The organism is Arthrobacter sp. MYb213 (assembly GCF_002979915.1).
GTDB lineage: Bacteria > Actinomycetota > Actinomycetes > Actinomycetales > Micrococcaceae > Glutamicibacter.
Genome location: NZ_PCQA01000004.1, coordinates 114,148 through 171,818, shown reverse-complemented (window position 1 = coordinate 171,818; position 57,671 = coordinate 114,148). Strand labels below are relative to the sequence as shown.

Genomic DNA, 57,671 nt, shown 5'->3' with positions numbered 1-57,671 from the left:
CCAACCGTCGAGTACCTCAATGACTCGTTCTTTGTTAATACCCGACACCCCGATTTCAACCCGGCCCAAGGTGCCCTCGTGATGAGCTTCAACGGACCCGCCGAGCAATGCCACGGTGGCCCCATGTTCACTACCCAATTTTGAAATCCATGAAGGATCAATGTGGTTTCCGCGGTAAGCAACCGTCAAGGCAAAGTCATAGCCGGCGGGCACCAAGTCCGGACGCAATGGCAAGAGCTTGGAGCCGGTCGCCGATTTCGGATTTGCGACAAGCGCACGTAGTTCCCCATATTCGGCAATCTGGCCGCCGTCTAATTGGGCCACACGGTCCGCGATATGTCGCACCACATCCATTTCGTGGGTAATCAAAATGATGGCTAAGCCCAGGTCGGTGCGCAGGGAAGCGAGTAGCTCCAGGATCTGAGCGGTAGATTCCGGGTCAAGGCCAGAGGTTGCCTCATCAGAAAGCAGCAGTCGTGGACGAAGTGCAAGTGCCCTAGCAATGCCAACACGTTGGCGCTGTCCGCCAGATAGTTCACCTGGATAGGAATTGGCCCGGTCGGCCAGCCCGACTCGTGCTAAGAGCTCTGCAACTCGATGTTCCATTTCATGATGGATTACCCCTAGGTTCCGCAGGGGTAGCGCGACATTTTCGGCTACTGTCATCCGACGTAGCAGAGCCGAATTCTGGAAGATCGTGCCAATGGCACGGCGTTCTGCACGCAAGGCCTTGCCCGAGAGAACCGAAAGGTCTTTTCCGTCAACCAAAATTTGACCGCTGCTGGGCTTTTCCAACAATGAGATGCAATGCGACAGCGTAGATTTGCCTGCACCCGATGGCCCAACCACTGCGGTAATACTGCCCGACTCGACATTCAAATCGATTCCCTTGAGGACCTCAACGCGACCTTGAGCAGTGTCATAGTGCTTATGTAGCTGTCGGATCTCAATCATCTGAGGCCCCGAAGAAAGATGTCCGCAATTGTTCTCCTTGGTGCTTGCACCGCGCAGGGACCGCTTCGCACACGATCTGCAGATTCACAACGTAGCGCCCTGAGGTAGCTACCAAAGTAAGCAGAACAGCGTGGTTTAAACGGACCGCTCCATCGGTCCTGGCGGTAGCACCGGCCCCGCTCGGGGTGGTTGCTGCGACGTCTACGAGCCAGGTCTCTCAGTCGCTCTGGATGGTTATTATTCGGTGTGTGAACCGAACAGTTTCAGTCTGTCCCGCTGTAGCTTTCATGAACAAGCATGACGTTATAAATGCGTCATGAAAGAGTCAGAAAGACTGCGCTGGACGAAAAAATGGTCACATATCAGAACATCGATCGTCACATGTCGGTACGTGACGCTGACACTTGTCAGGGCTTAAATATCTGAAGTATTTTCTCGATTAATTTTGCTTGCAGGCATATCCTTCATTTCCCAATAACTTCTGTCGCAGGGGAACAAGTCTGCAAGCTTAGGTCAATTCTTGCTCAAGATACTGCTCGGTTTCGGCAAAAACCAGGTGGCCTTTCGCCCCGTTAACGATCGGTAATTGCGGCGGCACATGCCCGCATTCAACGTTGCCGATAATGGGAATACCCAGCATTCCCAACGCGTCCAAAACGGCTTCACGTTGGGTCAATGACGAAGAATTCGGAGCTCCTGTTCGACCTACAAGTATTGCTTGCGCATCGTTGAAGAATCCGGCAAGCCGCATCCCGTGGAGTTGTCTGCAGATCGTAGTAGCTTCGACTCCGGATGCTTCCACATACACAATTGACGATTCTTCTACCGAATTCAGCATTCTGCTGCTATCGAGGAACGCGGTCCCTGCAAGGTTGACCAGTGTTTCAATGCACCCACCAATAAGGCGGCCTCGGACGTCGACTGGTCCAACCGCCATATCAAACCGTTCCCAACCGCCCCGACCATTCCACAGATGTTTGGTAGCCTGAGGGTTATTTTCCCAATCATCCCAATCATTGAGCCTAAAGATTCCGGGGGAAAATTGTCTAAATTTCGTTCCTACTGGTAACGACGCAACCTCAATCCAAGACATCAGCCCATCCGGAACTTCGTACGGGGTATCCATCAAATTACCGCCATGCAGCGTAGCCATCCCGGAAAGAAGAGTCAGTGGTACGAGCAGCGTTGAAATATCTGAATAACCGACAAACCAGGTGGGCTCTACCTTCCGGAGCGTCTCAAAATCAAGAAGCGACATGAGGTCAATAGCCGTATCTCCTCCCCATGGCGGAACGACCGCCTTGACTGCTGGATCCAAGAGCATCCGCATGAGCTCTGCGGCGCGCTCTTCAGCCGGGGCGCTGGTGTGTCTGGTTCCGTCCATGCAGCTACCGATTTGGACTTTAAAACCGTAGTTGCGTAAATTTTGCACCGCAAAATTCAGACGTTGCTGCAGAGATTCATTGACGCCGCTTGAGGGCGCGGTCACCGCGATCAGGTCGCCTGGTTTCAACGGTTGCGGGTATCGAATCTCCATGGATCAATACTTACACGTTAGCTTCGCGGCCAGACGATTTCAAAGCGTTCGCATACGATTCGCTCCCCGGGGATGCTGGTGATTGCAGGTTCCCACTGCTTGGCAAAATCTGCTTGCTGCGTCCGCTTCCAGAACTTTTCGTGCTCCCGGCGCCAGCTAGCCAAGCTGCGATCGTCCTCGCCCTCGGCGTAGGCGAATTCGGCATCCACCTGGTCGAATGATCTCAGTGTCACCTCGCTGGTTCGCAGGATAATTTGTGGTGTCCCGGTACCGTCGCAGGCAATCCAGTGCGAGCCGATCTGCGGGAGGGGTTCATTCTCGGCAATGTACTCGTTTTCGAGGCTTGAGGTGGCACGTTTCTGCCCGTGCGTTACTTCTCGCAATAACGAGTCGGCCAGCGCAGTGCTGTCTCCGAAGTATTCCACCACGTAGTCGCCCGGGTCACTGGCACAGCTTTTTCGGTAGTCATCCCACATCTGCGCAGCTGAGGCGAGATCTAGCGGTGGCATCTCGGCGGCGTGTTCGTTGCTCATGTTCTTAGCCTAAGCGCTGCCCAGCCACCGTAGTTGTTGCCTAGGCGATTGTCTGGTTATTACCGCGTTGACGTGAGCTTGGGTACCCAAGCCTCATGGAGATCAACGGCTGTTCCTTCGGCCATGCAAACGCAACGCCCCATCAGTTTGGAAAGCGCATAGTCCCCGCTGGCGGCAAAGGTTTCTGATGTTGCAGTAACCGACAAATCAGCTGGACCCGATACCTACGCACTCGCGCGCAGAGCGCGCTGCCGAGTTGCCGAAACTTAAGTTGAACATGTTCCGACCTGCGCAAAATTGCGGACAAGCTCGCGCCATGACGCGTGTCACAGGCCTTTTCTCAGGTGACTCTCACGTAAATTGGCGCTTACTTCATCCTCACCTTTTCAGGAGATCAAAGTATGTCACGAGCATGTACGAGAGCTTTCGCCAGCGCCGCGGCACTCGCGCTGGGATTGGGCGCTTTCACTGCCCTTCCGGCCAACGCCGATCCCAGAGCAACCGACAAAACACCAACGGCTAAAGGCAGTGGCGGCGCAGTCTCATCCGTGGACCCCGAAGCGACCGCCGCCGGCATTGAAATATTGCGCAAAGGCGGCAACGCAGTTGATGCGGCCGTGGCAACCGCGGCAGCGCTGGGCGTGACCGAACCTTATAGTGCGGGTATCGGTGGCGGTGGCTACTTCATGTACTACGATTCAAAAACCGGAAAAATCAGCACAATTGACGGCCGTGAAACAGCACCGGCAGCAATCCCCCAAGATGCCTTTGTCGATCCGGAAACCGGCGAGCCTTACAACTTCACTCCCGAACTGGTAACTAGCGGCGTTGCAGTAGGCGTACCGGGAACTCTAGCCACCTGGCAGCGTGCCTTGGATAACTGGGGTTCCCAAAATTTGAAGACAGTTTTGCGCCCGGCCACCCAGGTGGCCTCACGCGGTTTTGTCGTCGATGAAACCTTCCGTGAACAGACTCTTGATAACAAGGAACGCTTCGCTGCCTTCAGCTCAACTAGCGAACTATTCCTGCCCGATGGCGATGCGCCCCAGGTTGGCAGCATCTTCAAAAACCCGGATCTTGCCCAGACCTACCGGTTACTTGCCAAGCAGGGCCCCTCGGCGTTCTATCAGGGCGAGATGGCCGAGGAAATATCTCAGACGGTCCAAGCTCCACCCAAGGTTGAAGACACCAAGCTCCCGGTTCCAGCCGGTTATGTGAGTACCGCCGATCTGGCGGACTATGAGGTTGTGGAGCAGCAACCAACCAAGGTTGCCTACCGTGGGCTGGATGTCTTTGGCATGGCGCCATCGTCCAGCGGAGGAACCACCATCGGAGAATCGCTGAACATTCTTAGCGAATTCGACCTCTCAGGCATGGAACAACCCTCCGCGCTTCACCACTACTTTGAAGCGACGGCTTTGGCTTATGCCGATCGTGGCAAGTTTGTTGGAGACCCGGCATTTGTGGATGTTCCCACCGATACCCTGACCGACAAGTTGTTCGGCGTCGACCGGGCGTGCGCGATAAACCCCGAACAGGCCGCGGTGAAGCCGGTATCTCCGGGCGACATTGAGGACTACGACGGAACGTGCCCGGCGACAACCAGCGAACCGGTGGTTGAGCAGGATACTGAGAATATTTCCACCACCCATCTTTCGGTGGTGGACCGCTGGGGCAACGTGGTTTCCTACACTCTGACCATTGAGCAGACCGGCGGTTCGGGAATGGTGGTGCCACAGCGCGGCTTCCTACTGAATAACGAGCTGACCGACTTCTCCACGGTGTATGACCCACAGGATCCAAACCGAATCGAACCCGGCAAGCGTCCACGCTCGTCGATGGCACCAACGATTGTGCTACGCGACGGCGAACCGATGCTTGCCATCGGTTCCCCTGGCGGCTCCACCATCATCACGACGGTGCTGCAGACCTTGGTGAACCGCATTGATCTGGGCATGGACATCAGCCAGGCAATCGCGGCACCTCGCGCCTCGCAGCGTAATACCGCGGCAGTGACGGCAGAACCCGAATTCATCCAGGCCTACGGCTCAGCTCTTGAGGCTTTCGGCCACAAGCTCACCCCATCTGGTGATTCCTTCACTCCGAAGGCCGAAATCGGCGCGGTTGAGGCGGTCGAAATCGCCGCTGATGGGTCGCTGATCGCGGCGGCTGAACCAACCCGTCGTGGCGGCGGTTCAGCCATGGTAGTCACGCCGGCTAAATAGCCACGAGAACCAGCAAGTCCCCGCGAAATTTATTGTTTCGCGGGGACTTGCTGGTTCTGCTTTACTAATTGGTTTTCAAGCCCTTAGGCCTGTCGGGCCAGACGGTTTGAGATCTTGTACTGGGCAGCCCGGTGGGTATCCTTCACCCGGTCGCCTTGGCCGAACAGCTTGTTGCGCAGTGAACCTTCGGTGTACTCGGTTTTGTATGCGCCGCGTGCCTGCAACTCTGGGACCACGTACTCGACGATGTCCTCAAAGGTTGCCGGGGTAACCGCATAGGCCAGGTTGAAACCGTCTACATCGGTGTAGTCCACCCACTCGATGAGCTTCTCGGCAACCTCGGCACCGGAACCGACGGTGATTGGACCGAAGCCGCCAACGCCGACCCACTCAGCCAACTGGCGGATGGTCCATGGCTTGTCCGAATCGCCGCTGGCCTTCTGGAAGGTCTCCACGGCAGACTGGATAGCGTTGGACTTTACGTTCTCACCGATAACGTCATCGGGACCGTAAGCGGACAGGTCGATACCCATCCAGCCCGACATCAGTACCTGAGCGCCTTCGATATCCGCGTAGGACTTGTAGTCCTGGTACTTGGCTTCGGCTAGCTCGGAGGTCTCATCGGTGATGATGGTCTGCATTGCGAAGATCTTTACGTCGTGACGGTCGCGGCCGGCAGCCTCTACCGCATCGCGGATCTTGGCTACAGCAACCTTGAGGGTCTCACGGGTTGGGCAGGTGACGAAGACCGATTCGGCGTTTCCGGCGGCAAATTTGATGCCACGGCTAGAGGCACCGGCCTGGTAGATCACCGGGGTACGCTGGGTGCTTGGTTCGGTGATGGCGATGCCCGGAACCTTGAAGTACTTTCCTTCGTGGTTGATCGAGTGCACCTTGGCCGGGTCGGCATAAACGCCGGTTTCCTTGTTGGCCTGGACCGCGTCGTCTTCCCACGAACCTTCAAGAAGCTTGTAAACAACCTCTAGGTACTCGTCTGCGTGGTTGTAACGCTCATCATGTTCCATCTGGTCTTCCTGGCCCATGTTGCGGGCAGCGGATGGCAGATAACCGGTGACAACGTTCCAGCCCACACGGCCTTCGGTCAGGTGGTCCAAGGTGGCCAGACGGCGGGCAAAAGCATATGGGTGTTCGTATGCGGTGCCAGCGGTGACGCCGAAACCGAGGTTCTCGGTGACCGCAGCCATCGCCGAAACCAGCATCATCGGATCGTTGACCGGAGCCTGCGCGCCGGTGCGCAGTGGGCTCTCGTTGGAACCCTTGTATACGTCGTAAGTACCTAAGACATCGGCGAGGAACAAGCCATCAAATTTACCCTTTTCCAGGACCTTGGCCAGGTGTGTCCAGTAGCCCAGCGTCTTGTAGGTCGAGGCCTTGTCGGCTGGGTGACGCCACAGTCCTGGTGACTGGTGGACCACGCAGTTCATATCGAAGGCGTTAAAAAGGATTTCGCGCTTGTTCTCGCTCATTGGTGTGCCCCTATCCATGTAAATGAAATCTTGTTGATCTTGCATTGTGTGCAGAAATTTTGTTTAGGATCCGGAAAACTGCGGGGATCCAGAAACCGTGCCGGTGACCGAGAGCCGTTGGGGTTGGACCCCATTGATCTCGTAGTCCCCTACGATGCGTGCCTTATAAATTGCCGGGTTGTGCGTTGCAATGGTGCGGGCATTACGCCAATGCCGATCCATATTGCAGCTGTTACGTGTAGCTGATGCGCCGAGCCCGTCAAAGAGTTTGCTCGTCGCCCCGATCACCAGGGGCTGCACGATGGTCTGTGCCCGGTTAGCTGCTAACTCACATACCGCGAAGCGCTCCTCGGAGTTCAGATTTGAGTCCGCCATCGCCGCTTCAACTTCCAGCACCGCACCGATGACCACGGAATCGGCGGCAAAAACTTCCGCGGAAACCTCCCCGACCAACTGCAGTACCTGCGGTTCTCGGTGTACCGGGACCCCTGTCCCGGTAGAGAAGGTGCGGGTACGTGCTTGAACCGAGGATCGCAGGTCGTTTAGTGCGGCCCGACCAATTCCGGCTTGCACCGCCATGAGCACCAACTGGAAGATTGCGGCCTCCGGGTCGGTGGGATCTTCAGGCATGAAGGTATCCACCGGGACATTATGAAATTCGGTGCTGCCGGTACCGGTGAGCTGCTGACCAAACCCATCCCAGTCATCAAGGATCTTCACGCCACTATGTTGTGTTGATACCACGGCGATCTGGCGGCCAGGGATCACTGGGTGGGCTACCGCGACGGTGGTCCAATCCGCAAAGATGGTACCGGTGCAATAGAACTTGCGGCCGTTGACCAACCACCGCGAGTCTTGCTCGGTCACTTTGGTGTTCAGTACGCCCAGGGCGTTTCCGCCCTCTTCGGTATAAGCATTGCCAACAATCTGGCCAGCACTGATTCGCGTAACCCACTTGCTGCGTAGTGCCGGGTCTTCTAGACGCACCACATTTTCCACGAAGGCAATATGTGCTCTCCAGAGCTGCGCAACGTGCGAATCAGCTTCGGCCAGCTCAATGAGCAACCGAAACACATCGCTGAGCCGTGCCCCGTGACCACCTTCGGTAATGGGTAGTCGCAGGGCGCCGAAGCGTTCACGATTAAGCAGCCCAACTTGTTCGAAGGGCAGTATCCGTTGCCGGTCACGCTCACTAGACCCGGCGGCAATCTGCGCGAAGACGGGGCGGAAGATATCTGCAAGTCGTTCGTACTGTTCATCCGCGCCAGGACCTGGAGTTATTTTGAGTAATTGTCGTGTGGGTAGCTCTACGGGCAGCTCATCAAGCTCCGTAGCGCTTCCGGCCACAGACGGATCGCTGAGCGCGTTAAAGTCGCCAGCTAAATCGCCAAATGACATCGAAAGTCCTCTATTCTTTCCATCGGTTCTGGCTGTAGCACCGTCCCGGGCCAAAAATGGTGGGTGGTTGCTGCGACGTCTTCGAGCCAGATCTCTCGGTCGCTCTGGATGGTTCGTAATCATTTGTAGCCTGAGAATTACGTTGCCTTCAACCCGACAAGTCACATTTCTTCGTGCTGGCAGCACCTTTGAAGTGCATCAAGGACTGCACTTATCCGGCATAGCCGAACACCACACCCAGCGTTTCGCGATTTTTCATCCAAATACGTTGTTGGTGAAATAAAAATCGAAATATCTTGATGATGTGACGTAATTATCGAATATTTTTCATGTTACGACGGATTTGCATTGAATTCGTTCGACAGCCTGTAATAGTCATGTAACCATCCCGAGCGGCCGAGAGATCTGGCTCTGTGACGCCGCAGCAACCACCACACACGAATTGTCATTCAATGTGTGGCCGGTGCTACCGCCAGCAACGATGGAGATAAATCATGGTTTTCATATTGCCCTGCCCCGGCCGGCTTACTCGAAGATGTTGCTCGATGATGCGCAAGCAACTGGGCACCCACTAGCTAAACAACGCGCACGTAAGCACCGCAGGAACTGCACCCCTTAAACTCTTCAAGGAAATACAATGACTATCACCGAGTTGGCCACTACAACCACACTTGCTGGCGACGAGAACCGGCAGGAATTCTGGGACGAAGCAGCAAACTTGCTCGACTGGGACACCAAATGGCACACCACTAGCCAGATCATTGCCGCTGACCCCCAAACAAAGCGTGGACCGCAGATCTCCTGGTACCTGGGCGGTAAGCTCAATGCCGCGGTGAACTGCGCGGATCGCCATGTGGAATCCGGAAATGGTGACAAGGTTGCGCTCTACTTTGAGGGCGAGCCCGGTGACCGCATTGCGGTGACCTACCAAAACTTGCAAGATCGCATCAGCCAAGCGGCCAACGCACTATTGGAACTCGGCATTACCAAGGGTGACCGTGTGGTCATCTACCTACCGGTGCTCATCGAGACAATTGTGATTACCCTGGCTTGCGCCCGTATTGGCGCGATCCATTCCTTGGTCTTCGGAGGTTTCTCCGCGGAGGCGCTCAAATTCCGTGTGGAAGACACCAAAGCGAAGCTCCTGGTGACTACCGACGGTCAATTCCGTCGCGGGAGCTCGGTCCCCGTCAAAGCCAATGCAGACATTGCGGTCTCCGGAGAAAATGACATTGAAAAGGTGCTGGTTATTCGCCGCACCGGGGACGACATTCCTTGGACCGAAGGACGCGACCTGTGGTGGCACGAAACGGTAGAGAACCAGCCCACGCATCACAAAGCCGAAGCCTTCGACTCCGAGACGCCACTGTTCATCATGTACACCTCGGGCACTACCGGACAGCCCAAGGGGCTGGTGCACACCACCGGCGGTTACCTCACTCAGGCCGCGTATAGCCACAATCTCTTGTTCGGCAACCCCGACGAGTCTCAGCGCGCCAATGACGTGCACTGGTGCACCGCGGATTTGGCTTGGGTTACCGCACATACTTATGAAATTTATGGGCCACTGGCAAACGGTGTCACCCAGGTGATCTACGAGGGTGTGCCGAACACGCCGCATCCCGGACGCCACTTTGAGATTATCGAACGCTACAAGGTCACCAGTTACTACACTGCACCAACGCTGGTCCGTTCGCTGATGGGTTGGTTCCCCGATGGCATTGAGGACAAATACGATTTGTCCTCAATTCGCGTGGGCGGCACCGTGGGCGAAGCGGTCAACCCCGAAGCATGGCGTTGGCTGCGCGCCCAGGTGGGACGAGATACCGAGCGTGGAATCCCGATGGTTGACACCTGGTGGCAGTCCGAGTCGGGCGCTACCGTACTATCGCCGTTGCCTTCCGATGAGCACTTCAAACCAGGCTGTGCCTCGCGCGCTCTACCGGGCGTATCGGTGGACATTGTTGACGCCGCGGGCAACACCGTGGCTGCCAACGAGCAGGGAAATATCGTAATTACCCAGACCGGCCCATCCATGGCCCGCACGGTCTGGGGAAACCCGGAACGTTATTACACCAGCTATTGGGAGCAATACGTTGCCCAGGGTTGGTTCCTTGCCGGTGATGGGGCTCGCTTTGATGAGGACGGGGATATCTATATCCTGGGCCGCACCGATGACGTCATCAATATTTCCGGGCACCGGTTGTCAACCATTGAGATTGAGTCGGCGTTGGTGACCCATGCGGGTGTCGTCGAGGCCGGAGTCTGCCCCACCCCGGATCCGAAGACCGGCCACGCGGCCACCGCGTTTGTGGTTCCGCTGGATAAGACACTGATCTCAGCCAACCCTGATGCGCAAACGATTGCGCGTCAGCAAGAGTTCATCACCGCCCTGCGTGCAACGGTCACCGAACAGATCGGCCCGATCGCTAAACCACGCGATATCGTGCTGGTTCCTGATGTTCCTAAGACCCGTTCGGGCAAGATCATGCGCCGACTGCTGACTCAACTCTTCGAAGGAACCAAGCTCGGCGACACCACCAGCTTGCAAAATGAACCGTGCATCGCCGAGCTAGATGAGATTTGCCGGGCACGGAGCTAAATAGTTTCAGAGACAAATCTGCCCCGCAGTTCGCTGAACTGCGGGGCAGATTTGTCTCGCTTTACTTCGTTATTCTTCGGTACGCTCGGGCTTGGCCGGCCCAGTTGAGCCGGAGTCTTCCTTTGCGGATGACGAATCGATGGCCTTCGTCTTGAGCACAAATTCTTTGCTATCTACCAACGGGATTTCCGTGGTCATCAAGCTGAACTGGCTTCCATCGTGGCGTTCTACGCCCTCGGTCACCGATTGCTCCAGGACCTGACGAGCCACCTTGTCACTAAGTACCAGAGGATCCTTACTCAGGTCCTTCCAGATGGCCACGCAGAGCAGGAGCATCACCAGGACAAACGGCAGCGCGGAAACGATTGTAATATTCTTCAGACCGGTCAACGCTTCGGCTGGTTCGTCACCACCGGCAAGTAGCATCACCGCAGCTACCGCACCTACGGCAACGCCCCAGAAGATAATGGACTTCTTTGACGGTTCCGCGGCTCCTCGTTCGCTGAGCGCACCCATCACGATGGAGGCAGAGTCAGCGCCGGTGACGAAGAAGATTGCAATCAGCAGCACCGTCACGATCATAAGCAACACCGCGATCCACCCAGGTAGCGGTAGCGCACCAAGTAGGTCAAAGAGGATCAAGTCAAAGTTGAGGTCCGGAACTCCGTCCACCATATTCGCTAGGGCAGCACCGGTATCCCCCGCTTGTTCGGCACGTTCCTGCAAGCCTATGGCGCCGCCGCCAAAGATCGAGAACCAGATGAGGGTAACGCTAGAAGGTACCAGCAGGACACCGGTCACGAACTGACGAATGGTGCGACCACGCGAAATTCGGGCGATAAACAAGCCAACGAATGGGGCCCATGAAACCCACCAAGCCCAGTAGAACACGGTCCAGGAGGACAGCCAAGCAGACATTGCTTCGCCGCCGGAACCGGCGGTACGCGATGCCATCTGCGGAAGGTCACCAATGAAGGCACCCACGGCATTTGGAATGACGTTAAGAATGAACAGCGTTGGTCCGCCGATGAAGACGATCAATGCAATGACGAGCGCCAAGATCATATTGATATTTGAAAGCCACTGAATTCCGCGTTCAATGCCGGATACGGCCGAGGCGACGAACAGTGCAGTCAAAATGGCAATGATGACAACCAAAATACCGGAGCCAACCTGGGCCATCACACCGCTGGCCTGTATTCCGCCACCGATCTGAAGCGCACCAAGACCCAAAGAACACGCGGAGCCAAACAGCGTGGCCAAAATGGCCAAGATGTTGATGGTGCGGCCACCCCAACTATGGGTGACCCGGTCACCGAAGATTGAGGAGAACATCGCGGAGAACAGCTGTGGACGTCCGAGTCGGAAGCTACCGTAAGCCATTCCTAGACCAACAATTGCGTACATGGCCCATGGGAACAAAGTCCAGTGGAAGAGCGTAGTGCCCATCGCGGTGCTCAACGCAGCAGGAGTTTGCCCGTCTACGGTTCCTGGGGGCGGTGACATGTAGAAGTACAGTGGCTCACCGACACCGTAGAACACCAAGCCGATACCCATACCGGTAGCAAACATCATGGAGATCCAAGAGACGGTGCTAAATTGTGGCTTCTCACCGTCTTTCCCCAGTGGGATGCGACCGAAATTCTTGGCGGCAATCACGAGGACAAATACGGTAAATACCGAAGCTGCGATCACAAATAGCCAGCCGGTATTGGTAATCACCCAGTTGAGCGCGGCATCAGATGCGACGCCTAGTCCTTTGGGAGTAACGAATCCCCACACAATAAAAGCCAAGGCCAAGCATCCAGCAATACCAAATACCCAGTAATCCATTCCGGTCTTGTTATATTTTTTAGGCCGTCGTTGACGAGCCGTATGCAGCTCACCGACTAAATCTTCGAATGATTGTTCATTCTGCGTCATTTGTTCTTCCTTCACCGGCGGAATTCATTTCGCCTAAACGTCATGGGTTCCGGAGGCAACCATCCCGGTAAAGGGTCGGTTGCCAAATCGTGGACTCGGTTGAGCATTGTTTTGAGGTCATCGTGCACTGGCTTCTTATTCGACAGCGGAAGGCGTTGAGTATTAGCCCTCGGGTGCCAGCATTTGCGGAGGTTGACTAAATTCAACCCAGTAAATCTATGGAATACATGTGGTTCTTGACGGCCTTGAAAGCCTTGAAAGCCTTGTCCATCATGGTCGCACCATAGATACGGGTCAAACCTCGTAGTGTTTGAACAGTGCGTTAACGCACCGGTGGAGACCTTGCTTCCCTTATGAAACATAGCTAATGGCTACGTCATGTGAATTTCCTCGCCACGAACAAAAAATGCTGTAAAACGGAAAATTTGGCCAGCTCAGCAGGCCATTGGGCGGCCCAAAAGTACATTCAGTAAAATATGTTGCAAAAAGTAGAGCATATCTTGACTCATTCAAAATAAATAAGGCAAACTAGTGTCATGACAACATCCGAGGGAATCGAGAAGGTGCTGCGCGATGCATCGATGCGGGTTACTCGCCCGCGCGTTGCAGTGCTTGCCGCGGTAACGGCTCACCCCCATGCGGATACCGAGACCATCATTGAAGCGGTCCGGCAGGAACACCCCACGGTTTCTCACCAGGCGGTGTATGACTCGCTGAAGCTCTTGACCAGCCTTGGACTACTGCGCCAGATCCAGCCCCACGGGCATATCGCCCGCTACGAGGCTCGGGTGGGAGATAACCACCACCATGTGGTCTGTCGCAGTTGCGGATCACTGGCGGATGTCGATTGCGCCGTCGGAGCAGCGCCGTGTTTACACGCCTCAGATCACCACGGTTTCACTATCGACGAGGCCGAGGTCATCTACTGGGGACTCTGTCCTAACTGCCAATCAACCAAAACAGCGTAGCCAGCTACAAGTTCTACTTACAAAGAAGTACCGCAAGGAACTAGTCTTCATCTTCGCAGGCCCGTCCTGCGGACGTGGAAAATCACGCCCAATTCAGCATCAGAAGGAAAACTACATGTCAGAAACGACTGCAGGCCAGTGCCCAGTAGTAGGAGCCGGACGCGTTCACCCAACCCGGGGCAATGCGAACACCGAATGGTGGCCAAATAAGCTCAATCTAAAGGTCCTATCCAAGAACCAGGAAGCCACCAATCCTCTGGATGCCGACTTCGACTACCCAGCAGCATTCGAAGCACTGGATTTCGCAGCCGTTAAGGCCGATATCGCCGAACTGATGACCAAGTCCTACGACTGGTGGCCAGCAGACTTCGGTCACTACGGTCCATTCTTCATCCGCATGGCATGGCACGCGGCTGGCACCTACCGCTCCCACGACGGCCGTGGTGGCGCCGGTGCAGGTCAGCAGCGCTTCGCTCCACTGAACTCCTGGCCAGATAACGTGAACCTAGACAAGGCACGTCGCCTACTCTGGCCAGTCAAGAAGAAGTACGGCCAGTCGCTATCTTGGGCCGACCTAATCATCTTGGCCGGTAACGTTTCTCTGGAAGACATGGGCTTCGAAACCTTCGGTTACGGTGGCGGCCGCAAGGATGTCTGGGAAGCAGACGACGACGTGTACTGGGGCCCGGAAAAGGTTTGGCTGGAAAGCGAACGCTACACCGGTGCACGCAACCTTGAAGCTCCACTGGCAGCCGTCCAGATGGGTCTGATCTACGTAAACCCTGAGGGTCCAGATGGCGTTGCAGATCCTTTGGCCTCGGCCGTCGATATCCGCGAAACCTTCCGCCGCATGGGCATGGACGACGAGGAAACCGTCGCGTTGATCGCCGGCGGACACACCTTCGGCAAGACCCACGGCGCTAGCGCCGAATCCCACAAGGGCGAAGACCCAGAGTCGGCTCCCCTGGAGATGCAGGGTCTGGGCTGGAAGTCGGGCCACGGCACCGGCCACGGCGATGACACCATCGGTTCGGGTCTCGAAGTTACTTGGACCTACCACCCAACCCGTTGGGACAACGAGTTCTTCCACATCCTCTTCGCCTACGAGTGGGAGCTGTTCCACTCCGAAGCTGGGGCACAGCAGTGGCGACCAAAGGACGGTGCCGGTGCCGACATGGTGCCAATGGCTCATAACCCGGCCGTGCGTCGCGAACCACGCATGCTGACTAGCGACCTGGCGCTACGCTTCGACCCAATTTACGGTCCTATCTCACTGGACTTCAAGAACAACCCAGAGAAGTTCGCAGATGCTTTCGGCCGCGCCTGGTTCAAGCTGACCCACCGCGATATGGGTCCGAAGTCCCGTTACTTCGGTCCAGAGATCCCGGCAGAAGACCTAGCTTGGCAGGATCCACTGCCGGCAGCCCCAGCAGTTACCTTGGGTGCTACCGAGGTTTCAGCACTGAAGGCACTCATCGAGCAGTCCGGCCTGTCGGTACAGCAGTTGGTCTCCACCGCTTGGAAGGCTGCTGCAAGCTTCCGTTCCTCGGACAAGCGCGGTGGCGTTAACGGTGGCCGCATCCGTCTGGAACCACAGGTTTCTTGGAGTGTGAACCAGCCAGAACAGCTCAAGGCAGTTATCACTGTCCTCGAGCAGATCGTAGAAGAGTTCAACGCTACCTCCGCTATCAAGGCTTCCTTCGCAGACGTTGTGGTTTTGGCCGGAAACGTCGGTGTTGAGCAGGCGGCATTGGCTGCCGGTCAGCAGGTTGAGGTTCCATTCACTCCGGGTCGCGTTGACGCAACTCAGGAGCAGACCAACGTAGAGCAGTTCGCATGGTTGGAGCCGGTCTCCGACGGGTTCCGCAACTACGATTCCGAGTTCCTGAACCTGCCACCGGAATACCTGCTGATCGACCGCGCTAACCTGTTGGGCTTGAGCGCACCGGAGATGACCGTATTGCTAGGTGGTCTGCGTGTGCTGGGCAACAACTGGGATGGCTCGAACCACGGCGTCTTCACCGACACCCCGGGCGCACTGACCAACGACTTCTTCGCGAACCTGTTGGAATTGGGCCTTGAATGGACCCCAGATGCCGAAGAGAAGACCTACTCCACCACCGACGGCCGCTGGGTTGGCAGCCGCGTAGATCTGGTCTTCGGCTCGAACTCCGAGCTGCGTGCTTTGGCCGAGGTTTACGCCGCGGATGATGCCAAGGAGAAGTTCGCTAAGGACTTCGCTGCAGCCTGGGCTAAGCTCATGGATGCCGACCGCTTTGAACTGCGCAAGTAAGTAGTTTCTAGGCTCAAAACCGTGGTTGCCACCCTTCGAGTGGCAACCACGGTTTTTTGTTTTCTCTGTCTTTTTCCCAGCTTTGGCGTGTTTTCACGCAGGAAGCCGCTACCTCGACCCCTAAATGATGCGCAAATAGCAGGAAAGCCACGAAAAATGGGAGTATTCAGGCACTACTCGAAGGGCTTTCTCAAACGCTATCCGGTTTTCGACATGCACTTATCCAACGCCTGACGGACCTCTGGAATAGTTAACTTCCGTAACTACCGCTTCAGCACATCTGATGCCGAGTCCGAAATAAGGGCTGACGGAACTAATGAGCTTCCATTCACTCCAATAACGCATTCATTCGGCGCGTCGCTCTTACGCAGAATCTGCTACGCGCAACTAGGTGGCAAAGCAGATTCGCTATTGCGCTCCACGACTTGGGGTTTTGCATCACCGGTCGAAACTTCCACCCGCTTTAACCGCGGATTGTCCCAACCCGCTGTTGCGAGAACATTTGTACCGAGCGCATCAAGGTCACACTTAGACCAGTCCCTGTCTCGCACTTCAATCGCAAGTACACCCGGCCGAGGCTGGCTCCACGCTTCGATGTAATGGTGTGCAATCTCGGGGTTAAAGTCGGCAAAAGTAGACTTCGAGTTGCCATTCAAAAGCAGGTTAATCATATCGTCCGCCCATTCTTGTGCCGGGTTTTCAATCTTGTTGGGCGTTGGCGTTGGAGTCGGGTCCGGAGTCTTGATCGCTTGAACAATTGGAGTTCCTGCGTTGGCTTCGGCGGTTAGCTTTGTATCGTTCTTTAGGAACGTTGGGCTTGTAGCGGAGACAAAAAGTAAAGCAACTATCCCGGCGAGAACAACAAACAATGAAACGCTGCCAATAATGCGTTTTGTTGAGTGTGACACCGGTATCCTCCAGCTAGTTTAGTGCGGGGGCGAGCAAGTAGCCTGATTGCATTACTTCGCAGACCCCACCCTGAAGCCCCTAACCAACGGAAGAAGCGATTTCAGTCTAGCCAATGGGTCGGACTATTTTGAGCAAACCAACCTACCTGCCCGAAACACACGTTGCATCGAGCTCTCACCCAGATTCTCTGTTTATCTGTGCGTTTGCTTCAGTCTCAACGCAAGCGACAACGGCAGCCTGACTTTCTCGGCCTAAAACAACACTGGGTCTGGCTGCGTTTGTCGTTGCGGGTTTTCAAGTTCAAGTAGCTGCAGCTTGGTGGGTAATCCTCCAAGATATCCGCCGAGCGAACCATCGGTGCGCAGGACTCTGTGACATGGCAAGACAATGGGTAGTGGATTGGTCGCGCAGGCGGTACCCACGGCGCGCACCGCTTTTGGTTTACCGATCTTCTCTGCCACCTGCGCGTAGCTCAGGGTCTGCCCGTAGCCGATTTGTCCCAGTTCTAATTGCACGGTTCGGCGAAACTCTGTGGATAGTTGCAGGTCCAGCGGGAGCTGGAATTCGTGTCGTGTACCAGCAAAATATTCATCAAGCTGGCGTGCTACCCCATCGAGTTTTGCAGGTGCCTGAAGGATTCGTGGGCTCACCTTAGTGGCAAGACTTTCAAGGATATGGTCATAGCCTTCGATTTCAAAAGCAACTCTGACCAGTCCGGACTCGGTGCTCGCCAGTAGTAGTTTTCCAATCGGGGTATCCAGCACACGGTAGGAAATGTCGGTCAGCCGTGACTTTTCTGCTTCGGCTTCCAGACGCGAATGCAGTTGGGTCAGCAGCGTAGTCTCCTCGGCGTTGGGGCCGGAATTTACCTTGTCAATATTCATCGTTTAGCTCCCGGGGCTTGTGCCTCATCCAGCTTGCTTCGTAAGTTTTTGATTCCGTCGGCCGCCGCTCTTCGGGCGGCTTCCGGCGTACCCGACAGCACCTCGGCAATCTGCGCATAACTTAATCCGCCAAGATACCTGTAGGCGATTACTAGCCGTTGTTTTTCTGGCAGCGTTTTAACCACTTGCCAAAGTTCCAGATTTTCTAAATTCTGTGCCGGAGTCTCGGAGTGGACGTCGTCGCCAGCGTCAACCTCAGCTTGCACGATTTCGGGTCGATGCTTACGCAGTTCGTCGATTGCTTTGCGGTGGGCAATGCGCACCAGCCAGGCCTGCACGTTGGCTTCCTGGTCCAACTGCGGATAGGCCTTCAGCGCCGAGAGGAAAGTTTCAGACCAGGCATCTTGAGCGCGGTGCTCATCGAGTAGCGCGCGGCACACTCGCAGGACGCTAAGTCCATGGGTCTGCACGACCCGTTCGAATGGTTGCTTCATGTGGCTCCTCGTTGGCGGCTGTCACTAGGTAAACGTACCGTGTGGCCATTATGTGAGGTGCGTGAGCTAACTTTTTCAAAAACTTTTTTGTTGCCACATTTTAGTGAGCGGTGACGAGGCCTAGTTCTTCACGCAGTTCATGCATCCGGTCAAGATCAATTTCCAGTAACTCCCCGTTAGTCACTCCCTCATGGATACGTACCCCGGCGAGCGCGTCACGCACAATCCGCATGGCAGCTCCATGACTAACGACCAAGATCTTTCGCCCAGGGTTCTCCTGCACTAAAACAGACAAGGCACCAAGCATGCGGTGCAAGACGGTCTCCCTGTCTTCGGTCTCAGCTGCAAGAGTCGCCGCTTCGGCCTCGCTAACTTCAGCCATGATCCGGCCTTCAAGTGGGCCGAAGCCTCGCTCAATCACGTCGCCGACCGGCGCTGCATGTTCAACGTCAAGTTCTGCTGCGATCAGCAAGGCCGTTTCTTGCGCCCGTAACAGCGGAGAAGCGACAACCAGGTCCCAATTCTGTCCGCTCAGGTCCCTGCCAAGCTCCCGCGCTTGCGCGCGACCGGTGTCGTTCAATTCGATATCGGTGCGTCCTTGCATGCGTCCGGCAAGGTTCCAGTCGGTCTGCCCATGCCTGATCAAAGCTAACGCTGTATCCATAGCTCGAGCATAAGCTAACTTCTAAGCCATGCCCGAATCAGATTCCTCCTTCAAGAATCGAAACGTTAGGACTCATAGTTGGGTCATTCAAGGACATATTGACAGACTGTTACTAACCATCCCGAGCGGCCGAGAGATCTGGTTTGATGACGCCGCAGCAACCTGCCACAACCGGTGGACTAGGTGCTACCGCCAGAACCGATGGAGCTGCTTTCCACTGAGTTTCAGGGGTTAAGCGACATTGATCCGGGATTCCTGCCGAAGCATCAATCGACAAGGAGTCGTACGCCACCATGGCTGACCACAAGTTTGGATTTCGCACCCGCGCACTACACGCCGGCGGCACCCCCGACGCGGAGCATGGCGCACGCGCCGTGCCGATCTACCAGAGCACTTCATTTGTTTTTAAAGACACCGATGACGCGGCTAATCTTTTCGCACTGCAAAAGTACGGGAACATTTACTCGCGCATTGGTAACCCCACGGTGGCAGCTTTCGAGGAACGCATGGCGTCACTCGAAGGCGGTATCGGCGCGGTAGCTACCGCTTCAGGCATGGCTGCTGAGTTTGTCACCTTCGCGGCACTGGCTCAGGCCGGGGACCACATTGTTGCTTCCTCCAAACTCTATGGAGGCACCATCACCCAGTTGGACGTGTCTTTGCGCCGTTTCGGGATCGAGACTACTTTCATCGATTCCAATGACGCTGCAGATTTTGAGGCAGCAATCCAGGAGAACACCAAGGCCGTTTACACCGAGATCGTGGCAAACCCTTCGGGCGACATCGCTGACCTCAAGGGTCTGGCAGAGGTCGCGCACCGCCACAACATCCCGCTGGTGGTTGACTCGACGCTGACCCCGCCATACCTGTTGCGCCCCATTGAACATGGCGCGGACATCGTGATCCACTCGGCCACCAAGTTCATCGGAGGGCACGGCACCACCTTGGGCGGTGTAGTCATCGAGGCTGGCACATTCAACTGGGGCAACGGCAAGTTCCCCACTATGACCGAACCCGTACCAAGCTACGGCAACGTGTCCTGGTGGGATAACTTCGGCGAATACGGATTCCTGACCAAATTGCGTAGCGAGCAGCTACGAGACTTCGGTCCGTCCCTGCCTGCGCAGTCTGCATTCCAGTTGTTGCAGGGGCTGGAAACTCTGCCACAGCGCATGGATAACCACCTGACCAACGCGAAGCAGGTCGCCGCGTGGCTCGAAGCCGATGACCGCGTCACCTACGTCAATTACGCAGGGCTCGAATCCCACCCACAATATGCCCGCGCCGCCGAGCTACTGCCTATGGGCGTTGGTTCGGTCTTCAGTTTCGGAGTAAAGGGTGGACGCGAGGCCGGCACCAAGTTCATCGAAGCTTTGCAACTAGCAAGCCACTTGGCCAATATCGGTGACGCGCGCACCTTGGTACTACACCCTGGGTCCACCACCCACCAGCAGCTGAACGCCGAACAGATGGTTGCCGCAGGAGTTCCGGAAGATCTGATTCGTCTCTCCGTCGGTTTAGAAGATGTTGAAGATATCCTTTGGGATCTAGACCAGGCATTAACTGCTTCCCAGAAAAACGCAGCCAAGCTGGATGCGGCTCCTACCTATGACGGCGCTGCCTGCGCCGTGCCAGCAGCTTCGAAGGGAGCAAACTAATGAGCACTCAGCAACGTACTTGGCAGGGCCCTGGCGCCGCAGAACGTCTGAACATTCTGCATGAAACAAAGTCCATTGCTATCGTTGGTGCCTCAAATAAGCCATCACGCGCCAGCTACTTTGTCGCCACTTACCTCTTGTCCTCCTCGAAGTACAAGGTATATTTCATCAACCCGGTGCTGGACGAGATTCTCGGGCAGCCGGTCTACAAGTCATTAGCTGATCTGCCGGAGACCCCTGACTTGGTCGAGGTTTTCCGTAAACACGATGACCTTCCCACCGTGCTGGATGAAGCGCTGGCTGTGGGCGCGAAAACCCTGTGGTTGCAGCTTGGTTCGTGGCATGAGGAGGTTGCCGCACGCGCCGAGGCTGCCGGGATGAATGTAGTCATGGACCGCTGCGTCAAAATTGAGCATGCCCGCTTCCATGGTGGGTTGCGTCTTGCCGGGTTCAACACCGGGGTAATCTCCTCTAAGCGCCAGCTACTGGCCTAGAGTTCTACATATTTGCATTCTCGCTGGAGCCTGTGGTGATATCACCACAGGCTCCAGCTTATTTGAGCTGGCATCCTCACCGTTCCAATCCCCCGCCCGGAAGCATCACATGATGCTGGGGCGTGAAATCACCTATTTACATAACGATTCAGCGGATTTTTATTGCCTGCCGGGTGGTCGAATTGATTTCAGCTGGGGAAGGCGAAAAGGTGAATACATGCCTTCCCGTTCCCGCGTCAACGCGGTTATTTCCGTACTTTGCTGTGTCCTTTTCCTCACCAGCTGCGGTTCTCCAATAACCCAACAGGCTTCCCGGGCAGGCCACGCGGTTGCAGGATTCTTTGCCAGTACGTCTTCCGCCCGAAGTGAAGGCTCCATGCACGTTGAACGGGCTTCGGATTACAGTGCAGTTCCTGCAGTCCAGGCTCCGGTCACCGCGATGGTGCTCAAACCACAGCCTCGCGTAGATTGTGAAAAGGCCAAATGCGTAGCCTTGACCTTTGATGATGGTCCAGGGAAGTACACCGCATCTTTACTGGACATGTTAGCCAAGGAAAACGTCCCCGCAACCTTCTACATGCTCGGTCAGAACGTTGCCAACTTTTCCGGGGCCGTAAATCGCATGGCGTACGAGGGTCACCAGTTGGGCAATCATACTTTTGATCACCGAAGCTTGCCCGGCCTGTCCGCAGAAGAAATCAAGAATGAACTCGCCGCGACCGAATCGGCCATTCGCAAGGCGACCGGGTTGACGCCGGATACTTTACGTCCGCCGTATGGGGCTCATAATTCCGCCGTTGACCAACTGGTGGGCACCCCGATGGTGCTCTGGGATGTCGATACCTTGGATTGGCAACACCATGATCCGAAGAAAACCGTAGATCTCGCGATGGCTCAGGCACACTCCGGGTCAATTATTTTAATGCATGACATCCACGACAGCTCGGTCAAAGCGGTACCGGAACTGGTCAAGCGACTCAAGCATGAAAAGTTCACCTTGGTGACGGTCAACGAACTCTTTGAGGGAACTAATTTTGGCGGTAAAACGGCCTACACTCGGCGCTAACGCCAGGACATTCAGCGTCATCATATGCAGAAAAACCCACTCAAAAACAGATAAACCCAAAAGTTCTTTACAAATTCGCTTGACGATCCCACACAATCGGACATAAAGTCATGGAAACACAGATTCATGTGTTGCATGTCATGACTTTATGGAGGCGTAGATGTTTGCCGAGGAAAGACACCGGCTAATCACCGATCAGCTTGCCGCCGAGGGGAAAGTAACCGTCGCGCAACTGGCTGAACGCTTTGAGATTACCGCGGAGACCGTTCGCCGCGATCTAGCCCAGCTGGAGTCTGAAAATCTCTTGCGTCGTGTACACGGGGGCGCTGTCTCCATCAGTGAGGCAAGCACCCGCGAAGAAAGCTACATGGCACGTACCGCCATCCACGCTGAGGCCAAGGCACGTATCGCACAACGCGCACTCAGCCTGCTGCCGGTCTCCGACGCTTCGGTCATCCTAGATGCCGGGACCACCACAGAATTCCTTGCCGAACGCATGGTCAAAACCAATACAGGATCCGGACTTGTGGTGATCACCCACGCGCTTCCAATCGCCACGGCACTGGTGCAAAGCCCAGAGATTGCCTTGGAACTGATTGGCGGACGAGTTCGCGGAATTACCGGTGCCACCAGTGGTGCCCGCACCGCGCAGGAATACTCCAACTACCGCGCCGACATTGCCTTCATCGGAACCAATGCCCTGCATGCCGATTTCGCATTGAGCACTCCTGACCCCTTAGAAGCCGCGGTTAAAACCGCCTTGATCGCAAGCGCACGCCGCGTAGTGCTCCTCGCCGATAGCTCAAAATTTGACCAAGAAACCCTGGTTCGCTTTGCGCGTTTGAACGCCATAGACACCCTGGTGACCGACAGCGCACCACAAGGTGATCTCGCTGCGGCCTTGGAACTCGCCGAAGTCGAGGTAGTTGTCGCATGATCATCACACTGACCTGCAACCCGGCGCTGGATAAAACCATTGAATTACAAGAGCCGCTAGCTCACGGAGCTGTCCAACGCGCCGCAACCAGTCATACCCAGGCTGCCGGCAAAGGCGTAAACGTCAGCCGCGCGCTTTCCGCGGCTGGAGCCAAGACTCACGCGCTACTACCCGGCGGAGCTAATGATCCACTCATCGCCGCGCTACGTGGTGACGGACTAAACTTCACCGCACTGCCCATCGATGAAGCGCTGCGCACCAACATCACCTTGACCGACCCGGATGGCACCACCACCAAAATCAACGAGTTAGGCCCGAACTTGAGCGCCGAGGCGGTGTCCGCATTGAGTGCGTTAGTACTTGAAGCAAGCACCGAGGCTAGTTGGCTGGTGATGGCCGGCTCGCTACCCCCAGGAGTACCGGCAGACTTCTACGCGCAGCTCACCGCCACGCTTCGCGATTCGCTGGGCACCAATTGCCCGAAGATCGCGGTGGACACCTCCGGGGAACCGTTGCGTCAGCTTTACGCTCACACCGCAAAGCACATCCCGGACCTCATCAAGCCAAACGCTGAGGAGCTGGCAGATCTTGTCGGCGCCACGCTCAGCGAAAAACAGCTCGAAACCTCCGCGCAGCTGACCGCAGAAACCTGCCAAACGCTGCTTGAGCGCGGAACCGGCGCCGTGCTGGCAACGCTCGGAGCCCACGGCGCGGTACTGGCCACAAGCCAGGGGGCATGGCACGGCTGGCATGCACCCATCGCCGCCCGAAGCACCGTAGGAGCTGGAGATTCTTCGCTGGCAGGATTTCTGTTGGCGGCCATTTCTCAGGGTTCACCGGAGCAATGTCTTAGCTCGGCCATCGCCTACGGGGCAGCGGCAACTTCGCTGCCCGGTTCGACTATCCCCTCACCATCTGACCTCACCGCGGACGCCGTCACCGTCGTCTCACTCAACCCAAGGCAAGGATCATAGCAATGAGCGACCTGATCACCACCCAGCTCGTCACCCTCGACGCACACTTGGGCACCTCGACCACCGAGGTGATCAATCACCTGGCGAACCTAGTAGCCAAGGCGTCCCGCGCTACCGATGCATCGGCTTTGGCCGAACACGCGTTGGCCCGTGAAGCAAAAACCGCCACGGGAGTACCCGGCGGCATCGCAATTCCACACTGCCGCTCAGCCGCCGTCACCACCCCGACCCTGGCCATGGCACGATTGGCTACCCCAGTAGATTTTGGGGCCAAAGACGGTCCGGCAGATCTGATCTTCTTTATCGCTGCCCCAGAGGGCGCCGATAAAGAGCATTTGAAGCTGCTCTCCAAATTGGCTCGCGCGCTGGTGAAGAAGAGCTTCACCGCAGCACTTCGCGAGGCAAGCAGCGCCAGTGAAATCGTCGAGTTAGTCTCCGCGGTGATCTCCGAGAATCCCACGGCTCCTGCCGCCGCCCCGGTAGCAGCGCCGGCATCAACTACCGACCCATCACGCGCAAAGGTCGCCAAGATCGTGGCGGTCACCGCATGCCCCACCGGCATTGCCCACACCTACATGGCGGCCGACTCGTTGGCACAAACCGCCGAAGAGCTAGGCATTGATTTTGCCGTGGAAACTCAAGGTTCTTCGGGTTCCACCGCCTTAGATCCTGCAATTATTGAAGCTGCCGACGCGGTGATCTTCGCCGTCGACGTTGATGTACGTGACCGGGCACGCTTTGCCGGCAAGCCATTGATTCAGGTTCCGGTTAAGCGCGGTATCGACGAGCCTGAGAAACTTCTCAAGGATGCCATCGCGGCAGCTAGCGATCCGCAAGCACGCCGGGTGCCTTCCGCTACGGCCTCGGCCGAATCCGAACAGACCAATGACAAGCAAGGTTTCGGCGCACAGCTCAAGCGCGCGCTGTTGACCGGCGTTTCCTACATGATTCCGTTCGTGGCCGGCGGCGGCTTGCTGATCGCCTTGGGTTTCCTCCTCGGCGGTTACGCGATCACCGACGTGGCAGACCAGTACTTGACTGACAACACGCTGTTCAACCTGCCAGATGCAGGGCTCATGGCCTACCTTGGAGCGGTCGCATTCAAGATCGGTGGCCTGTCCATGGGCTTCCTGGTTCCCGCTCTGGCTGGTTACATCGCTTATGCCTACGCAGACCGCCCAGGCATTGCCCCGGGCTTCACCGCAGGTGCGGTGGCAGGCTTCATGGGTGCCGGGTTCCTTGGCGGTATCGTCGGTGGATTGATTGCCGGCCTGGCCGCTCGCTGGGTCAGCTCCTGGAACGTTCCACGCTGGTTGCGCGGACTGATGCCAGTGGTGATCGTGCCGCTGCTTGCATCCATCATCGCCTCGGGTCTGATGATCCTCTTCCTGGGCGGACCAATTGCGAAGCTCACCGAAGCACTCAACTCATGGCTCTCGGGTATGTCGGGTACCGCAGCTGCGATTCTTGGTTTGATCCTGGGCCTCATGATGGCCATCGACTTGGGTGGACCGGTTAATAAGGTTGCCTACGCCTTCGCGGTAGCGGGACTGGGCGCCGGTTCACTGACGGAAAATCCTGCCCCACTGATGATCATGGCAGCTGTGATGGCCGCGGGTATGGTGCCACCATTGGCCATGGCCTTGGCTACGACGGTTTCCCCGAAGCTATTCACCGGAGCCGAACGCGAAAACGGCAAGGCTGCTTGGTTGCTCGGTGCCGCGTTCATCTCCGAAGGCGCTATTCCCTTCGCCGCGGCAGACCCATTGCGTGTCATCCCTGCTTCGATGGTGGGCGCCGGAGTGACCGGTTCGTTGATTATGACCTTTGATGTGGTCAGTCAGGCACCGCACGGCGGAGCATTTGTCTTCTTTGCAATGAATAACACCTGGCCGCTGTTCCTGTTAGCCACCGTCATTGGCACGCTCATCTCCGCTGCACTGGTGATTATTCTGAAGAAGTTTGTTCGTAAGACTGCGGTGCCAAACGTTGAAAGCGTCAAGGTTGCAGCATGAGCACGCACAAGGTAGAAAAGTTTTCCGGGGTAGGCGTCAGTGCAGGCCGAGTCATCGGTACCGTACGTCGTATGCCCGATGCGATCCAAGCCCCCGCCGACGGCGCACCGCTTCCTGAGGGTGCCACTATCGACAGTGAAACCGCCCGTTTGGCCCAGGCCACTCAAGCGGTTGCCGCGCAGCTCAAGGCACGCGCCGCACTGGCTACCGGGGACGCGCAAGCGGTGCTCAAGGCCACCGCACTCATGGCGAGCGACAAAAGCCTATTGAAGTCCGCAACGAAGCTGGTTGCCTCGGGCACCTGTGCGGAGTCGGCTCTCTGGGAGGCCGCCGATGCGGTAGCCACCCAACTGTCCGCACTCGGTGGCTACATGGCCGAACGCGCCGGCGACGTACTCGATGTTCGCGCCCGTATCGTGGCCGAGCTACGTGGGGTGCCTGCCCCGGGTATCCCCGATTCGGAAACCCCCTTTGTACTCGTAGCCGTTGACCTAGCGCCGGCAGATACCGCTACCCTAGATCCGGCGAAGGTCTTGGCTCTGGTCACCAGCGATGGCGGGCCACAGTCCCACACCGCGATTATTGCCCGTTCCTTAGGGTTGCCGGCTATCGTGGCGGCCAGCGATACCACCGCCCTGGTTGATGGCGACGTAGTCTACGTGGACGGAATTGACGGTCTCGTGGTGCGCAACCCCACCGAGGTTGAATCAGCGACCGCACGCACCTACGCAAATCGTGAGCAGCTTCCGGAATTTGATGGCCGAGGAGTACTGGCTGATGGCCACCGCGTTCCCCTGCTAGCCAACGTAGGAAGCGGCACCGATGCGCAGGCTGCGGCCAAGGCAGGTGCCGAAGGCGTAGGCCTATTGCGTACCGAGTTCTGTTTCTTAGGACGCGAGAAGGAACCATCCCATGAGGAACAGGTAGCCGCCTATGGTGCGGTTTTTGAGGCCTTCGCGCAGAAAAAAGTTGTGGTCCGCACCCTGGATGCCGGGGCCGACAAACCGCTTCCGTTCCTCACCGATTCGACGGAGCCAAATCCGGCACTCGGTGTTCGCGGCTACCGCACGGACACCACTAGCCCCGGAGTCCTTGCCCGTCAGCTCACTGCGATCTCTGAGGCCGCCGCCAACCACCAGGCCGAGGTCTGGACCATGGCACCAATGATCTCTACGCCTGCCGAGGCCCAAGATTTTGCGGCACTGGTACGCACGGCAAACCTCGCAACCGCTGGAGTGATGATTGAGGTTCCCTCGGCCGCGCTGATGGCCGAGCGGATCTTGGAACGCTGCGATTTTGTCTCTATCGGAACCAACGATCTGACGCAATACACGATGGCCGCGGATAGGCAGCTGGGCTCACTGGCTGAACTGAATGACCCGTGGCAGCCGGCCGTGTTGCACATGATCGCGGCCACCAGTGCCGGGGCACAGGGCGCCGGTGCTAAACCGGTGGGAGTATGCGGCGAAGCCGCGGCAGATCCTGCGCTCGCGGTAGTACTTGTGGGACTGGGCGTTAATACCTTGTCCATGAATAAGCGCGCACTTTCCCCGGTCGCCGCGGTGCTACGCACCGTGGACTTGGCTACCGCTCAAAAATTGGCGCAGCTTGCCTTGCGGGCCGCGTCAGCTGAGGAAGCCCGAAGCTTGGTACGTGCGCAGTTGCCCGAATTGGATCGCTTCGGACTCTAACAACTCCAGGGTCACCTGCCTTAGGATTTTGAATTACCACCTATGTTAAAAGGAGCCGTCATGGCAGAACGTACAGCAATCATTGGAAGTCGAGTTGGCCTTCACGCCCGTCCGGCTGCAATCTTCGCCGAAGCCGCCGGCGAGCTTCCGGTCGAGGTCACCATCGCGTTGGAAACAGAACCTTCCGAGGACGCATTAGATGCCTCAAGCATTCTGTCGCTCATGGGCTTGGGCGCCGAATACGGCACCAAGGTTGTGTTGCGCGCTGAGGGTGAAGGAGCCGAAGAGGCTCTGGATCAACTGGTGAAAATCTTGGAGATTGACCACGACTCGGAGTAAAACACCTTGTTCATGCAAAGCCCGCGCTTGACCTTTAACGGTGAGGCGCGGGCTTTGGTTTTAATTCCAGATTACTGATTGACAAAATTCAATCAGTGGATGGATGATTGATCCTACGCGCAAGTTGTAGGAGCTTCTCATGGGTAGGTTGCATGACTCAATGCTGCGCCTCGTTAAGCCATTCACCCACAGGGACTATGCGCTCTTAGCGAGCGCATTAATTATTTCCACCTTTGCCGCCGGCATGTGGGCGGTGGCAATGGTCTATCAGGTACGTCGCTTAGGCGGCGGGCCCCTAGAGCTGTCCGTGGTGGCCACCTCAAACGCTGTGGGGCTACTTGCCTTAGTGCTGCTCGGCGGCATTTTGGCCGACAGATACTCCTGTCGAAAAATAGTCATCTTGGTACAGCTACTGTTGGTGCTCATCATGAGCGTGACAGCCCTACTGGCACTGACTGGCGCCATCACCCTATGGCACCTCATGCTCACCAGCTTCCTCGCCGGTGCCGGATCAGCATTCTTCTTCCCGGCATATTCCGCACTATTGCCTCGCATCTTGCCCCCGAAGGATCTACTGGCCGCCAACGGTCTTGAGGGTATGGTCCGGCCGGTAGTGCACACGGCTCTGGGACCGATGGTTGCGGGTTTTCTTGTTGCCGCGATTTCCCCGGCGCACGCAATTGCCACAATCGCGCTGTGTCATGTGATCGCTATCTTTGTTCTGCGCCGCATAGCGCACCGCAAAGAATACGACGCCCCGGAGCCTGCCGACTCTACAGTTGTAGCGCCCAGCGTACTGCGCCAGTTACGCGAAGGCGTGGGCTATACGATGCGTACCAGCTGGTTGCGTTGGACGTTGATCTTTTCGGTGATTTCAGTATTCACCTTTATTGGACCTTTTGAGGTGCTGCTGCCATTTATCGTCAGCGATCATCTAGGCGGGGATGCAAAACTCTTTGGCTACACGCTGGCCTTCTTCGGGGCCGGTTCGGCGATCGGTTCGTTGTTGATCGCCTCGGCGAAGTTCCCACGTCGATACCTGACCCTAATGACCGCTTGCTGGTGTTTAGGCACATTGCCGCTGGCCGCGGTGGGTTACGTGGATGCCGCGTGGATGTTGTTCGCGATTCTCTTACTTTTCGGGATTACCGATTCGGCCGGAATGGTCATCTGGGGAACCTTGTTGCAACGCCGGGTGCCGAAACATTTATTAGGTCGTATTTCCAGCCTGGATTTCTTTGTTTCCTTAGCATTAATGCCCTTGTCCATGGCTGTAGCCGGGCCGCTAAGCCAGGTGTTGAGCCTGCAAAGTATTTTTGTGATCGCAGGGACCGCCTCGCCAATCTTCGGGCTGCTCGCTTGGTGGGCTGGACGTTTTGCTCGTGATGAAATTGAGCATCCGTTGCACTCAACATCGGAAACGCAGGCAAGCTTATAGCTAGCGCCTTGACCCTCACCGCGTTCCCTATGCACTGGCTACGAAGTCACTGAGCGAAGGCGTGGCAGTTTTGCGTTGCCACCGGATGAGCGAGAAGCTGAATAGATGAGCATGTCTTCCAGCGTCATCCTTCGGCTCAGCGCACTGTTTCTTGGCATTCTCCTGCTCGCAGGTTGCGCCTCCCAGCCATCCGAACCACAGCCCGAGCCCGTTGCCACGCCACCTGCAGTGGACTGCGCAACCACCAAATGCGTCGCGCTAACCTTCGATGATGGCCCCGGAGAGTACACAAATCGCCTACTCGATGAATTGTCCGAACAGCACACGCCGGCCACATTCTTTGTACTGGGCAAGAACGTGAAGAAATACCCCAAGACGCTTAAGCGCATGGTTGACGAGGGGCACCAAATAGGCAGCCACACCTTTGACCATAAAGACATCACTAAGTTAACCGCCGAGGGTATTGAACACGAGGTGCAGTGGACCGATGAGGCAATTGAACAAGCCGCCGGCGTGAAACCGCAGATTCTTCGTCCGCCTTATGGCACCCACGGCGCCGTCTATGACTGGCTGATCCCCTACCCACTGGTGTTGTGGGACGTTGACACGCTGGATTGGAAACACCACGACCCACAAAAGACCGTCAAAATTGCCCTCGAAGAAGCCAAGCCCGGCTCGATTATTTTGATGCATGACATTCACGAGAGCTCGGTCAAAGCGGTGCCACAACTAGTGAGCAAACTTCACGATGCCGGATACACCCTGGTCACCGTGGACCAGCTATTCGCCGGAACTGACTTTAAGCCAGCAAAGGCCTACGACCATCGAATTAAGACGAACCCCTAAGGGGCCTGCTCGGCATAAAATCTGAGCTGATCAAGCATGTCCCCTTCGGCTTCACGGACCGACCTGGCAAGCTCTTCACACTCTTGAACGCCTAAATCCGGGTTAATTACCGCAACCTGAAGCACCACTTCGGTGTATCCGGCATCGTCTTTCAGATCAAAACGATAGGACAAGCCATCCGGGTTCTCAGAGGTATGTGCCACGAGCAAACGATTTTCGATTAGATCATGGATTTCATAACGTCGCTCGTGTCCACCCACCCGATAGATCAAATTCGTGCCAACGCGCAACTGCACGTCATCCGAATGCATGGTGGCGATACCCGGCATCCACAAGGGAGCCGCGGTCCAATCGGTCAACAATTCCCAGACACGGTGCACCGGCAAGTGAATCACCACGGTGCTTTCAAAAACACTGAACTGGCTCATACTCGAATCGTCCCACTCCCATGCATTTAATGGAATACCACCGCTCAACTCGCTTGACCCTCGGCCCCAAATAACAGAAAAGCCAACCGGTGCGCGGGAGCGCGCATCGATTGGCTTATGCAGTTGTTGTACTGGGTTTACCAGTCTTCTTCGTCGTCGGCCTCGGAAGTACCCAACTCGGGCTCCTGCTCTTGGTCGAAGTTGTACCAAGCTTCGGTGAATCCAACCATCTCATCCAGTGCTTCTTGCTGATCTTCGTCGAGGGCTTCTAGCGCCTCGGCATTGTTGAGGATCGCGCTGATTGCTAGGAAAGGGTGACGTTCAAAGTAGTCCAGTGGAGTAGCTTCACGTGTGAAGGTCAGGTTTTCACTTTGCGCAAAGAGATCTATGTACTGCGCAACGGCAGCCGGCATACGGGTGAGGCTAATACCGGAAAGGGACTCGTTGTAGATTTCGGCAGTGGCATCAGCCCACTGCTCAATGAGCTCTTCGCTCATTTGTGCCATCAGATTCTCCGACTTGGTGCGTAGGTTTAGGAATGCTCACATCTTGGGTAAGAATTCAGCTTAAACCTTCAGACCGAGCATGCCAAGACGATCAAGGTGTGATTTATCCTTGGTCGGCCTACTACCGTCGGCGAATGGCGAACCTCCACTGGCCGACGGTAGTACGTCGCAGAAAGCCTTAGTAGGCTTTCACCCCTTGCTCAACGATCAGGTGGATCAGGGCAAAGGTCTTGTCATTGTCGATTGCGGCAAGCGCCGCAGCCACGGCGGCAGGAACGTCAGCGTCGTTCTCCACGCGCACTCCGTAGCCACCGAAGGACTGTGCCATCAGAGCGAAATCCGGGTTTTTCAGCTGGGTACCGGATACGCGATCCGGGTAATGGCGTTCCTGGTGGGTGCGGATGGTGCCGTATTGCTGGTTATCCATGACAACCACCAGCGGGGTGGCACCATATTGGGCGGCGGTAGCAAGCTCTTGGCCGTTCATCATGAACTCACCATCGCCGGCAATACTGACCACGCGGCGCTGTGGGTAGGACAGTGACGCGGCCACCGCCGAAGGGATGGAGTAGCCCATCGAGCCGTTACGTGCCGAGAGCATTGAGGCGTAACCGTTGGTGGGGAAATAGCGGTGCGCCCAGTTGGTGTGTTCACCGGCGCCGAAGGTGACCATGGCATCTTCGGGAAGGGCGTTAACCAGATTTGCCATCAAGGTATCCATCTTTGCCTGGCCTGAAGTTGGTATGGAAGGCGGCAACTGGGCAAATTTTTCTTGTTCGCCGCGCATGCGTCCGGTCCATTCACGCCATGAATCTTTTACCGGCAGGTCCATCAGCAACAGGTCACGAACGAAGACATCAGGTTTAGCCACGATCTGATGAGAGACCGGACCGGACCGGCCCCTAAGTGATGGGTCGATGGTGACCAGGAAGTTCTTCTTGTCCCAGTTTTGACGGACGTTAAATCCATCGGTGATCACGTCTCCCGGTACGGTGCCAACGAAGATCAACAGATCCGTTTCTTCCAGCAGGTCATAAGTTGGCTTGGGCCTGCCGTACCCAATTGGCCCTACATAGGACGGAGAGTTAAACGGCACGGTGCCTTCGCAACGCCATTCGGCTGCCGCCGGTAGATCATGATCTTCGAGCCAGCGGGTGAAGTCAGCTGCACCTTCGTGGGTCCAGTCATTACCACCGAAGATAAACAGTGGCTTATCCGCTTCCTGCAGTGCGCCGTGTAGCGCCTTCCAATCGGTGACGGTCATGCCCCCGGTGGCCACCGGGATTTCCGGGTGCAGCGTGGCGGAAACCTCGCGGGTGATGATGTCTTCGGGCAGACCAACAACTACCGGACCAGGGCGGCCGGACATCGCAGCAAACATTGCTTCGGCGACGACTTCGGAGGCTCGATCCGGGTGATCCAAGACCATCACACGTTTAGCGCCGGTCCCGAACCAGGCCCGCGGATCAAACTCCTGGAAGGCTTCCTTGCCGCGGTGCTCAAAAGGAATCAGGCCTACGAACAGCACCAAAGGGGTAGAGTCCTGCCATGCGGTGTGCAATCCTACGTGGGCATTAGCGGCGCCCGGACCACGGGTGACCATCGCGATGCCCGGACGCTGGTGCATTTTTCCTTCTGCCTCGGCCATGTACGTGGCTCCGCCTTCGTGGCGGCAAACAACTGTGTCAATAGTCGAATTATGCAGACCGTCAAGGACGTCTAGGTAGCTTTCCCCGGGGACAACGTAGGCACGCTCCACGCCATGGGCTACAAGGGTGTCAACAATGACATGTCCGGCCGACTTCTTTGTCGACGGCTGACCATTTTCACTCATCTTTTTGGCGTCTTTCTATCGAATAAAAGTCTTGGTTCGCGGATACGAAAAAAGGTGCCACAAGGCACCAGATGCAACGTTGCGTCGTCGTGAAACAGTACTAGAGGCCGGTGAGCAATGCACGAAGTTACGCATTTACTACGCAAATATGACATCTTGCTTAGAAGGACTGCATATCATAAGGCAAATTGTCTATAAATTTCCCACAGATAAGTCAGTGTGTTGCATCACAGTCATAATCGCGGTCTGCCGCTCCGTGGCACCCTCAGGGCCATGTGGGACCAAGCCCCTTCATGAAGGCAGTAACGAGCGTGACGTGTTTGACGACACATCCATCCAGCCAATAGCCTATTGAGCAACTAATGTTTCCTCTCGGTAATCCTCGACTATCCGACCTCATAGAACACGAGCCCAATTCATGGAATACATCAACGGAGTAATCGTTGCAGCGTACCTAGCGGCAATGCTGCTCTTCGGGTGGTGGGGCAAGTCCCGCACCAAGAACAGTAGTGACTACCTCGTCGCCGGACGCCGACTCGGCCCGTTCCTCTACACCGGCACCATGGCGGCAGTAGTATTGGGCGGCGCGTCGACAGTGGGTGGCGTAGGTCTGGGCTATAAATGGGGCATCTCCGGCATGTGGCTAGTCGTTGCCATCGGGGCCGGAGTGATCTTATTGTCTCTGGCTTTTGCCCCCACCTTGCAACGCCTCAAGGTCTTTACCGTTTCGCAAATGCTCACGCTACGCTATGGCAGCAAGTCCGCCACCAACACCTCGGGCATTGTCATGCTCGCTTACACTTTGATGCTCTGCGCAACATCAACCAGCGCGTATGCGACGATCTTTGTGGTTCTCTTCGGCTGGGAGAAGTGGCTAGCCATCGCGATTGGCGGCGCCATTGTGGTCGTCTATTCCACCATCGGCGGCATGTGGTCCATCACCCTGGCTGATCAGGTGCAGTTCGTCATTAAGACGGTAGGCATCTTCTGCCTGATGCTGCCTTTCGCATTAAACGCCGCAGGTGGCATGGACGGCATCCGTGAGCGCGTAGATGCAGAGTTCTTCAGTTTCACTGGCATCGGACTGCAATCGATCATCACGTACTTTGTCGTATACACGCTGGGTCTGCTGATCGGTCAGGATATCTGGCAGCGCGTATTCACCGCGAAGAGCCCCAAGGTAGCCCGCTGGGGCGGAACTACCGCCGGGATTTACTGCATCATCTATGGTGCCGCGGGAGCAGTGATTGGTATGGCCGCCAAGGTCGCACTGCCAGACATTATCGGGGCAGATACGAATAAGGACGTCGTCTACGCGGAAGTTGCCACCCAGCTGCTTCCCGTAGCCGTCGGTGGCTTGGTGATGGCAGCGGCAGTGGCCGCGATGATGTCCACCGCCTCCGGAGCTTTGATTGCTGCGGCCACGGTGGCTCGCACCGACGTCACTCCATTTGTTGCCAGCTGGTTTGGTAAGTCCATCAGCGTCAATTCCGATGAAAACCCAGAACATGATGTGCGGGCGAACCGCATCTGGGTATTGATACTTGGAATCGTGACCGTATCACTGGCAATCCTTGTGGATGATGTGGTTGCCGCACTCACGATCGCCTATGACATCTTGGTCGGCGGGCTGCTGGTGGCCATCATTGGTGGATTGCTGTGGAAACGTGGAAATGGCATTGGCGCAGCAGCGTCAATGGCCGCCGGCACGCTGGTCACACTGGGCACCATGATCATTCTAGAGATTCAGGCCGAACAAAAGTTCGACGGCGTCTACGCCAACGAACCAATTTATTTTGGACTCATCGCCTCCGCAGTCACCTTCACCGTCATTTCATTGCTCACCAGGCCTACCCCCGCGCAGGTCATTGAACATTGGAATCAACGCGTCGCAGGTACCGCTGAAGTTGAAGGCGTCGACGCAGGCGTCAAATAACAACTACTCTCGGCTCACCTCTGGCGAGAGCAATGCAGGCCCGGCGGAATTTTCCGCCGGGCCTGCATTGCTCTTCCCAGAAATTCTCTGGGACTAAAGAGTTAGTCGTTGATCAGATCGTGGCGCACAATGGTCTGATCGCGGTCTGGGCCTACGCCAATGGCGGAGATTCGAGTGCCGCTGATCTTCTCAAGAGCCAGAATGTAGTTACGTGCATTTTCTGGCAAATCTTCCATGGTCCGTGCCCCAGAAATATCCTCGGTCCAGCCTGGGAAGTACTCGAAGATCGGCTTCGCGTGGTGGAACTCGGTCTGCGTCATCGGCATCTCGTCGTGACGCACACCGTCAACGTCGTAGGCCACGCACACTGGAATCTGCTTAATGTTTGTCAGCACATCCAGCTTGGTCACGAAGTAATCGGTGAAGCCGTTCACGCGCGAGGCGTGACGAGCCAGTACCGCGTCGTACCAACCACAACGACGTGGGCGTCCGGTGTTAACACCGAATTCTCCGCCGGTGGTCTGCAGGTAGATGCCCATGTCGTCGAACAGTTCGGTAGGGAACGGTCCGGCACCCACACGGGTGGTGTAAGCCTTGATAATACCGATCGAACGGCTGATTCGGGTCGGGCCAATGCCGGAACCGACCGAGGCGCCGCCGGCGGTAGGGTTCGAGGAAGTCACGAACGGGTAGGTGCCGTGGTCAACATCCAGGAAGGTTGCTTGGCCGCCCTCCATGAGGACCACCTTGCCCTCATCCAAGGCGTTGTTCAGTTCGAAGGTGGAATCGATCATCAACGGGCGCAACCGGTCCGCGTAGGACAGGAAGTACTGCACAATGTCCTCAACGATCACGGTGCGACGGTTGTAGATCTTCACCAGCAGTTCATTCTTCTGGCGCAGTGCACCTTCAACCTTCTGGCGCAGGATCGACTCATCAAAGACGTCCTGTACACGGATGCCTAGGCGTCCGACCTTATCCATGTAGGCCGGGCCGATGCCGCGTCCGGTGGTGCCAATGGCACGCTTACCCAAGAAACGTTCGGTGACCTTGTCCATGGTCTGGTGGTACGGAGCGACCAGGTGAGCATTAGCCGAGACGCGCAGCTTCGAGGTGTCGGCGCCGCGAGCTTCCAACCCTTCGATTTCTTCGAAGAGGGCCTCAAGGTTCACCACACAACCGTTACCGATAATCGGAATGGCGTTAGGCGACAAAATGCCGGCCGGAAGGAGCTTTAGCTCGTACTTCTCACCGCCGACAACCACGGTGTGCCCGGCGTTATTGCCGCCGTTTGGCTTGACTACATAGTCGACCTGCCCACCGAGTAGATCGGTAGCCTTGCCTTTACCTTCATCGCCCCACTGGGCTCCGACGATCACGATTGCTGGCATGGGATCCTCCCCCTTGCATAAAGCAGCGGTTGCGGCGTTCTTCACGCCGTCCCGGCACGGTGCCGGGCAAAAAATATGCCCCTGTACTTCTCACTTGACCCAAAGGGAGCAATGTAAGAGTTAGGGGCTCTTACGACCAAAGTTTACCGAAACGATTAGTGAATCTCGAGCTCAGATGACGGTTGTCGGTGTTATTCATAGATATCTACTGTTTTCTCGCGCAAACTTGACTCTGACACAGTGTGAGGGCGGAGAACTAAAGCATGTTATCCATCGGGGCGTTTGCACAGATCGGTCAGGTAACCCACCGCATGTTGCGGCATTGGGACACGTCCGGTCTGCTCATACCAGCCCATGTAGACCCGTTCAGTAGTTACCGTTCCTATGACCCATCGCAGCTTCAGCGTTTGCATCGAATTGTTGCCTTGCGCGAGTTGGGTTTTGGGTTGGAGGAAATTTCCCTGATCCTAGATCAGGGAGCTACCGCGCAGAAAATTGCAGAACTACTGCAGATTCGTCATGCGCAGGTTGAGTCCGAGCATCGGTTGGCCACCCAGCGACTGCTCGACGTGGAACGGCGTCTACGCCTAATCTCTAAGGAGAAGCTCATGTCACACATCGAAATCATCCACAAGTCCCTGCCCGCGGTGCGTCTGCTTGCCGGACGCTTCGCGGTAGCCGAGCAACCTGAAATCGCCGGACGCATCGGTCCGCTTTTCGGCCAGATTGCCGCCGCTCTGGACGGCCAAGAATTTGCCGCTCCTGTCGCCCAATACTCCGGCACGGAGAACGGCATGGAAGTCATTGCGGGTTTCACTACAGACGCTGAAGCCCGTGAAGGTTTCGAGAGTATCGAGTTGCCGGCGGTATCCGAAGCAATCTGCGGGATGCACTTGGGAGCCATGGACACTATCCATGAAAGCTGGCAGGCAGTGCATGAAGAGGTCTTAGCGCGCGGGCTAGTTCCTTCCGGGCCATGCCGCGAACTTTATGTGCGCTCCGAATCTGCAGACCAATCCGATTGGGTGACCGAATTACAGCAACCGGTTAGCGCAGCTTAGCCCACCAGCTGGTGCGGTGATTCTAGTAAATCACCCACCACGCTGTGCGCTGCACCGATCAGGGCACCGGTTTGCCCCAGCGGAGAAAACCTCAGTTGTGCTTGGCTGGCGATGCTTGGGGCATGGGTTGTGAGACTGTGCGTCGTGGCCGGCAGTAGCCACTGCTCTAGGGCTGCAAAGTGTCCGCCAAAAACCACGGTGGATACGTTGAATAGGCGCATCGCCGAGGCCACGGCAACACCCAGTGACTTACCGGCGTCAGCCACAGCAATGCTGGCCGATTCTTGCCCAGATTCCAACGCTTGGTACAGACGCTCAATCCGCTGCTGACGCGAGGCTCCGCGAGCGGCCACCCCAAGGTTTGCCGCACTCAGGATGGCTTCCTGCCCGGCAACCGTTTCTAGACATCCGCGTCCACCGCAGCTGCACGGCTTGCCTTCTGGCTGGACCACCACATGTCCCAGCTCGCCGGCATGTCCCTGTGGACCGGCAAAAAGTTCGGCATCGATAATCAGACCGCCACCAATACCCACCTCGCCGGAGACGAAGAGGAAGTCGCGTTCGGCCGGTCCCATCAGCTGTTGCTGGGCCAGCGCCGAGGCGTTCGCCTCGTTAAAGAGTCGGAAGCGGCTCTTCGTTTCGCGCAGCAGTTTTCGCACGTTCAAGGATTGAGTTTCCCAGCCGAGGTTTGGCGCCTGGAGCACCGTGTAGCTTTTCTCATCGACCAGACCTGGCACTGCAAGTCCACCACCAAGGATCTTCAGATCTTGGGCCTCGGCAGCCTGCTGCATTTGACTGCTGAGCTCGCTCAGAGCATCGATGACCTGTTCAGCGTTAACCCCACGATTCAGGCGCGGAACAATCTGGTGAGTCAGTAGTTTTCCAGATAAGTCCACGAGCCCGGCGGAGATGTAATCGACGTTGATTTCCATGCCGATTACGCAGCGTGCGGGGTTTAATATCAGGCCTACCGAGGGCCGTCCACGTTCTCCGTCTCGGTGTACCCCAATTTCAATCACCAATCCGCTTGCTAGCAGGTCAGCGACCAAGCTGGAGACCGAGGCCTTGGTGAGTTTACTGCGCGTGGCAATGTCCGCACGAGAAAGTCGATGCTCGCTGTGGGCGCCGGCAATGACTGCTAAAACTCTTGCCAGGTTTGCCTTGCGCACATCCCCCACATTTCCGGGCGCATCCAAAGGTGCAGGCTGGGCTTCAGCCGTTGTTTTGCGCATGCCTGCTCCTTAGGAAATCTTGGCCGGCTTATTGCCGTTTCCTATTGACTCTAGCGCATCACCACCCATATAGTTCAGGACATAAACTAAATGGTGAAAGCCATACTCTCTCGATCCAAGGATGTATCCCATGACTCTCCAGCCAACCGCCGCCGACCGCTTCACTTTTGGTCTATGGACCGTGGGTTGGACCGGCGCCGACCCATTCGGTGTCGCCACCCGCAAGAACCTGGATCCAGTCGAAGCCGTGCACCGACTCGCCGAATTCGGCGCCTACGGCGTCACCTTCCACGACAATGATCTGATTCCTTTTGACGCTACCGCTTCCCAGCGCGAGCAGATCTTGACCGACTTCCGTGCAGCACTGAAGGAAACCGGCCTGAAGGTCCCAATGGTGACCACCAACCTGTTCAGCCACCCGGTATTCAAGGACGGTGGCTTCACCTCCAACGACCGCTCGATCCGCCGTTTCGCACTGGCCAAGGTACTGCACAACATTGATCTGGCTGCCGAGATGGGCGCCGAAACCTTCGTCATGTGGGGCGGCCGCGAAGGCTCCGAGTACGACGGTTCCAAGGACTTGGCTGCGGCACTGGATCGGATGCGCGAAGGCGTAGACACCACCGCTAGCTACATCAAGGAAAAGGGCTACAACATGCGCCTTGCCTTGGAACCAAAGCCAAACGAACCACGCGGCGACATCTTCCTACCAACCGTTGGTCACGGCCTGGCCTTCATTGAGAAGCTAGAACACGGCGACATCGTGGGGCTCAACCCAGAGACCGGCCACGAGCAGATGGCTGGCCTGAACTTCACCCACGGCATCGCTCAGGCCCTATGGGCAGGCAAACTCTTCCACATTGACCTCAACGGCCAGCGCGGCATCAAGTACGACCAGGACCTAGTCTTCGGTCACGGCGACCTGACCAGCGCATTCTTCACCGTTGACCTGCTGGAGAACGGCTTCCCAACCGGTGGCCCGAAGTACGACGGCCCACGTCACTTCGACTACAAGCCATCACGCACCGACGGCTACGACGGCGTGTGGGACTCGGCAAAGGCCAATATGTCCATGTACCTCATGCTCAAGGAACGCACCCAGGCATTCCGTGCAGACCCAGAAGTTCAGGAAGCTATGAAGCTCTCCGGCGTCTTCGAATTGGGCGAGAGCACCTTGAACGCTGGCGAAACCGCAGCGCAGCTGATGAGCGACGCGGCAAGCTTCGCTGACTTCGACGCCGATGCGGCGGCGCAGCGCAACTTCGCGTTCATCCGCCTGAACCAGCTGGCTATCGAGCACCTGCTCAACGCCCGCTAAATCACTAACCCCACCCACCGCAGAAAGCAGCCCGAACTATGACGCTCGTTGCCGGCATCGACTCGTCCACCCAATCATGCAAGGTGGTCATTCGCGACGCCGCAACGGGCGCTCTAGTGCGCTCCGGACGCGCTGCGCACCCCGAGGGCACCGAAATTGACCCGGAGTTCTGGTTTAGCGCACTGCAAGAAGCGATCGCCCAGGCCGGTGGCCTAGACGACGTGGAAGCTGTCTCGGTGGGTGGGCAACAGCATGGCATGGTGGTACTCGATGAGTCTGCCACCGTGATCCGCCCGGCGCTGCTGTGGAATGACACCCGCAGCGCGCAGGCGGCCATCGACATCATTAGCGACGCGAGTCAGGGCGATATGGAAGCGGGCGCCAAATATTGGGCACAACGCACCGGCACCCTCCCGGTCTCCTCGATCACACTGACCAAACTGCGCTGGCTCAAAGATCACGAACCAGAAAATGCGGCAAAGGTCGCCGCTATCTGCCTGCCACATGATTGGCTGTCCTGGCGCCTGGCCGGTTACGGCCCGGGCAGCGGAGCCGAAGGTCTGGCCGCCCTGCGCACCGACCGTTCAGACGCCTCGGGCACCGGTTATTACCGAGCCACTAAAAACGCTTATGACCACCAAGCTCTAGAGCAGCATCTGGGCCACGCCCCCATCCTGCCTACCGTTGTTGGTCCACTAGATTCCATCGGCCGCACCGAGACCGGCGCCCACATCGGCCCGGGGGCCGGCGATAACGCCGCCGCCGGATTGGGGGTAGGGGCCAAACTAGGAGATGTAGTCATCTCGCTGGGCACCTCAGGTACGGTGTTCGCCGTGACCGATGCTCCGTCGGCAGATGCCTCCGGTCTGGTGGCCGGCTTCGCCGATGCCACCGGCAACTACCTACCCTTGGTTTGTACGCTCAACGCCACCCGCATCTTCGATGCCACCGCCAAGCTATTGCGGATAACGCTGGAGGAGGTCAACGACCTCGCCCTGACCGCCAATCCCGGCTCGGACGGACTCACCTTGCTGCCGTACTTTGACGGCGAGCGCACCCCCAACCTGCCAGAGGCCACAGGTTCCTTGCATGGAATTACCCGCGCCAACTACACCGCGGCAAATTTGGCCCGCAGTGCCGTGGAGGCTGTGATCTGCTCACTGGCCGACGGTCTGCATGCTCTAGAAGCCCAGGGGGTGCGCGCACAGCGCATCATCCTGATCGGTGGTGGCGCACAGTCCCGAGCCGTGCAACAGATCGCTTCGCAGATCTTAGGACTACCCATCATGGTGCCGACCCCGGGCGAATATGTGGCAGATGGCGCCGCGCGCCAAGCCGCCGGCGTGCTGGCCGGCGAATTCCCAAAGTGGAGCCAGGACACCATCCAGGTGCCGGCATTAGAGCCAACCCCGCAGGTACTTGAACGCTATCGTGCACTAGTTTCCAGCCAGTGGCTGAAGAAGTAGGAATTGGCCGTGAAATTGCGTGAACAGGAACTGAACTGGGCCGGAAATCTTGCATACCGGGCCAAAGAACTGCTTTACCCCACCAGCCTTGAACAATTGCGGGACCTGGTGTGTGCAGCACAATCCGTGAAGGTTTTGGGCTCGCGCCATTCATTCAATGACATCGCCGATACCGGGGAGCTGATGATCTCTCTGGCCAAGATGCCAGCAGAAATAACCATTGACCCGCAAGCTATGTCCGTGCGCGTCAGTGCCGGCATCACCTACGGACAGCTAGCCGACGTATTGCAGGAAGCCGGTTTTGCCCTGCACAATCTCGCTTCACTGCCACATATCTCGGTGGCTGGCGCGGTATCTACCGGCACCCACGGTTCCGGCGAAACTCATGGCAACCTCGCCACCGCTGTCAGTGCAGTAGAACTGGTACTGTCCGATGGTTCGCTGATGACCGTGCAGCGTGGCGACGAAGATTTCAACGGCATGGTTGTCGGCTTAGGTTCACTGGGAGTTTTGACTCACCTCACCTTGGATATCCTGCCAAGCTTTGAAGTGCGCCAGACCGTCTTTGAAGGTTTGTCATGGAACAAGGTACTCAAGGACTTTTCTGCCATCCAAGCCTCCGCCTACAGTGTCAGCTTGTTCACCGACTGGAGCGGCGACCAGGTAGGACAGACCTGGCTCAAACGCCGCGTGGGCGACGCGCTGGTTGACGATATTGATCAAGGCAAATTCGATGGCCAGCCAGCTATTGCTGCAGTGCATCCGCTACCCGGAGCAGACGGCACGATCTGCAGCGTTCAGTTAGGTGAGTCAGGGCCTTGGTCGGACCGACTAGCCCATTTCCGCATGGACTTTATGCCCAGTGCCGGAGCTGAACTACAGAGCGAATATTTGGTTCCGCGCGAACACGCGGTGGCAGCCATTCAAGCAATTCGCAAGCTCTCACCGGTCATCACTCCCCTGCTGCTGATCTCCGAGGTGCGTGCAATTGCCGCAGACGAGCTATGGCTCAGTGGAAACTACGACCGCGACGGCATCGCCCTGCACTTTACCTGGAAGCCGCAGCAGGAAGCTGTCGAGGCGATCCTTCCACAGCTCGAAAAAGTTCTGGCACCGTTTGCTGCCCGACCGCACTGGGGCAAGCTCTTTGCCGCCCAAGTTCCCGAGCTTGGCGGTCTGTACCCGAAGTTTAATGACTTCATCGCGCTGGCTGACCGGCTAGATCCTGCGGGCAAATTCCGTAACGACTACCTGCGTCGCACGGTGTTCGGGGCCTAAGCGCACACGTGTTTTGCCCAGCTCTTGGAAGTGACTCACGTGAGCCCTTGGGCAGGCTTAGCGGTTTTACTTAGATCCATCCACGTTCTTCGGCGAGCAACACCGCTTGTTGGCGGGTAGCCACGTTCAACTTCGCCAGAATTGCGGAGATGTAATTGCGTACGGTTCCGGCAGCTAGGTTGAGCGCCCGAGCTATCTGAACCGTGGATTCACCACGTCGACCAGCACGCAGCACGTCCAGCTCTCGCTCGGTCAGCGGGCTCCGCTCCTCGCTGAGCGCATCGGCGGCAATCTCGGGGTCTATGTAACGTGCCCCTGCCGCGACTCGGCGGATGACCTCGGCTACCTCGTTGGCACTGCGAGACTTGGGCAAGAACCCTAAGACCCCAGATGCCAGGGCTCTGCGCAGCACTCCAGGACGGGCATGTCTGGTCACCACAACACAACGTGTGGCGCTGCCCGTACTACGCAGCCGGTCAGCCACCTGAACACCGTCAAGTTCTGGCATCTCCAAATCGAGCAAGCAGATATCGGGTTGCAGTTTTCCTGCCATGATGACGGCCTGCGCACCGTCGGCGCATTCCGCCACGACCTCGATGTCATCTTCTAAACGCAGCAGTGCTGCCAGCGCCGAACGAATCATTGCCTCATCATCAGCAATCAATACTCGGATCATTACCGCTCTTCCTTAATGCTCGTCGCTGGCACCAGAACCACAATCGAGAAATCATGTTTTCCGCGGTGCACCTCAACAGAGCCATCGGCCTCTGCCGCACGGCGAATAATCCCTTGTAACCCAGATCCATCAACGCTGTGCGCATTCTCCGCGGCACGGTCGTTAGTGATTTCGTAGCGCCACTGGGCGCCCTCGCGCTCTAACGACAGGTGTGCGCGCAGCCCCGCACCGTGACGCAGAACGTTCGTTGTTGTTTCACGAATAATCGGCCCAAGAATGTTGGCGGGCGCCAGATTCACTTCCTCTGACACCGTGGCATGAACCGAGATCCCAGCTGCCCGGAGAATATCAACGGCATTATCTACCTCATCGCGAAGCGGTACTCCGCGAAAGCGCATGGCTAGATCGCGTGTGCCTTGTTGCGCCTCGGCGACACTGGATCTGGCTAACCGTAGCTGTTTCAGTGCCGCCTCTGGATCACGTGTTAATAGACGCTCGGAAAGTTCAAGCTGTAACGCGATCACCTGCAGATGATGGCCCTGCAGGTCATGGACGTCGGTCGCCACGCGCAATCGCTCTTGGGTGGCCCCTAACCGTGATTCTGCCGCTCGGGCACGGTCTAGTGTGGCAAGCACATCCCACCACCACAGCGAGCTGACGGTGATGGCCGGCAATAAAATGGTCAAAAATCCCAGCGCCCACCAGCTCTCTGCGACCTTCCCATCGGCAGAAGTCACCGAACGCAGGTCAATGAACCACAGGCCGCCAAGCAAAACCAGGGCGGCGATGACCAACCGCAGGCGTACGCCACGAGGCCAATTGAGCAGCATCAGTGATTGCACGATTGGCAACACCGCCATCACCCAGAGCCCGCTGATCAGGCCTGCGCTGACCGCAAATGCCACGCTGACGCACAGCGGAAGAAGGATGTTACGCCATTGCGCTGCGACTCCCACCGTCTCATCTCGACGCCGGTACAGCACCAGTAAGGGCACGGTTGCCACACACCACGCCAGCCCACCGATCGCCATGGTCAACACGGAGGCGGGGCTCTTGCCCAAGTTGTTCTGCGCGCCGATCCACAAGAGCAGGATCATTAGCTGAAATATCAGCAAGGCAGCCACTGTGTACCACCAAGTGGCGGTAATTCCCGTGCTCAGCCTGCGCGAACCGAGGGATCTGGGTCCGAAGTTCTCAGTCGGATCGGCAGGTAAAGAAGCACTCATTTATTCAGTATACGGGGATGACAAATGTCATTACCTGAACATGTAAAACTCCCTGTCACAAGTGACATTTAGGCACTTACCCAGGCGCCTGAAACGCGATGAAATTGTATTACACCGACACCCGGTGAATCACGACAGGAGCAATCATGAACCTCATCGAATCCTTCCAAAATCTCATCTCTCAGGTCCCCGAGATCGCGCAACCGTTGATCGTGGCACTAGCCGGCGCGGTACCCTTCGTTGAAGGCGAAGGAGCTGCAACCGTCGGTATTCTTGGCGGTATCAATCCGCTGGTCGCCGCCATCGCCGCCATCATCGGCAACTTCGTCTGTGTGGCAATGTTGGTGTTGCTAGGCTCCGGAGCTCACTCGGCACTGTCCAACCGCAAGCGAGCAAAGAACCTCGTCGGGGCACACGGTGCAGATCACACCGATGCTCAGCAGTTGAGTGAGAACCTTGAGTCCGGGCTCACCGAGGGAAGTGAGCGCAAGTCCAACCGCCGAATCAAATTCCAGCGCGCATTCGAACGCTACGGAGTTCCAGGGGTCAGCCTGCTCGGCCCACTGTTGCTACCAACTCACTTCACCGCCACCATGCTCGCCGCCATTGGCATCAACAAGACACGAATTCTCATCTGGCAGGCAATAGCCATCATCAGCTGGACCACGGCAATGTCCATCTTTATTGCCAGCGTTGTCCGCGTCACTGCTTAGCGCAATACGGATAAATACTACGCAGACTTACCTAGCCGGATCAGTACACGCAGGTAGTCAGTGCTGCTACGTCTAGACTAGAAGCCATGGCATTAACTCAGCTGACCGTCGTGGATACCGCGGTCGATATCCTGCAGCAGTTCGGGTTAGCTGACCTGTCTATGCGTCGCTTGGCCAAAGAACTCGAAGTACAGGTTGGCGCACTGTACTGGCATGTGAAAAACAAACAGGAGCTGTTGGCAGCCGTTGCTGCCAAGCTGTTGAACACCGAGCAACTACGTGTCATCCCAGAAAATTTTGCAACACCCGCCGACGCGGTTTTGCAGCTATGTCGCAAGCTATACCTGGCGCTACTGCCCATTCAGGACAGTCCCGAGGTAGTCGAGGTAGCCAGTGCCCTACAGGTTGAGCAACTCAACCCAGTACTACAGCTACGCGAGCTACTTCAATTAGCTGGTTTGTCTGTGGAAGAATCCCGTTTTGGTCAGCAACTGCTGCTTAACCACATTTTGGGTTCGGTGGCCTACCGGCAGAACCTCGTGCAGTTGGACGTTGATACACCACAAAGTGATGGTTTTGATTGGGGACTGCAGCGAGCAGTTTCCGGACTCTTCTCACGTCCCTAATCCCGCGGGCACCTGCTAGCTAAGTTGCCCACCCGAGGCATCCAAATAGCACGAGGCACACAGTGACTCGTACCAAACATCTTCCCCATCGATGGCTACCTGGTCGCCGTCAAAAACAACCTGATCGCCCACCCGGCGAGTGTTAAACATTGCTTTGCGCCCGCAACGGCAAATGGTTTTGAGCTCTTCCAAGGAGTGCGCAAGCTCCATGAGTCGCGCGGATCCGGGGAAAGCATGGGTTTTAAAGTCGGTGCGGATTCCGTAGGCAAGAACCGGTACGTTGTCGAGCACGGCAATTCGCAACAGGTCATCAACCTGCTCACGGGTCAAGAACTGGGCCTCGTCGACAAGCAGGCAAGCGACCGGGGGCGAATCAACATGAGTGAGAATGGCTTCGGGATCCTCACCGGAAGCTATCGCAGCGAACTGCTGACGCACATTACCTTGCGGGCTGATCACGAAGTCGACCTCGCGTTCAAGCCCTAATCGGGAAACTATCGAGGCTTCACCCTTAGTGTCGACTCCGGGCTTGGCCAATAAGATCCGCTGGCCGCGTTCCTCATAGTTGAAGGCAGCCTGCAATAAGCTCGTTGATTTGCCCGAGTTCATTGCCCCATATCGGAAATACAGCTTGGCCACCATTGCTCCTCGAATGTTGCTGTGCCTGCTATCTGGCAGGCCCTTAACGATCTTAGTGCCCGCAGCAGAGTTCTCCAGTGAACTAGCGCCGCGGGCCTCGGTTTGCCCCGGTTAGGCCGAAGGTTGCTTCTTGCCGGCAAAGACCAACTTGTAAAGCACCGACATGACGATGACGAACGGCACTCCGAAGATCAACGTGTACTTAAATTCCGGGACGAAGAACGAGGTCACCAGCAGTCCTGCCAGTAATAGTGCACCAAATAGTGAGGCCGCGGGGTATCCGGGCAGCTTGTACTCCAAGACCGCCTGCTCCCGGCTCACCTTGCGCCGGAAGGCCACGTGGGTCACCAAGATCATGAACCAGGTAGCCAAGGCTCCGAAGGTAGCCAGCGACATCATGATGCCAAATCCGCCTTCTGGAACCATGGCGTAGACCAGTGCAGCCACGGCAATGCCGCCGGCAGACATCCACACCGCGTGAATCGGGGCACCGTTACTGCTGGTCTTGTGGGCTAAACGTGGCGCGTGACCGGAGTCAGCCAATGAGTGCAACATGCGAGTCGCGGCATAGAGCTGAGCGTTCATCGCCGACAGTGCGGCAATGATCAGCACGAAGTTCAGCACCGAGTCGGCAAAGGGAATACCCACCTGAGACATGACGGTGACAAACGGAGAACCTCCGGAAATGAGTTCGCTGGTGGGTGCCACCGCGAGGATCAACGCCATGGTGAATACATAGAAGAGTAGTAGGCGCAGGAAGGAAACTTTGAAGGCCTTGCGCACCGCAATTTTTGGGTTGCGGGCCTCGGCCGCGGCAATCGAGATGGCTTCGATGCCCATGTAGGAGAAGATTGCCACGATCACCGCACTCCACATACCGGAGAGCCCATTTGCGAAGAATCCGCCCTCGGCGGTGTAGTTCTGGAACCCGAATTGGTCAGTGGAATCATGGAATACCAGCCACAGGGCAATGATGATGAAGGCAACCACGGCGAAGACCTTAATCGCGGAGAACCAGTATTCGGTGGTGCCGAAGGTTTTAACGCTGGCAAAGTTCACTGCGAGCAGCACGACGGAGAAGAGGATCACCCAGAGCAGTCCGGGAATTTCTGGGAACCAGTACTGCATGTATTCGCCCACGGCGCTGACCTCGGTACCCACCGCGAAGATTAGCGCGGACCAGTAAAGGTATTTGGTCAGGTATCCGGCGAACCGTCCTAGGTAGCGTTCGGCGTACACGCCGAACGAACCAGCCACCGGCTGCTTAACCGTCATTTCGGCGAGAGCTCCCATGACCAGCAGTGCCACGACGCCACCAATCAGGTAGCTAACGATCACCGATGGTCCTGCCATGGAGATGGCCAGCTTACTGCCGGCAAACAGTCCCGTGCCGATTGCGCTGCCCAGCGCGATCATCGACATCTGGGCCGGTGTTAATGACTTCTTTAGACCCGACCCGGATTCAGTGACATGTACCGGTTGCTTGCCCAACGATGCTCCCTTAGACCTATGCGAACAGCGCGACATCGATGGATGCCGCGCTGTTATTAAGGGTACTCTGGCGTAAATTCGCTGAATTCTCGGGTTATAGGCCCGAAGGTCAGTGAATTTTGCGCTATGTCACGGCATTTCGTACGGCAAACTCCTCGCGCTGCCATGCCCCAGTGTGCAGAACTTCACGCAGGATCTCTACCGCATCCCAGATATCGGTGCGGCTTAGGTAGAGCGGCGTAACCCCAAAACGCAAAACCTCAGGCTCGCGATAGTCGCCGATGACCCCTCTTGAAATGAGCGCAGCGATAATTTCGTAGCCGTTGAGATGGCTGAAACTGACGTGGCTTCCGCGGCGGGCATGGTCTCGTGGGGTGATCAGTTCTAGCCCGTACCCGGCACAGCGGGTTTCAACAAGTTCGATAAACAAGTCCGTCAGTTCTAGCGAGTTCGCGCGGACCTTGACCATCTCCGCTTCAACACTGATATCTAGACCAACTTCAATCATGGCCATCGAGGTTACCGGCTGGGTGCCGCACATGAAGCGACGCACGTCATTGGCCGGTGTGTAACTCTCCGCCATGGCGAAAGGCGCCTGGTGGGACCACCAGCCGGACAGCGGCTGCCAAAAACGTTCGTGATGGCGCGCGTTGACCCAAATGAATGCCGGGGATCCGGGGCCACCGTTGAGGTATTTATAGGTGCAACCGACCGCGTAGTCAGCGTTAGCGGCGTTCAGATCAACGGGCACTGCACCGGCAGCATGCGCCAGATCCCAAATCGCCAACCCGCCGGCTTGGTGAACTGCCTCGGTAATAGCAGCCATATCCCACATGGCACCGGTTCGATAGTTCACGTGCGACAGGGATACGAGCGCGGTGTCGTCTCCTAAGGCTGCAAGCAGCTCTGTTTCGCTATCAATCAGTTTCACTTCGTAGCTGACGCCGGTTTCAGCGCCGACAGAGTTAAGCAGGTCTGCCAGGCCCTCTGCGATGTAAATGTCTGTAGGGAAGTTGTCGCGTTCGGTGATCAGCACCCGGCGGTCTGGGCCGTCAACCTGCTGAATGCGAAGTGCCGAGGCTAAAGCCTTAAAGAGGTTAAGGCTGGTGGTGTCGGTGACCACGGTTTCACCCGGATTTGCGCCCAGCAGCTGGCCCAGCTTGTCGCCTAAACGCGTAGGAAGTTCAAACCAACCGGCATCGTTCCACGAGCGGATGAGGCCCTGACCCCATTGTTGGGTGACGACTTGTGCGGCACACTCGGCCGCTCCATGCGGTAACGCCCCGAGAGAGTTTCCATCTAAGTAGATGACGCCTTCGGGGAGTTGAAAGCGCTCGCGGAACCGGATCAGCGGATCGTTGGCATCTAGCTGCGCTAGGGAAGCTCTGCTCAGTTCAGTTTGCACGGTTTCTCAGTTCTTCTAGGAATACTTCTTATCTCTTATCGTAGAATCAGTGACGAAATACTTCGATCGATTTCGAAGAATAGCCAAGAAATGAGAAATATTTTCGTGAAAAGTTCACTTTGGTCGGTCCAGGGCGAAACGGTACCGCATCCTATTCGCGTCGATGAGATCGACTTGGCGATTCTTTCCGAACTTCGAACCGACGCTCGCATTGCCAATAATGTGCTCGCGGCCAAGATTGGACTGGCGCCTTCGACCTGTTTGGGTCGAGTCAAGGCGTTGCACCGCGCCGGGGTGATCCGCGGATACACCACGCTTATCGACGAAGAGCTTCTTGGTGTCACCGTCAACGCCATGATCTCAGTGGTGGTTGCTCCGGCGGCACGTGACCGGCTACTTTCCTCCGCACGGACCCTGCAAGAGCTAGCAGAAGTCAAAGATGTTTTTGTGCTCGGCGGTACACCGGATCTCCTAGTGCGAGTTGCCTCCCGCAGCATTGATGACCTGCGCACCTTCGTAGCGACGCATCTTGGCGCTAACCGAGCTTTCTCTTCCACACAGACGGCAATCATCTTTGAACATTTGAGCTAACTCCTGGCCAGTGCCGCGCTAAGACGCGCAGGGCCGTGTTCTCTCATCTTCGTCTCATTTGTCTCGGACACAATGGTGGTATGGGTTTGGAAACGTTGCGTCGTATCGCACTTCTGGTCATCGTGATCGTGGTGGTGCTCTTGGGAATTCTAGGCATCCGGCAGGTTGTCGCGGATCCTGCAGATAAAGACTTAGGAAACGGCTTCATTATCCAGGACACTCGTCCCTCTCCTTCGGGCGGTGAGCCAGGTGTCCCCTCACCGTCAACCACCCCTTCGACACCCCCGTCGGAGCAACCCTCAAAAACTTCGAAACCGACTCAAAGCCCGAAAACTAGTGCGCCTCCGGTGAAAAAATCGCCTACGGCCAAGCCGAGCAAGGCCCCTACGGTCAAACCAAAACCGAGCAAAAAACCAGTCGTCCCCCTGCCACCATCGGCAAATAGCTACGATGATGACGACGACGATGATGATGACGACCTAGAGGACGATGATGACGACTAAACGCTCATGGTCCATCCGTGCCCGGGTACTCACCGGAATGCTGCTGGTTGTGGGACTAGCGTTACTCTCTGCGGGGGCCGCCAGTTTCGCGGTTCAACGTCATGAATTGAACGAGCGCATCGATGACTCGTTATCTCGCACCGTGCAGGAGTTTGGGGTGCTCACCGATACCGGGGTGGATCCGCGTACGCTGAAACGCTTTGAAAAAGCCGAAGATCTGCTCTACACCGCCATGCAACGCACCTTGCCTTCCCGGCATCAAGGCATGCTGGGATTAGCCGATGGCGACGTCCGCTGGACCGCACCCGAAATAGTGGAATTAAGACTCGAAGATGACCCTGAATTTCTCCAGTGGGCGCAACAGAGCAAAACAGATAGCCATATCCACCTTGGCACCGTCACCACCGAAATCACTACCTATCGGGCGGTGGTAGTTCCCGTGCAGCTTCCGGAAGACCCCAATTCGAGCGCCTTCGTGCTCGCCTATGATTATCATGCCGAAGCCCGCGCCAATGACCGTAATATCTCGATATTTACGGCCGTAGGGTTCCTCGTCATGGCGCTGGCGGCCGGCGCCTCTTGGCTGGTGGTCAACCGGACACTGGAACCGATCCGGCGGCTGCAAACCACCGCACACCAGATCTCGGAAAGTGACTTGTCTCGGCGTATTGAAGTCACCGGAAACGATGAATTTGCCGAGCTGACGGTGACCATCAATGAGATGCTCGACCGTTTAGAAGACTCACTGAAGTCACAACGACAGCTACTGGACGATGTTGGTCATGAGCTGCGTACACCGGTAACCATCGTCAGTGGACATCTTGAACTAATGGATGAAAATGATCCAGAAGACGTCGTGCAGAGCAAAGAAATCGCCTTGGACGAGATGAGTCGCATGTCCCTACTCATTAATGACTTGGTAATGCTCGCTAAATCAAACCGGGCTGACTTCATCCAGCCAGCACCCACCCAAGTGGGAGCTTTGCTAGATGAAATTTTGGACAAAGCTCGTGCCTTGGGTGACCGGCACTGGCGCATAGATTACCGCTGTGAATCTACCGTCACCCTCGACCAGACGCGCATTACCCAGGCGATGTTACAGCTCTGCGCTAACGCCGTGAAATTTTCTTCCGCTGGCACTCGCATCGGTTTGGGCAACGAAATACTCAGAGACGGACACGGTGAGACCTTGTTACGTTGGTGGGTCTCAGATAACGGAGTAGGAATCCAGCCCGAAGATATCGAACGAATCTTTGAGCGCTTTGGGCGTGGAAAGAACTCGGTACGCTCGGACGGTTCCGGTCTGGGGTTAAACATTGTTTCGGCTATAGCCACGTCCCACGGCGGTAGCGTCTGGGTAGATGCTGAGCCCGGGAAGGGCTCCACATTCTATATCGATATCCCACTGACAAAACGAGGTACCGAAGTATGAGTCGTATCCTGATCATTGAAGATGAGCCACGCATTAGTTCATTTGTTGCCAAGGGCCTGCGCGCAGCGGGACTGACTTCTGCAGTGGCCGGTACAGGGCGTGACGGATTTGATTTGGCCCGCGACGGCGACTTTGAGCTGATCATCTTGGATCTTGGGCTACCCGATGAAGACGGTTTCTCGGTGCTCCGACGTATGCGTGCGGCACATATTGATTCACCCGTCATCATTTTGACCGCGCGTGGCAGCGTTGAAGATACCGTCACCGGCCTGCAAAATGGCGCCGATGACTATATGGCCAAGCCTTTCCATTTTGACGAATTACTAGCCCGCGTGAGGTTACGTCTGCGCACAGAAGATAGCGCGAGCGAAACCTCGGTGCTCAGTCACGAGGATCTAGAAATGGATTTGTTGCGACGCCGGGTTCTCGTGGCAGAAAAGGAAATTGAACTCTCAGCCCGCGAATTTGCGCTGGCCGAAGCTTTCCTGCGCAACCCAGGGCAGGTGCTCAGCCGCGAACAACTGCTCTCCAGAGTGTGGGGTTACGACTTTGATCCTGGCTCAAATGTGGTGGACGTGTATGTGCGCTACCTACGAAACAAGCTTGGTGGGGAACGCTTCGAAACCGTTCGAGGTGTGGGCTATCGCCTAGCTAGCACGCGTTAAGCAAGCATTTCCCCGAGATATTCTCGGGGAAATGCTTGCTTAGAAGATCTAACTACGAACCATCGCCCGGGGGCGCGTCAGGCGTGACACCGGTCCACGGCGTGTTCCGAAGCGTTGAGCCAAGAGTCGGCTCCAGCGGTTGGCTGGGAGCTGAGGATGTAGCAATGCAATCCCGATACAGTACTTGGACATGCTGACCTCACGAATACCGAGTTCAGCAAGCGCCCGGTCGGAGACCCCACGGCCGTCTGCAGATTTGGTTTCCACCACTATCAGGTCCGGTCCTGCGATCTGTTTCTCGTCGTTTGCGTAGTTCAATTCCACGTCACAGGTGACTCGTTCACCGTCAATGGGATTCACGAATGTCGCTCGGGTGTAGGTGCTATCAAGGACCGCTGACAACGATGGCGCTTCTTCGCCATATTCGCTAGCCAATACCTGGTCAAGGAATTCACGATTCTCTTCACTGAGTTCACCGGCTTGCTCAGGGGCTTGTTCCACACGGTGTTTCACCGTTGCCCCGCGGAGTCCTTTAGTTTTAATCTCAAACATCGATAGTCCGGTATCCGCGTATGTGCGGGAGCGGACCTTGTAGCGTCGGCGACGTCCTTGGCGGTGGGCACGATACTGTTCAAAATCCTCGGTGTCGAAGTACACAGACTCATAACGAAAGGTACGTAGTCCGTCGATTTCCATGATTTTAAATTGGTCCCCCAGCCGTTCAGTCAACGCAGTGAACTCTTCTGGCGTCAGCAAAAATTTACGATCCACACGAGTTTGCAATGCGGCTTCCGAGATCACCTCGGCTAATCCGATGGGTGCTCGATCTACGACAGCAACTTCTAAAGCCTCACGCGATAGCGAAGTCATCGCTTGCGCGGTCATTTGGACCACGACTCCTGTTTGGCCTCAGTTGCCGAAGTTGTCGAGGTTTTTGCTAGCTCGTAAGTGCCGCCGAGCTCTACCGGCTGCTGTGGTTTGCTGTGCTTATTGGTCCGGAAGCGGACATCCACAATGGTCAGGTCACGGACCATATCCAGTTCAACAACCACGGTGCGCAGCACCTTCGCGTTGAGCAGATCTTCTAGCGCAGCTACCAAATCTGGTTTCTGCGCATAGGCTTTCTCTAAAGTCACCGTCTGGCGTTCGGTGCGCGGTGCAAAACTTGGGTGGTCTGCCACGTACATTACGAGCACCAAGGCGGCGGTAGCCGACGGCGCCAACCAAGCCGGGTCCGGGTGCAGTCCATTAACCAGACCAATGGCAAGAGAAATGAAGTAGTAAGCGACTTCTTCCTGCGTCAAAGTATCGGAACGTAGTCGAATAATCGACAAAATACCGAAGAGACCCAGCCCAAGCCCCATCCCCGCTCCACTGCCTGAAAGCAACATGGTGACCGCAAAAATACCCATGCTCAGCGCAACGTAGGCCAATACCAAATCACGCCTGAAGTGCCTGCGAAAATACACGAAGTAGACCAAGATGGTGATGCCGACGATGTTTGAACCTAGAGCCAGCCAGAATGAAAGCACGGTGGACTCCCTTCATTGTGATGAGGTGATGATTTGTTCTCTCAAGTGAACTCTAGGTAAACAATATGAAACTAAAAGTAGAACTTCATGAGAACACCCTCATTTTTCAATCATCGGCGCTGAATGGTCCGAACACTGACGTTAATGGTCAAGTCTCAGCGAGACACAGATTGGTTGGGTATCTAAGCTCGACCCGTTGGAGGCCCTGAACGACGAAAAGTCTTGAGGTTTGGAGTGTCTACGGCGTAAAGCTCTTTGGGTCGCATGCTTTTTGGGCAAAAAGATGCGGACGAAAACTTGTAAGTTTTCGTCCGCATCTTTTGTTAGTTGTTACTCGGCTTCGATAGCTGCCTTAGCGCTGGAATCCGAATCGTTGAGGAACTTCTCAATACGATCCACTTCTTCGCTCTCGCCAATCGCTGCGGCCGCACGGCCCAACGCGTAAAGCGAACGCAAGAATCCGCGGTTTGGCTCATGGCGCCAAGGCACTGGGCCCTGTCCGCGCCATCCAGCCTTACGCAGCGAATCCAGGCCACGGTGATAACCCACGCGAGCGAACGCGTAAGAATCCACGGTGCGGCCTTCGCCATGTGCCTCGTTGGCGAGCAGAGCCCAGACCAGCGATGACGATGGGAACTTAGCTGCCAAGTCGATAGCTTCGTCTCCGGCGTCCAAACGCGCAAGCACGTCGGTTTCTTCCGGCAACAGTGTTTCTGGAATCCCCAGTAGATTCTCGCCGACCATATTTACTTCAGCGACTTTCCGGCGGAGCCTAGCTGGCGCGCTGCTTCGACGATGCGAGCAGCCATGGACTCTTCAGCCTTGGCACCCCAAACACGAGGATCATAGGTCTTCTTGTTGCCAACTTCGCCGTCAACCTTCAGCACGCCGTCGTAGTTAGCGAGCATGTGGCCGGCAACTGGGCGGGTGAACGCGTACTGAGTGTCGGTATCAATGTTCATCTTGATCACGCCGTAGGAAACAGCATCTGCAATTTCCTGCTGGGAGGAGCCCGAGCCACCGTGGAAGACTAGGTCGAAGGGGTTAGCCTTGCCCAGCTTCGTACCGATCTGAGCCTGAATGTCCTTCAGGATCTCTGGGCGGAGCTTCACGCCACCTGGCTTATACACGCCATGCACGTTACCGAAGGTCAGAGCCGTGATGTAACGACCCTTTTCACCGGTACCCAAGGCCTCGATGGTCGCCATGGCGTCTTCAACGGTGGTGTACAACTTATCGTTGATTTCGTTTTCTACGCCGTCTTCTTCGCCACCTACGGTGCCGATTTCAACTTCGAGGATCTGCTTGGCGGCAGCGGTGCGTGGTAGCAGTTCTGCTGCGATGCGCAGGTTTTCTTCTAGAGTCTCTGCCGAGCCGTCCCACATGTGGGAGTTGAAGAAAGGATCGCGACCAGCGGCGACCTCTGCTTCAGAGGCAGCAAGCAGTGGCAAAACAAAGCTGTCCAGCTTGTCCGCTGGGCAGTGGTCGGTGTGCAGCGCAATATTCACGCCGTAGCTCTTAGCTACCTGACGTGCAAAGGCTGCAAAGCCGAGCGAGCCGGTGACCATGTCCTTGACGGAGGCGCCGGACCAGTAGGCTGCGCCACCGGTGGAAACCTGGATGATGCCATCTGACTCAGCTTCTGCGAAGCCGCGGATTGCGGCATTCAGGGTCTGCGAGCTGGTGACGTTGACCGCCGGGAAGGCGTAACCGCCAGCCTTGGCGGCATCGATCATTGCATTGTACTTATCGGGGGTTGCGATAGGCATGCTTCACTCCTTGTGATTAGCGAGGGTGGACGCGTCGCCGTTGACGGCGTTTCTCACTCCATCCTATCGGCAGCAAGCCCTGACGTGGCATAGATCTCTGAACGTGACACGGGTTGCCATCGATTTAACGAACAAACCGCGGATGTTACCCGGCTTAAAAACCGGTTAACACCCGCGGCATGCGCTTACTTGCTATTTACTTTCAGGCTCCGGGGCCTGCACATTACTGCTTGCTGATCCAGACTGCTTTGGCACTTCAGGGCTCTTAGACCCACTGGATTTCGAATCTGATGGCGGTGCTACTGGAGTCTCAGGGGTTGTCTCCTCCGACTCAGGTGCCGAAGGTACAGGCGCTTCCGTCTTCGGTGTCGAAGGCTTCGGCGTCGGTGTATCGGTACCGTCCGTTGGCGATTCAGTGCCTTCCGGCGGCGAAGGATCCTTAGTGCCATCGGTTGGTGACGGAGTTTTTGAGTCAGTCGGCGATGGCGACTTGCTATCGGTAGGCGATGGCGTATTGGAATCGCTCGGCGACGGAGACTTAGGCTCAGTCGGCGACGGCGAGTGCGAATCGCTGGGCTTTGGTTTAGGTTTAGGCTTCGGCACCACTGGGGTGTCGTTCTCCGGTACCACCACATCAGGGTTTGCGCCCTGGTCACGATTTGGAGCCTGCGACTGTGGACCGTTTGAACCGTTACCCTTTGGCGCACTGTTCGAGTTGACCGTCAGACGAGTCGAATCGATCATTGCGTTTGGCTGTCCAGAAATATTTGGAAGGTAGTTACGTGGATCGTGCCAACGTCCATCAACGATAACCTCGAAGTGCACATGGCAACCGGTCGAGTTTCCGGTAGTACCGGCGAGCGCGATCAGTTCACCCTGCTTGACCTCTTGGCCAATCTTGGCGACTAGCTTTGAGTTGTGGCTGTAGCCGGTTTGCACGTTGTTTCCATGATCAATGGTCACGCGCATACCCGAGTGCCCATGCCAACCGGAGACAATAACCCGTCCGGCTTCACTGGCGTAAACAGGAGAACCGCAAGAAATTGGGTAGTCCTGACCGATGTGGATCTGATTTCCGGCACCGGTAGGGTTGCTGCGCCAGCCGTAAGGACTGGAGATGCGGCGGGTAGGAACCGGGTGCATTAGCTGCAGACCACCAGGTAGCTGGCCAATGGTGCCTACGGCTCCTGCCAACAAGGCCGTCTCGGTTTCGGATTCAGCTTCTTCGGAAGATTCCGCTGCTCCCTCAACCATGCCTAGCGGGCGACCATCAATGGCAAGTGCATGTCCTGATCCGCCGAAAGCGTTCAGTGGTGCATCTTGGCTGACATAAACCGAATTGCTGAAATTTGCTTGTTCGGCGTCTGCATCAATTGCAATGGGCATATTGCCCTGACGGTTATCTGCTGTCTGCGCAACGATAGGAATTGCGAGCGCTCCGGTGAGGCCTATAGCGGCCACCACAGAGGTAGCCCATACGACCAGACGTTTCCTTTTTCGGGGTAATCCGATAAGTAGTAAGTCGTGGTTTACCTGATGTCGCCGTTTCACTACAAGCCGCTCCCAGATCACGAATGCATAACCAAGGCCTAGCCTAAGCTGAATTCGGCAACTAATCCAGATA

General features: G+C 56.6%; 50 protein-coding genes and 4 riboswitches (1 of these 54 running past the window's edge). Of the genes, 25 read left to right on the top strand and 25 right to left on the bottom strand.

Going from position 1 to position 57,671, the window contains the following annotated elements; all coding sequences use genetic code 11:
- The 3 genes from CQ011_RS11030 to CQ011_RS11020 form a co-directional block, all read right to left on the bottom strand.
- Positions 1-954, bottom strand: partial view of a methionine ABC transporter ATP-binding protein gene (locus CQ011_RS11030; RefSeq protein WP_105677779.1) — the 5' portion only. 81 nt of this gene lie to the left of the window's left edge; the window shows 954 of its 1,035 coding nt (coding positions 1-954); the start codon lies at positions 952-954; its stop codon lies beyond the left edge, outside the window.
- 146 nt (positions 955-1,100) lie between these two features.
- Positions 1,101-1,191: riboswitch (SAM riboswitch) on the bottom strand.
- 271 nt (positions 1,192-1,462) lie between these two features.
- A complete protein-coding gene (locus tag CQ011_RS11025) occupies positions 1,463-2,491 on the bottom strand; it encodes a S66 family peptidase (protein ID WP_105677778.1) in 1,029 nt (342 codons plus the stop codon).
- A gap of 17 nt (positions 2,492-2,508) precedes the next feature.
- Complete coding sequence (locus CQ011_RS11020) at positions 2,509-3,024, bottom strand: ASCH domain-containing protein (RefSeq protein ID WP_105677777.1); 516 nt, start codon at positions 3,022-3,024, stop codon at positions 2,509-2,511.
- 401 nt (positions 3,025-3,425) lie between these two features.
- Here CQ011_RS11020 and ggt point away from each other — a divergent pair, with 401 nt between their 5' ends.
- Positions 3,426-5,249: a gamma-glutamyltransferase gene (gene ggt, locus CQ011_RS11015; RefSeq protein ID WP_105677776.1), complete on the top strand. Its 1,824-nt coding sequence runs from the start codon at positions 3,426-3,428 to the stop codon at positions 5,247-5,249.
- Between the two features lie 83 nt (positions 5,250-5,332).
- Here the strand turns inward: ggt and CQ011_RS11010 are convergent, their stop codons facing one another.
- Positions 5,333-6,736, bottom strand: coding sequence for an LLM class flavin-dependent oxidoreductase (locus CQ011_RS11010; protein WP_105677775.1), 1,404 nt, complete (start codon positions 6,734-6,736; stop codon positions 5,333-5,335).
- Between the two features lie 63 nt (positions 6,737-6,799).
- Positions 6,800-8,134: an acyl-CoA dehydrogenase family protein gene (locus tag CQ011_RS11005; protein ID WP_105677774.1), complete on the bottom strand. Its 1,335-nt coding sequence runs from the start codon at positions 8,132-8,134 to the stop codon at positions 6,800-6,802.
- Between the two features lie 16 nt (positions 8,135-8,150).
- Positions 8,151-8,249, bottom strand: a riboswitch (SAM riboswitch).
- Positions 8,250-8,514: 265 nt separating this feature from the next.
- A riboswitch (SAM riboswitch) is annotated at positions 8,515-8,622 on the top strand.
- A 149-nt stretch (positions 8,623-8,771) separates the two neighbouring features.
- Here CQ011_RS11005 and acs point away from each other — a divergent pair.
- Entirely contained in the window at positions 8,772-10,736 is a 1,965-nt protein-coding gene (acs, locus tag CQ011_RS11000; protein WP_105677773.1) for an acetate--CoA ligase, read from the top strand.
- 69 nt (positions 10,737-10,805) lie between these two features.
- Here the strand turns inward: acs and CQ011_RS10995 are convergent, their stop codons facing one another.
- Entirely contained in the window at positions 10,806-12,659 is a 1,854-nt protein-coding gene (locus CQ011_RS10995) for a BCCT family transporter (protein ID WP_105677772.1), read from the bottom strand.
- Positions 12,660-13,195: 536 nt separating this feature from the next.
- Here CQ011_RS10995 and CQ011_RS10990 point away from each other — a divergent pair.
- Together CQ011_RS10990 and katG are read left to right on the top strand one after the other, a co-directional pair.
- The gene (locus tag CQ011_RS10990; RefSeq protein ID WP_105677771.1) at positions 13,196-13,627 is read left to right on the top strand and encodes a Fur family transcriptional regulator; all 432 of its coding nucleotides are present in this window, start codon (positions 13,196-13,198) and stop codon (positions 13,625-13,627) included.
- Between the two features lie 115 nt (positions 13,628-13,742).
- The gene (katG, locus tag CQ011_RS10985; RefSeq protein WP_105677770.1) at positions 13,743-15,920 is read left to right on the top strand and encodes a catalase/peroxidase HPI; all 2,178 of its coding nucleotides are present in this window, start codon (positions 13,743-13,745) and stop codon (positions 15,918-15,920) included.
- Between the two features lie 377 nt (positions 15,921-16,297).
- On the opposite strand, the gene CQ011_RS10980 is transcribed toward katG, so the two are convergent.
- The 4 genes from CQ011_RS10980 to CQ011_RS10965 form a co-directional block, all read right to left on the bottom strand.
- Positions 16,298-16,828, bottom strand: a complete 531-nt coding sequence (locus CQ011_RS10980) for a hypothetical protein (protein WP_105677769.1) — start codon at positions 16,826-16,828, stop codon at positions 16,298-16,300.
- Positions 16,829-17,080: 252 nt separating this feature from the next.
- Positions 17,081-17,713 carry a methylated-DNA--[protein]-cysteine S-methyltransferase gene (locus tag CQ011_RS10975; RefSeq protein ID WP_105677768.1) on the bottom strand — a complete coding sequence of 211 codons (633 nt, stop codon included), beginning with the start codon at positions 17,711-17,713 and terminating at the stop codon, positions 17,081-17,083.
- Positions 17,710-18,207 carry an RNA polymerase sigma factor gene (locus CQ011_RS10970; RefSeq protein ID WP_105677767.1) on the bottom strand — a complete coding sequence of 166 codons (498 nt, stop codon included), beginning with the start codon at positions 18,205-18,207 and terminating at the stop codon, positions 17,710-17,712. Before CQ011_RS10970 ends, CQ011_RS10975 begins: the two co-directional genes overlap by 4 nt.
- Before the next feature lie 100 nt (positions 18,208-18,307).
- Complete coding sequence (locus tag CQ011_RS10965) at positions 18,308-18,871, bottom strand: histidine phosphatase family protein (RefSeq protein ID WP_105677766.1); 564 nt, start codon at positions 18,869-18,871, stop codon at positions 18,308-18,310.
- Positions 18,872-18,984: 113 nt separating this feature from the next.
- A riboswitch (SAM riboswitch) is annotated at positions 18,985-19,079 on the top strand.
- Between the two features lie 85 nt (positions 19,080-19,164).
- On the opposite strand from CQ011_RS10965, the gene CQ011_RS10960 reads away from it, so the two are divergent.
- From CQ011_RS10960 to CQ011_RS10915, 10 genes are all read left to right on the top strand, one after another.
- Positions 19,165-20,529 (top strand): O-acetylhomoserine aminocarboxypropyltransferase/cysteine synthase family protein, encoded by a 1,365-nt coding sequence (locus CQ011_RS10960; protein ID WP_105677765.1) that lies wholly within the window; start codon positions 19,165-19,167, stop codon positions 20,527-20,529.
- Positions 20,529-21,023 carry a CoA-binding protein gene (locus tag CQ011_RS10955; protein WP_105677764.1) on the top strand — a complete coding sequence of 165 codons (495 nt, stop codon included), beginning with the start codon at positions 20,529-20,531 and terminating at the stop codon, positions 21,021-21,023. The genes CQ011_RS10960 and CQ011_RS10955 overlap by 1 nt, the downstream gene beginning before the upstream one ends.
- A 217-nt stretch (positions 21,024-21,240) precedes the next feature.
- A complete protein-coding gene (locus tag CQ011_RS10950; protein ID WP_181148083.1) occupies positions 21,241-22,089 on the top strand; it encodes a polysaccharide deacetylase family protein in 849 nt (282 codons plus the stop codon).
- A gap of 160 nt (positions 22,090-22,249) precedes the next feature.
- On the top strand, positions 22,250-23,026 hold the full coding sequence (locus CQ011_RS10945; RefSeq protein ID WP_105677762.1) for a DeoR/GlpR family DNA-binding transcription regulator: 777 nt from the start codon (positions 22,250-22,252) through the stop codon (positions 23,024-23,026).
- Complete coding sequence (locus tag CQ011_RS10940; RefSeq protein ID WP_105677761.1) at positions 23,023-24,000, top strand: 1-phosphofructokinase family hexose kinase; 978 nt, start codon at positions 23,023-23,025, stop codon at positions 23,998-24,000. The genes CQ011_RS10945 and CQ011_RS10940 overlap by 4 nt, the downstream gene beginning before the upstream one ends.
- Positions 24,001-24,002: 2 nt before the next feature.
- Positions 24,003-26,015 carry a PTS fructose transporter subunit IIABC gene (locus CQ011_RS10935; RefSeq protein WP_105677760.1) on the top strand — a complete coding sequence of 671 codons (2,013 nt, stop codon included), beginning with the start codon at positions 24,003-24,005 and terminating at the stop codon, positions 26,013-26,015.
- A complete protein-coding gene (ptsP, locus tag CQ011_RS10930) occupies positions 26,012-27,706 on the top strand; it encodes a phosphoenolpyruvate--protein phosphotransferase (protein ID WP_105677759.1) in 1,695 nt (564 codons plus the stop codon). Before CQ011_RS10935 ends, ptsP begins: the two co-directional genes overlap by 4 nt.
- A gap of 60 nt (positions 27,707-27,766) precedes the next feature.
- The gene (locus CQ011_RS10925; RefSeq protein WP_105677758.1) at positions 27,767-28,045 is read left to right on the top strand and encodes an HPr family phosphocarrier protein; all 279 of its coding nucleotides are present in this window, start codon (positions 27,767-27,769) and stop codon (positions 28,043-28,045) included.
- Between the two features lie 139 nt (positions 28,046-28,184).
- Entirely contained in the window at positions 28,185-29,483 is a 1,299-nt protein-coding gene (locus CQ011_RS10920; RefSeq protein ID WP_105677757.1) for an MFS transporter, read from the top strand.
- 105 nt (positions 29,484-29,588) lie between these two features.
- Positions 29,589-30,329 carry a polysaccharide deacetylase family protein gene (locus CQ011_RS10915; protein ID WP_105677756.1) on the top strand — a complete coding sequence of 247 codons (741 nt, stop codon included), beginning with the start codon at positions 29,589-29,591 and terminating at the stop codon, positions 30,327-30,329.
- Here the strand turns inward: CQ011_RS10915 and CQ011_RS10910 are convergent.
- The 3 genes from CQ011_RS10910 to CQ011_RS10900 form a co-directional block, all read right to left on the bottom strand.
- Positions 30,326-30,757: an SRPBCC family protein gene (locus tag CQ011_RS10910; protein ID WP_105677755.1), complete on the bottom strand. Its 432-nt coding sequence runs from the start codon at positions 30,755-30,757 to the stop codon at positions 30,326-30,328. The genes CQ011_RS10915 and CQ011_RS10910 overlap by 4 nt on opposite strands.
- A 137-nt stretch (positions 30,758-30,894) precedes the next feature.
- On the bottom strand, positions 30,895-31,263 hold the full coding sequence (locus CQ011_RS10905) for a hypothetical protein (protein WP_105677754.1): 369 nt from the start codon (positions 31,261-31,263) through the stop codon (positions 30,895-30,897).
- Between the two features lie 178 nt (positions 31,264-31,441).
- The gene (locus tag CQ011_RS10900; RefSeq protein WP_105677753.1) at positions 31,442-33,097 is read right to left on the bottom strand and encodes a thiamine pyrophosphate-dependent enzyme; all 1,656 of its coding nucleotides are present in this window, start codon (positions 33,095-33,097) and stop codon (positions 31,442-31,444) included.
- A 418-nt stretch (positions 33,098-33,515) separates the two neighbouring features.
- On the opposite strand from CQ011_RS10900, the gene CQ011_RS10895 reads away from it, so the two are divergent.
- Positions 33,516-35,033, top strand: a complete 1,518-nt coding sequence (locus CQ011_RS10895; protein WP_105677752.1) for a sodium:solute symporter family protein — start codon at positions 33,516-33,518, stop codon at positions 35,031-35,033.
- A 101-nt stretch (positions 35,034-35,134) separates the two neighbouring features.
- Here CQ011_RS10895 and CQ011_RS10890 read toward each other — a convergent pair whose 3' ends face one another.
- Positions 35,135-36,424 (bottom strand): adenylosuccinate synthase, encoded by a 1,290-nt coding sequence (locus CQ011_RS10890; RefSeq protein WP_105677751.1) that lies wholly within the window; start codon positions 36,422-36,424, stop codon positions 35,135-35,137.
- Positions 36,425-36,687: 263 nt separating this feature from the next.
- Here CQ011_RS10890 and CQ011_RS10885 point away from each other — a divergent pair, with 263 nt between their 5' ends.
- On the top strand, positions 36,688-37,485 hold the full coding sequence (locus CQ011_RS10885) for a MerR family transcriptional regulator (protein WP_105677750.1): 798 nt from the start codon (positions 36,688-36,690) through the stop codon (positions 37,483-37,485).
- Here the strand turns inward: CQ011_RS10885 and CQ011_RS10880 are convergent.
- The gene (locus CQ011_RS10880) at positions 37,482-38,717 is read right to left on the bottom strand and encodes an ROK family transcriptional regulator (protein ID WP_105677749.1); all 1,236 of its coding nucleotides are present in this window, start codon (positions 38,715-38,717) and stop codon (positions 37,482-37,484) included. The two genes, CQ011_RS10885 and CQ011_RS10880, sit on opposite strands and share 4 nt — an antisense overlap.
- Before the next feature lie 130 nt (positions 38,718-38,847).
- Between CQ011_RS10880 and xylA the strand changes: the two genes are divergently transcribed.
- From xylA to CQ011_RS10865, 3 genes are read left to right on the top strand one after another with little or no spacing between them, the layout of a single operon-like run.
- Positions 38,848-40,035, top strand: a complete 1,188-nt coding sequence (gene xylA, locus CQ011_RS10875) for a xylose isomerase (protein WP_105677748.1) — start codon at positions 38,848-38,850, stop codon at positions 40,033-40,035.
- A gap of 38 nt (positions 40,036-40,073) precedes the next feature.
- Positions 40,074-41,501, top strand: coding sequence for a xylulokinase (gene xylB / locus CQ011_RS10870; RefSeq protein ID WP_105677747.1), 1,428 nt, complete (start codon positions 40,074-40,076; stop codon positions 41,499-41,501).
- Between the two features lie 9 nt (positions 41,502-41,510).
- A complete protein-coding gene (locus tag CQ011_RS10865; protein WP_105677746.1) occupies positions 41,511-42,779 on the top strand; it encodes an FAD-binding protein in 1,269 nt (422 codons plus the stop codon).
- Between the two features lie 70 nt (positions 42,780-42,849).
- Here the strand turns inward: CQ011_RS10865 and CQ011_RS10860 are convergent, their stop codons facing one another.
- Complete coding sequence (locus CQ011_RS10860; protein ID WP_105677745.1) at positions 42,850-43,455, bottom strand: response regulator transcription factor; 606 nt, start codon at positions 43,453-43,455, stop codon at positions 42,850-42,852.
- Positions 43,455-44,681, bottom strand: a complete 1,227-nt coding sequence (locus CQ011_RS10855) for a sensor histidine kinase (RefSeq protein ID WP_105677744.1) — start codon at positions 44,679-44,681, stop codon at positions 43,455-43,457. Before CQ011_RS10855 ends, CQ011_RS10860 begins: the two co-directional genes overlap by 1 nt.
- 146 nt (positions 44,682-44,827) lie before the next feature.
- On the opposite strand from CQ011_RS10855, the gene CQ011_RS10850 reads away from it, so the two are divergent.
- Both CQ011_RS10850 and CQ011_RS10845 read left to right on the top strand, forming a co-directional pair.
- Complete coding sequence (locus CQ011_RS10850) at positions 44,828-45,394, top strand: small multi-drug export protein (protein WP_105677743.1); 567 nt, start codon at positions 44,828-44,830, stop codon at positions 45,392-45,394.
- A gap of 86 nt (positions 45,395-45,480) precedes the next feature.
- Positions 45,481-46,020 (top strand): TetR/AcrR family transcriptional regulator, encoded by a 540-nt coding sequence (locus CQ011_RS10845; RefSeq protein ID WP_105677742.1) that lies wholly within the window; start codon positions 45,481-45,483, stop codon positions 46,018-46,020.
- 15 nt (positions 46,021-46,035) lie between these two features.
- Here the strand turns inward: CQ011_RS10845 and CQ011_RS10840 are convergent, their stop codons facing one another.
- From CQ011_RS10840 to kynU, 3 genes are all read right to left on the bottom strand, one after another.
- Positions 46,036-46,659 carry a thymidine kinase gene (locus tag CQ011_RS10840; protein ID WP_105678034.1) on the bottom strand — a complete coding sequence of 208 codons (624 nt, stop codon included), beginning with the start codon at positions 46,657-46,659 and terminating at the stop codon, positions 46,036-46,038.
- Positions 46,660-46,770: 111 nt separating this feature from the next.
- Entirely contained in the window at positions 46,771-48,150 is a 1,380-nt protein-coding gene (locus tag CQ011_RS10835; protein WP_219844208.1) for an amino acid permease, read from the bottom strand.
- Between the two features lie 124 nt (positions 48,151-48,274).
- Positions 48,275-49,555: a kynureninase gene (gene kynU / locus CQ011_RS10830; RefSeq protein ID WP_105677740.1), complete on the bottom strand. Its 1,281-nt coding sequence runs from the start codon at positions 49,553-49,555 to the stop codon at positions 48,275-48,277.
- 105 nt (positions 49,556-49,660) lie between these two features.
- Here kynU and CQ011_RS10825 point away from each other — a divergent pair, with 105 nt between their 5' ends.
- The 4 genes from CQ011_RS10825 (at position 49,661) to CQ011_RS10810 (ending at position 52,746) form a co-directional block, all read left to right on the top strand.
- On the top strand, positions 49,661-50,146 hold the full coding sequence (locus CQ011_RS10825; RefSeq protein WP_286161169.1) for an Lrp/AsnC family transcriptional regulator: 486 nt from the start codon (positions 49,661-49,663) through the stop codon (positions 50,144-50,146).
- A gap of 80 nt (positions 50,147-50,226) precedes the next feature.
- The gene (locus CQ011_RS10820) at positions 50,227-50,649 is read left to right on the top strand and encodes a hypothetical protein (protein ID WP_105677738.1); all 423 of its coding nucleotides are present in this window, start codon (positions 50,227-50,229) and stop codon (positions 50,647-50,649) included.
- Positions 50,639-52,081 carry a sensor histidine kinase gene (locus tag CQ011_RS10815; protein ID WP_286161168.1) on the top strand — a complete coding sequence of 481 codons (1,443 nt, stop codon included), beginning with the start codon at positions 50,639-50,641 and terminating at the stop codon, positions 52,079-52,081. The genes CQ011_RS10820 and CQ011_RS10815 overlap by 11 nt, the downstream gene beginning before the upstream one ends.
- Positions 52,078-52,746, top strand: coding sequence for a response regulator transcription factor (locus CQ011_RS10810; RefSeq protein WP_105677737.1), 669 nt, complete (start codon positions 52,078-52,080; stop codon positions 52,744-52,746). Before CQ011_RS10815 ends, CQ011_RS10810 begins: the two co-directional genes overlap by 4 nt.
- Before the next feature lie 48 nt (positions 52,747-52,794).
- Here the strand turns inward: CQ011_RS10810 and CQ011_RS10805 are convergent, their stop codons facing one another.
- The 5 genes from CQ011_RS10805 to CQ011_RS10785 form a co-directional block, all read right to left on the bottom strand.
- Positions 52,795-53,631, bottom strand: coding sequence for a polyphosphate polymerase domain-containing protein (locus CQ011_RS10805; protein ID WP_286161167.1), 837 nt, complete (start codon positions 53,629-53,631; stop codon positions 52,795-52,797).
- Positions 53,628-54,278, bottom strand: a complete 651-nt coding sequence (locus tag CQ011_RS10800) for a DUF4956 domain-containing protein (RefSeq protein ID WP_105677736.1) — start codon at positions 54,276-54,278, stop codon at positions 53,628-53,630. The genes CQ011_RS10805 and CQ011_RS10800 overlap by 4 nt, the downstream gene beginning before the upstream one ends.
- Positions 54,279-54,608: 330 nt before the next feature.
- Entirely contained in the window at positions 54,609-55,022 is a 414-nt protein-coding gene (locus tag CQ011_RS10795; RefSeq protein ID WP_105677735.1) for a DUF3151 domain-containing protein, read from the bottom strand.
- A 2-nt stretch (positions 55,023-55,024) separates the two neighbouring features.
- On the bottom strand, positions 55,025-56,047 hold the full coding sequence (gene fbaA / locus CQ011_RS10790) for a class II fructose-bisphosphate aldolase (RefSeq protein ID WP_105677734.1): 1,023 nt from the start codon (positions 56,045-56,047) through the stop codon (positions 55,025-55,027).
- Between the two features lie 192 nt (positions 56,048-56,239).
- The gene (locus CQ011_RS10785) at positions 56,240-57,598 is read right to left on the bottom strand and encodes a M23 family metallopeptidase (protein WP_146112604.1); all 1,359 of its coding nucleotides are present in this window, start codon (positions 57,596-57,598) and stop codon (positions 56,240-56,242) included.
- Positions 57,599-57,671 lie beyond the last annotated feature (73 nt).

Coding starts and splice junctions, on each gene's coding strand:
- CQ011_RS11025 (WP_105677778.1), bottom strand. CDS start 2,491: ATGGAGATTCGATACCCGCAACCGTTGAAACCAGGCGACCTGATCGCG.
- CQ011_RS11020 (WP_105677777.1), bottom strand. CDS start 3,024: ATGAGCAACGAACACGCCGCCGAGATGCCACCGCTAGATCTCGCCTCA.
- ggt (WP_105677776.1), top strand. CDS start 3,426: ATGTCACGAGCATGTACGAGAGCTTTCGCCAGCGCCGCGGCACTCGCG.
- CQ011_RS11010 (WP_105677775.1), bottom strand. CDS start 6,736: ATGAGCGAGAACAAGCGCGAAATCCTTTTTAACGCCTTCGATATGAAC.
- CQ011_RS11005 (WP_105677774.1), bottom strand. CDS start 8,134: ATGTCATTTGGCGATTTAGCTGGCGACTTTAACGCGCTCAGCGATCCG.
- acs (WP_105677773.1), top strand. CDS start 8,772: ATGACTATCACCGAGTTGGCCACTACAACCACACTTGCTGGCGACGAG.
- CQ011_RS10995 (WP_105677772.1), bottom strand. CDS start 12,659: ATGACGCAGAATGAACAATCATTCGAAGATTTAGTCGGTGAGCTGCAT.
- CQ011_RS10990 (WP_105677771.1), top strand. CDS start 13,196: ATGACAACATCCGAGGGAATCGAGAAGGTGCTGCGCGATGCATCGATG.
- katG (WP_105677770.1), top strand. CDS start 13,743: ATGTCAGAAACGACTGCAGGCCAGTGCCCAGTAGTAGGAGCCGGACGC.
- CQ011_RS10975 (WP_105677768.1), bottom strand. CDS start 17,713: ATGAATATTGACAAGGTAAATTCCGGCCCCAACGCCGAGGAGACTACG.
- CQ011_RS10970 (WP_105677767.1), bottom strand. CDS start 18,207: ATGAAGCAACCATTCGAACGGGTCGTGCAGACCCATGGACTTAGCGTC.
- CQ011_RS10965 (WP_105677766.1), bottom strand. CDS start 18,871: ATGGATACAGCGTTAGCTTTGATCAGGCATGGGCAGACCGACTGGAAC.
- CQ011_RS10960 (WP_105677765.1), top strand. CDS start 19,165: ATGGCTGACCACAAGTTTGGATTTCGCACCCGCGCACTACACGCCGGC.
- CQ011_RS10955 (WP_105677764.1), top strand. CDS start 20,529: ATGAGCACTCAGCAACGTACTTGGCAGGGCCCTGGCGCCGCAGAACGT.
- CQ011_RS10950 (WP_181148083.1), top strand. CDS start 21,241: ATGCCTTCCCGTTCCCGCGTCAACGCGGTTATTTCCGTACTTTGCTGT.
- CQ011_RS10945 (WP_105677762.1), top strand. CDS start 22,250: ATGTTTGCCGAGGAAAGACACCGGCTAATCACCGATCAGCTTGCCGCC.
- CQ011_RS10940 (WP_105677761.1), top strand. CDS start 23,023: ATGATCATCACACTGACCTGCAACCCGGCGCTGGATAAAACCATTGAA.
- CQ011_RS10935 (WP_105677760.1), top strand. CDS start 24,003: ATGAGCGACCTGATCACCACCCAGCTCGTCACCCTCGACGCACACTTG.
- ptsP (WP_105677759.1), top strand. CDS start 26,012: ATGAGCACGCACAAGGTAGAAAAGTTTTCCGGGGTAGGCGTCAGTGCA.
- CQ011_RS10925 (WP_105677758.1), top strand. CDS start 27,767: ATGGCAGAACGTACAGCAATCATTGGAAGTCGAGTTGGCCTTCACGCC.
- CQ011_RS10920 (WP_105677757.1), top strand. CDS start 28,185: ATGGGTAGGTTGCATGACTCAATGCTGCGCCTCGTTAAGCCATTCACC.
- CQ011_RS10915 (WP_105677756.1), top strand. CDS start 29,589: ATGAGCATGTCTTCCAGCGTCATCCTTCGGCTCAGCGCACTGTTTCTT.
- CQ011_RS10910 (WP_105677755.1), bottom strand. CDS start 30,757: ATGAGCCAGTTCAGTGTTTTTGAAAGCACCGTGGTGATTCACTTGCCG.
- CQ011_RS10905 (WP_105677754.1), bottom strand. CDS start 31,263: ATGGCACAAATGAGCGAAGAGCTCATTGAGCAGTGGGCTGATGCCACT.
- CQ011_RS10900 (WP_105677753.1), bottom strand. CDS start 33,097: ATGAGTGAAAATGGTCAGCCGTCGACAAAGAAGTCGGCCGGACATGTC.
- CQ011_RS10895 (WP_105677752.1), top strand. CDS start 33,516: ATGGAATACATCAACGGAGTAATCGTTGCAGCGTACCTAGCGGCAATG.
- CQ011_RS10890 (WP_105677751.1), bottom strand. CDS start 36,424: ATGCCAGCAATCGTGATCGTCGGAGCCCAGTGGGGCGATGAAGGTAAA.
- CQ011_RS10885 (WP_105677750.1), top strand. CDS start 36,688: ATGTTATCCATCGGGGCGTTTGCACAGATCGGTCAGGTAACCCACCGC.
- CQ011_RS10880 (WP_105677749.1), bottom strand. CDS start 38,717: ATGCGCAAAACAACGGCTGAAGCCCAGCCTGCACCTTTGGATGCGCCC.
- xylA (WP_105677748.1), top strand. CDS start 38,848: ATGACTCTCCAGCCAACCGCCGCCGACCGCTTCACTTTTGGTCTATGG.
- xylB (WP_105677747.1), top strand. CDS start 40,074: ATGACGCTCGTTGCCGGCATCGACTCGTCCACCCAATCATGCAAGGTG.
- CQ011_RS10860 (WP_105677745.1), bottom strand. CDS start 43,455: ATGATCCGAGTATTGATTGCTGATGATGAGGCAATGATTCGTTCGGCG.
- CQ011_RS10855 (WP_105677744.1), bottom strand. CDS start 44,681: ATGAGTGCTTCTTTACCTGCCGATCCGACTGAGAACTTCGGACCCAGA.
- CQ011_RS10850 (WP_105677743.1), top strand. CDS start 44,828: ATGAACCTCATCGAATCCTTCCAAAATCTCATCTCTCAGGTCCCCGAG.
- CQ011_RS10845 (WP_105677742.1), top strand. CDS start 45,481: ATGGCATTAACTCAGCTGACCGTCGTGGATACCGCGGTCGATATCCTG.
- CQ011_RS10820 (WP_105677738.1), top strand. CDS start 50,227: ATGGGTTTGGAAACGTTGCGTCGTATCGCACTTCTGGTCATCGTGATC.
- CQ011_RS10815 (WP_286161168.1), top strand. CDS start 50,639: ATGACGACTAAACGCTCATGGTCCATCCGTGCCCGGGTACTCACCGGA.
- CQ011_RS10810 (WP_105677737.1), top strand. CDS start 52,078: ATGAGTCGTATCCTGATCATTGAAGATGAGCCACGCATTAGTTCATTT.
- CQ011_RS10805 (WP_286161167.1), bottom strand. CDS start 53,631: ATGACCGCGCAAGCGATGACTTCGCTATCGCGTGAGGCTTTAGAAGTT.
- CQ011_RS10795 (WP_105677735.1), bottom strand. CDS start 55,022: ATGGTCGGCGAGAATCTACTGGGGATTCCAGAAACACTGTTGCCGGAA.
- fbaA (WP_105677734.1), bottom strand. CDS start 56,047: ATGCCTATCGCAACCCCCGATAAGTACAATGCAATGATCGATGCCGCC.